Annotated in this window: 56 protein-coding genes and 1 pseudogene (1 of these 57 only partly in view); 25 read left to right on the forward strand and 32 right to left on the reverse strand. The window is 63.0% G+C overall.

Annotated elements, in window-relative coordinates:
- Positions 1-230 precede the first annotated feature (230 nt).
- Positions 231-356 (reverse strand): hypothetical protein, encoded by a 126-nt coding sequence (locus M727_RS43830; RefSeq protein ID WP_280944174.1) that lies wholly within the window; start codon positions 354-356, stop codon positions 231-233.
- A gap of 381 nt (positions 357-737) precedes the next feature.
- On the opposite strand from M727_RS43830, the gene M727_RS0122460 reads away from it, so the two are divergent.
- The gene (locus M727_RS0122460) at positions 738-1,226 is read left to right on the forward strand and encodes a cupin domain-containing protein (protein ID WP_245268816.1); all 489 of its coding nucleotides are present in this window, start codon (positions 738-740) and stop codon (positions 1,224-1,226) included.
- Between the two features lie 761 nt (positions 1,227-1,987).
- Here the strand turns inward: M727_RS0122460 and M727_RS0122465 are convergent.
- Positions 1,988-2,392 (reverse strand): VOC family protein, encoded by a 405-nt coding sequence (locus M727_RS0122465; RefSeq protein WP_027154541.1) that lies wholly within the window; start codon positions 2,390-2,392, stop codon positions 1,988-1,990.
- Positions 2,393-3,085: 693 nt separating this feature from the next.
- Here M727_RS0122465 and M727_RS37085 point away from each other — a divergent pair.
- Positions 3,086-3,445: a 4a-hydroxytetrahydrobiopterin dehydratase gene (locus M727_RS37085; RefSeq protein ID WP_245268823.1), complete on the forward strand. Its 360-nt coding sequence runs from the start codon at positions 3,086-3,088 to the stop codon at positions 3,443-3,445.
- Positions 3,446-3,591: 146 nt separating this feature from the next.
- Here the strand turns inward: M727_RS37085 and M727_RS37090 are convergent, their stop codons facing one another.
- Positions 3,592-3,813, reverse strand: a complete 222-nt coding sequence (locus M727_RS37090) for a VOC family protein (RefSeq protein ID WP_084646839.1) — start codon at positions 3,811-3,813, stop codon at positions 3,592-3,594.
- Here M727_RS37090 and M727_RS0122485 point away from each other — a divergent pair.
- Positions 3,802-3,984, forward strand: coding sequence for a hypothetical protein (locus M727_RS0122485; protein ID WP_027154542.1), 183 nt, complete (start codon positions 3,802-3,804; stop codon positions 3,982-3,984). The genes M727_RS37090 and M727_RS0122485 overlap by 12 nt on opposite strands.
- Positions 3,985-4,490: 506 nt before the next feature.
- On the opposite strand, the pseudogene M727_RS43165 reads toward M727_RS0122485, so the two are convergent.
- Both M727_RS43165 and M727_RS0122500 read right to left on the reverse strand, forming a co-directional pair.
- A pseudogene (locus M727_RS43165) lies at positions 4,491-4,771 on the reverse strand (hypothetical protein); the annotation flags it as partial.
- Positions 4,772-5,245: 474 nt separating this feature from the next.
- Entirely contained in the window at positions 5,246-5,509 is a 264-nt protein-coding gene (locus tag M727_RS0122500; RefSeq protein WP_084646840.1) for a transposase, read from the reverse strand.
- 342 nt (positions 5,510-5,851) lie between these two features.
- On the opposite strand from M727_RS0122500, the gene M727_RS0122505 reads away from it, so the two are divergent.
- From M727_RS0122505 to M727_RS0122515, 3 genes are all read left to right on the forward strand, one after another.
- A complete protein-coding gene (locus M727_RS0122505) occupies positions 5,852-6,964 on the forward strand; it encodes an alpha/beta hydrolase (RefSeq protein ID WP_084646844.1) in 1,113 nt (370 codons plus the stop codon).
- A 123-nt stretch (positions 6,965-7,087) separates the two neighbouring features.
- Positions 7,088-7,441 (forward strand): cyclophilin-like fold protein, encoded by a 354-nt coding sequence (locus M727_RS0122510; RefSeq protein WP_245268832.1) that lies wholly within the window; start codon positions 7,088-7,090, stop codon positions 7,439-7,441.
- Positions 7,442-7,574: 133 nt separating this feature from the next.
- On the forward strand, positions 7,575-8,468 hold the full coding sequence (locus M727_RS0122515) for a LysR family transcriptional regulator (protein WP_027154546.1): 894 nt from the start codon (positions 7,575-7,577) through the stop codon (positions 8,466-8,468).
- A 124-nt stretch (positions 8,469-8,592) separates the two neighbouring features.
- Here M727_RS0122515 and M727_RS0122520 read toward each other — a convergent pair whose 3' ends face one another.
- Positions 8,593-9,573, reverse strand: a complete 981-nt coding sequence (locus M727_RS0122520; protein ID WP_036263074.1) for a Tim44 domain-containing protein — start codon at positions 9,571-9,573, stop codon at positions 8,593-8,595.
- A gap of 189 nt (positions 9,574-9,762) precedes the next feature.
- Between M727_RS0122520 and M727_RS0122525 the strand changes: the two genes are divergently transcribed.
- Together M727_RS0122525 and M727_RS0122530 are read left to right on the forward strand one after the other, a co-directional pair.
- Positions 9,763-10,656, forward strand: coding sequence for an alpha/beta hydrolase (locus M727_RS0122525; protein WP_027154548.1), 894 nt, complete (start codon positions 9,763-9,765; stop codon positions 10,654-10,656).
- A 79-nt stretch (positions 10,657-10,735) separates the two neighbouring features.
- Positions 10,736-11,059 (forward strand): hypothetical protein, encoded by a 324-nt coding sequence (locus M727_RS0122530; protein ID WP_027154549.1) that lies wholly within the window; start codon positions 10,736-10,738, stop codon positions 11,057-11,059.
- Between the two features lie 104 nt (positions 11,060-11,163).
- Here the strand turns inward: M727_RS0122530 and M727_RS0122535 are convergent, their stop codons facing one another.
- Both M727_RS0122535 and M727_RS0122540 read right to left on the reverse strand, forming a co-directional pair.
- Complete coding sequence (locus tag M727_RS0122535) at positions 11,164-11,511, reverse strand: type II toxin-antitoxin system PemK/MazF family toxin (RefSeq protein ID WP_027154550.1); 348 nt, start codon at positions 11,509-11,511, stop codon at positions 11,164-11,166.
- Positions 11,508-11,750 carry an antitoxin MazE family protein gene (locus M727_RS0122540; RefSeq protein WP_027154551.1) on the reverse strand — a complete coding sequence of 81 codons (243 nt, stop codon included), beginning with the start codon at positions 11,748-11,750 and terminating at the stop codon, positions 11,508-11,510. The genes M727_RS0122535 and M727_RS0122540 overlap by 4 nt, the downstream gene beginning before the upstream one ends.
- Between M727_RS0122540 and M727_RS0122545 the strand changes: the two genes are divergently transcribed.
- Positions 11,749-12,093, forward strand: coding sequence for a hypothetical protein (locus M727_RS0122545; protein WP_156941593.1), 345 nt, complete (start codon positions 11,749-11,751; stop codon positions 12,091-12,093). The genes M727_RS0122540 and M727_RS0122545 overlap by 2 nt on opposite strands.
- Positions 12,094-12,121: 28 nt before the next feature.
- Positions 12,122-12,433: an SEC-C metal-binding domain-containing protein gene (locus M727_RS42445; RefSeq protein WP_027154553.1), complete on the forward strand. Its 312-nt coding sequence runs from the start codon at positions 12,122-12,124 to the stop codon at positions 12,431-12,433.
- A gap of 36 nt (positions 12,434-12,469) precedes the next feature.
- On the opposite strand, the gene recQ is transcribed toward M727_RS42445, so the two are convergent.
- From recQ to uxaC, 9 genes are all read right to left on the reverse strand, one after another.
- Complete coding sequence (gene recQ, locus M727_RS0122555) at positions 12,470-14,314, reverse strand: DNA helicase RecQ (protein ID WP_027154554.1); 1,845 nt, start codon at positions 14,312-14,314, stop codon at positions 12,470-12,472.
- A gap of 427 nt (positions 14,315-14,741) precedes the next feature.
- Positions 14,742-15,080 carry a cupin domain-containing protein gene (locus M727_RS0122560; protein WP_027154555.1) on the reverse strand — a complete coding sequence of 113 codons (339 nt, stop codon included), beginning with the start codon at positions 15,078-15,080 and terminating at the stop codon, positions 14,742-14,744.
- Positions 15,081-15,102: 22 nt separating this feature from the next.
- On the reverse strand, positions 15,103-15,870 hold the full coding sequence (kduD, locus tag M727_RS0122570) for a 2-dehydro-3-deoxy-D-gluconate 5-dehydrogenase KduD (protein ID WP_027154556.1): 768 nt from the start codon (positions 15,868-15,870) through the stop codon (positions 15,103-15,105).
- Positions 15,867-16,724 carry a 5-dehydro-4-deoxy-D-glucuronate isomerase gene (gene kduI / locus M727_RS0122575; RefSeq protein ID WP_027154557.1) on the reverse strand — a complete coding sequence of 286 codons (858 nt, stop codon included), beginning with the start codon at positions 16,722-16,724 and terminating at the stop codon, positions 15,867-15,869. The genes kduD and kduI overlap by 4 nt, the downstream gene beginning before the upstream one ends.
- A gap of 27 nt (positions 16,725-16,751) precedes the next feature.
- Positions 16,752-17,528, reverse strand: a complete 777-nt coding sequence (locus M727_RS0122580; protein ID WP_023800077.1) for a FadR/GntR family transcriptional regulator — start codon at positions 17,526-17,528, stop codon at positions 16,752-16,754.
- Positions 17,529-17,537: 9 nt separating this feature from the next.
- Positions 17,538-18,818, reverse strand: a complete 1,281-nt coding sequence (locus M727_RS0122585; protein WP_027154558.1) for a TRAP transporter large permease — start codon at positions 18,816-18,818, stop codon at positions 17,538-17,540.
- 4 nt (positions 18,819-18,822) lie between these two features.
- On the reverse strand, positions 18,823-19,350 hold the full coding sequence (locus M727_RS0122590) for a TRAP transporter small permease (protein WP_156941595.1): 528 nt from the start codon (positions 19,348-19,350) through the stop codon (positions 18,823-18,825).
- Positions 19,351-19,453: 103 nt separating this feature from the next.
- Complete coding sequence (locus tag M727_RS0122595) at positions 19,454-20,431, reverse strand: TRAP transporter substrate-binding protein (protein WP_027154560.1); 978 nt, start codon at positions 20,429-20,431, stop codon at positions 19,454-19,456.
- Between the two features lie 36 nt (positions 20,432-20,467).
- Entirely contained in the window at positions 20,468-21,877 is a 1,410-nt protein-coding gene (uxaC, locus tag M727_RS0122600; RefSeq protein WP_027154561.1) for a glucuronate isomerase, read from the reverse strand.
- A 176-nt stretch (positions 21,878-22,053) separates the two neighbouring features.
- Here uxaC and M727_RS0122605 point away from each other — a divergent pair, with 176 nt between their 5' ends.
- Complete coding sequence (locus M727_RS0122605) at positions 22,054-23,532, forward strand: mannitol dehydrogenase family protein (protein WP_027154562.1); 1,479 nt, start codon at positions 22,054-22,056, stop codon at positions 23,530-23,532.
- 349 nt (positions 23,533-23,881) lie between these two features.
- Here the strand turns inward: M727_RS0122605 and M727_RS0122610 are convergent, their stop codons facing one another.
- From M727_RS0122610 to M727_RS0122635, 6 genes are all read right to left on the reverse strand, one after another.
- On the reverse strand, positions 23,882-24,289 hold the full coding sequence (locus M727_RS0122610) for a F0F1 ATP synthase subunit epsilon (RefSeq protein WP_027154563.1): 408 nt from the start codon (positions 24,287-24,289) through the stop codon (positions 23,882-23,884).
- A gap of 98 nt (positions 24,290-24,387) precedes the next feature.
- Positions 24,388-25,971: a F0F1 ATP synthase subunit beta gene (atpD, locus tag M727_RS0122615; RefSeq protein ID WP_027154564.1), complete on the reverse strand. Its 1,584-nt coding sequence runs from the start codon at positions 25,969-25,971 to the stop codon at positions 24,388-24,390.
- A 71-nt stretch (positions 25,972-26,042) separates the two neighbouring features.
- Positions 26,043-26,927, reverse strand: a complete 885-nt coding sequence (locus M727_RS0122620; protein ID WP_023800085.1) for a F0F1 ATP synthase subunit gamma — start codon at positions 26,925-26,927, stop codon at positions 26,043-26,045.
- A 34-nt stretch (positions 26,928-26,961) separates the two neighbouring features.
- A complete protein-coding gene (atpA, locus tag M727_RS0122625) occupies positions 26,962-28,491 on the reverse strand; it encodes a F0F1 ATP synthase subunit alpha (RefSeq protein ID WP_023800086.1) in 1,530 nt (509 codons plus the stop codon).
- Complete coding sequence (locus M727_RS0122630) at positions 28,491-29,051, reverse strand: F0F1 ATP synthase subunit delta (RefSeq protein ID WP_027154565.1); 561 nt, start codon at positions 29,049-29,051, stop codon at positions 28,491-28,493. Before M727_RS0122630 ends, atpA begins: the two co-directional genes overlap by 1 nt.
- Before the next feature lie 246 nt (positions 29,052-29,297).
- The gene (locus tag M727_RS0122635) at positions 29,298-29,693 is read right to left on the reverse strand and encodes a DUF4345 family protein (RefSeq protein WP_027154566.1); all 396 of its coding nucleotides are present in this window, start codon (positions 29,691-29,693) and stop codon (positions 29,298-29,300) included.
- A 217-nt stretch (positions 29,694-29,910) separates the two neighbouring features.
- Here M727_RS0122635 and M727_RS0122640 point away from each other — a divergent pair, with 217 nt between their 5' ends.
- Positions 29,911-30,153 (forward strand): type II toxin-antitoxin system Phd/YefM family antitoxin, encoded by a 243-nt coding sequence (locus M727_RS0122640; RefSeq protein ID WP_027154567.1) that lies wholly within the window; start codon positions 29,911-29,913, stop codon positions 30,151-30,153.
- Between the two features lie 125 nt (positions 30,154-30,278).
- Here the strand turns inward: M727_RS0122640 and M727_RS0122645 are convergent, their stop codons facing one another.
- On the reverse strand, positions 30,279-32,462 hold the full coding sequence (locus M727_RS0122645) for a primosomal protein N' (RefSeq protein ID WP_027154568.1): 2,184 nt from the start codon (positions 32,460-32,462) through the stop codon (positions 30,279-30,281).
- 92 nt (positions 32,463-32,554) lie between these two features.
- On the opposite strand from M727_RS0122645, the gene fsa reads away from it, so the two are divergent.
- Positions 32,555-33,208 carry a fructose-6-phosphate aldolase gene (gene fsa / locus M727_RS0122650; RefSeq protein WP_027154569.1) on the forward strand — a complete coding sequence of 218 codons (654 nt, stop codon included), beginning with the start codon at positions 32,555-32,557 and terminating at the stop codon, positions 33,206-33,208.
- A 117-nt stretch (positions 33,209-33,325) separates the two neighbouring features.
- On the opposite strand, the gene lptE is transcribed toward fsa, so the two are convergent.
- Together lptE and leuS are read right to left on the reverse strand one after the other, a co-directional pair.
- Positions 33,326-33,913, reverse strand: a complete 588-nt coding sequence (gene lptE, locus M727_RS0122655; RefSeq protein WP_027154570.1) for an LPS assembly lipoprotein LptE — start codon at positions 33,911-33,913, stop codon at positions 33,326-33,328.
- Positions 33,900-36,524: a leucine--tRNA ligase gene (gene leuS, locus M727_RS0122660; RefSeq protein WP_027154571.1), complete on the reverse strand. Its 2,625-nt coding sequence runs from the start codon at positions 36,522-36,524 to the stop codon at positions 33,900-33,902. The genes lptE and leuS overlap by 14 nt, the downstream gene beginning before the upstream one ends.
- Before the next feature lie 146 nt (positions 36,525-36,670).
- Here leuS and M727_RS0122665 point away from each other — a divergent pair, with 146 nt between their 5' ends.
- From M727_RS0122665 to M727_RS0122680, 4 genes are all read left to right on the forward strand, one after another.
- Positions 36,671-37,333: a YggS family pyridoxal phosphate-dependent enzyme gene (locus tag M727_RS0122665; RefSeq protein ID WP_023800093.1), complete on the forward strand. Its 663-nt coding sequence runs from the start codon at positions 36,671-36,673 to the stop codon at positions 37,331-37,333.
- Positions 37,334-37,420: 87 nt separating this feature from the next.
- Positions 37,421-37,675 carry a type II toxin-antitoxin system Phd/YefM family antitoxin gene (locus M727_RS0122670; protein ID WP_027154572.1) on the forward strand — a complete coding sequence of 85 codons (255 nt, stop codon included), beginning with the start codon at positions 37,421-37,423 and terminating at the stop codon, positions 37,673-37,675.
- Positions 37,675-38,076 (forward strand): type II toxin-antitoxin system VapC family toxin, encoded by a 402-nt coding sequence (locus tag M727_RS0122675; protein ID WP_027154573.1) that lies wholly within the window; start codon positions 37,675-37,677, stop codon positions 38,074-38,076. The genes M727_RS0122670 and M727_RS0122675 overlap by 1 nt, the downstream gene beginning before the upstream one ends.
- A gap of 135 nt (positions 38,077-38,211) precedes the next feature.
- Positions 38,212-39,261 (forward strand): aldo/keto reductase, encoded by a 1,050-nt coding sequence (locus M727_RS0122680; protein WP_027154574.1) that lies wholly within the window; start codon positions 38,212-38,214, stop codon positions 39,259-39,261.
- A 53-nt stretch (positions 39,262-39,314) separates the two neighbouring features.
- On the opposite strand, the gene M727_RS0122685 is transcribed toward M727_RS0122680, so the two are convergent.
- Positions 39,315-40,223, reverse strand: a complete 909-nt coding sequence (locus M727_RS0122685; protein ID WP_027154575.1) for a LysR family transcriptional regulator — start codon at positions 40,221-40,223, stop codon at positions 39,315-39,317.
- A gap of 137 nt (positions 40,224-40,360) precedes the next feature.
- On the opposite strand from M727_RS0122685, the gene M727_RS0122690 reads away from it, so the two are divergent.
- The gene (locus tag M727_RS0122690; RefSeq protein ID WP_027154576.1) at positions 40,361-41,539 is read left to right on the forward strand and encodes an MFS transporter; all 1,179 of its coding nucleotides are present in this window, start codon (positions 40,361-40,363) and stop codon (positions 41,537-41,539) included.
- A gap of 40 nt (positions 41,540-41,579) precedes the next feature.
- Complete coding sequence (locus M727_RS0122695) at positions 41,580-42,614, forward strand: aldo/keto reductase (protein ID WP_027154577.1); 1,035 nt, start codon at positions 41,580-41,582, stop codon at positions 42,612-42,614.
- Between the two features lie 333 nt (positions 42,615-42,947).
- Here the strand turns inward: M727_RS0122695 and M727_RS0122700 are convergent, their stop codons facing one another.
- Complete coding sequence (locus tag M727_RS0122700) at positions 42,948-43,220, reverse strand: usg protein (RefSeq protein WP_027154578.1); 273 nt, start codon at positions 43,218-43,220, stop codon at positions 42,948-42,950.
- A 307-nt stretch (positions 43,221-43,527) separates the two neighbouring features.
- On the opposite strand from M727_RS0122700, the gene acs reads away from it, so the two are divergent.
- Positions 43,528-45,483: an acetate--CoA ligase gene (acs, locus tag M727_RS0122705; protein WP_027154579.1), complete on the forward strand. Its 1,956-nt coding sequence runs from the start codon at positions 43,528-43,530 to the stop codon at positions 45,481-45,483.
- Positions 45,484-45,542: 59 nt separating this feature from the next.
- Here the strand turns inward: acs and M727_RS0122710 are convergent, their stop codons facing one another.
- The 3 genes from M727_RS0122710 to M727_RS0122720 form a co-directional block, all read right to left on the reverse strand.
- The gene (locus tag M727_RS0122710) at positions 45,543-46,811 is read right to left on the reverse strand and encodes a cyclopropane-fatty-acyl-phospholipid synthase family protein (RefSeq protein ID WP_023800100.1); all 1,269 of its coding nucleotides are present in this window, start codon (positions 46,809-46,811) and stop codon (positions 45,543-45,545) included.
- 430 nt (positions 46,812-47,241) lie between these two features.
- Positions 47,242-48,603, reverse strand: coding sequence for a pilus assembly protein (locus M727_RS0122715; RefSeq protein ID WP_027154580.1), 1,362 nt, complete (start codon positions 48,601-48,603; stop codon positions 47,242-47,244).
- A gap of 337 nt (positions 48,604-48,940) precedes the next feature.
- A complete protein-coding gene (locus M727_RS0122720) occupies positions 48,941-49,810 on the reverse strand; it encodes a transglutaminase family protein (RefSeq protein ID WP_027154581.1) in 870 nt (289 codons plus the stop codon).
- Between the two features lie 172 nt (positions 49,811-49,982).
- On the opposite strand from M727_RS0122720, the gene M727_RS0122725 reads away from it, so the two are divergent.
- Positions 49,983-50,648: an HAD-IA family hydrolase gene (locus M727_RS0122725; protein ID WP_027154582.1), complete on the forward strand. Its 666-nt coding sequence runs from the start codon at positions 49,983-49,985 to the stop codon at positions 50,646-50,648.
- Positions 50,649-50,654: 6 nt separating this feature from the next.
- Here the strand turns inward: M727_RS0122725 and M727_RS0122730 are convergent, their stop codons facing one another.
- Positions 50,655-50,894, reverse strand: a complete 240-nt coding sequence (locus M727_RS0122730; RefSeq protein ID WP_027154583.1) for a DUF1674 domain-containing protein — start codon at positions 50,892-50,894, stop codon at positions 50,655-50,657.
- Positions 50,895-51,002: 108 nt separating this feature from the next.
- Between M727_RS0122730 and htpX the strand changes: the two genes are divergently transcribed.
- From htpX to purH, 4 genes are all read left to right on the forward strand, one after another.
- The gene (htpX, locus tag M727_RS0122735) at positions 51,003-52,016 is read left to right on the forward strand and encodes a zinc metalloprotease HtpX (protein WP_027154584.1); all 1,014 of its coding nucleotides are present in this window, start codon (positions 51,003-51,005) and stop codon (positions 52,014-52,016) included.
- Positions 52,007-53,407 carry an RsmB/NOP family class I SAM-dependent RNA methyltransferase gene (locus M727_RS0122740; protein ID WP_027154585.1) on the forward strand — a complete coding sequence of 467 codons (1,401 nt, stop codon included), beginning with the start codon at positions 52,007-52,009 and terminating at the stop codon, positions 53,405-53,407. The genes htpX and M727_RS0122740 overlap by 10 nt, the downstream gene beginning before the upstream one ends.
- Before the next feature lie 133 nt (positions 53,408-53,540).
- Positions 53,541-55,265: a heparinase II/III family protein gene (locus tag M727_RS0122745; RefSeq protein WP_027154586.1), complete on the forward strand. Its 1,725-nt coding sequence runs from the start codon at positions 53,541-53,543 to the stop codon at positions 55,263-55,265.
- Positions 55,266-55,356: 91 nt separating this feature from the next.
- Positions 55,357-56,103: the 5' end (the start) of a bifunctional phosphoribosylaminoimidazolecarboxamide formyltransferase/IMP cyclohydrolase gene (purH, locus tag M727_RS0122750; RefSeq protein WP_027154587.1), read on the forward strand. Its footprint extends 870 nt past the window's final position; only the first 747 of its 1,617 coding nucleotides appear in the window; it begins with the start codon at positions 55,357-55,359; its stop codon lies off the right edge, out of view.

A 56,103-nucleotide genomic window follows, 5' to 3' on the forward strand; every position in this document is an offset into this window, starting at 1 on the left:
GCATCGGCGGCAGCGGCACCGGCAGCATCAGCGGCAGCGGCAGCATCGGCGGCAGCGGCAGCATCGGCGGCAGCGGCAGCATTGACGGCAGCGGCAGCGTCAGCGGTAGCGGCAGCGTCGGAGGCAGCGGCAGCGTCGCGCGCTGACAACGGCGGGCAATGGCGGCAATGTTAACGCCGGATTCGGCAACGGTGGCGAAGGTCCTGCCGGCGAGGTCGAGCTTGCCTGAGTCATGACCTGACCGCGATCAGCGCCGCGAACGCATCGCGGGCAGCCTGTCGATGCGGAGCCAGCCGCGCTTCGTGCTCAGCGGGCCAGCTTGCCGGGATGTAGCGGTTGATCGCCGCCTCGACCAACGCACGCGAACCACGCAGATCGCGAACCAGTCTGCCCTAGTGGTGAAAGTCTGACACTTGGTACCGGTGGACGGCAAGAATCGACCCTTCCATGCCCTTCCTTCTGGGCAGCGCTACGACAATCCGTGACCCATGTCGGCCGTTGAGGTCAGCTTTGCCACCGCCTGAAAGCAGACCTTGCCTGGGGCCACGTTGGAGGTCGTGGTCGCGCCATATCCTGACCTACACAGCGGGAACAGGTAAGGTCGCCTCACGCCCCGATTCCCGACGGTGGGGGTTGGCTGGGATGGCGACCACCGATCAGTTGATTTGACAATTGGTCGGGTCGGGCTCTGGATGATTTGTTCGTGCGCACCACGCACATGCTAAATGGAGGAAGCGATGAAATCTATGAATCGCAGATCCACACTTGCCTTCGGTATTACAGTTGCAGCAGTTTTGACCGTATGTGGAGGTTCGGCATTCGCGGACGATATGGATGTGACCCTGCTTACGCCTGACAAGCTGGTATGGAAGGATAATCCTAGCGTGCCAAAAGGGGCTAAAGTCGCTGTCTTGACGGGCGATCCGACAAAGACTGGCGAAGTGGTTGTCACACGCTCCAAGTTTCCGCCCAACTATCAGATTCCGCCCCACACTCACCCGTATGCCGAGACCATCACCCTGGTCAGCGGTAGCATTGGCTTTGGAGTCGGCGAAAAGGGCGAAAAGACTGACGACCTGCTAAAACCCGGAGCCTTCCACGCGCTGCCAGCAAATCAAGCGCATTACGTCTGGACGGGAAGCGAAGAGACTATCATCGAGGTTCATTTCGTCGGACCGTTTCGTATTACTTACATCAACCCGGCTGACGATCCGCGCAAGAAGTGAAATGCGGCTCAGCCGGCTACTTTGCACCTCGCACACCCTTGTTGCCCGGAATAGAAGCGCGAGCTTTACCTCACGCGGATAAATGCAAACCACATCAACGGAAGCGGAGCTCGGCAGCTCAGGCTCCCTCTCTCTCCTTCTGCCAAAAATCGTGGCCCATTGGCGATATTAAGAAAGCTGGTCCCGGAGACGTTGGAATTTGCCACTGGGGCATGACCGCCTCGGATCATTCCGAACGGGAAGGTCGCGCCAGGAGCGGTCTTTCGATGCTCTGCCGCTGTGATTTCGGCTGTCGTGATTGGGTCATGAGTGCTGGTTCGGCTGAACGTTCGTTTCCGAGATGCCTATTGGCGGCAGGAAGGTCCGGTCAGGGTCATCGGCGTGAATTCGCCCTCGACAAAACGTACGTCCGCACAGGGTCGACTCGAGCCTTTGCGCGAAGGTCAGCTTCGGAGAAGCGCCGGGAATGTCAAGAAATGGCGCAACCTCGACCTCCAACTTCGCCGTCGGCGAAGTCTGCTTTCAGGCAGTCGCAAGGGCATCCTGAACGGCCGGAATGCTGCGCGAAGCTGCCATTCGCATCGCGGAGAACGAAGGTCTCCAAGGGGTCAGCTTCAGACCTTGGTCCCACTGGGCTGAACGTCCGCTATCGTTCTTCGGACGTCAAAAGCCGCCATTCCGCTTCCGGCCCCAAGGCTGACTGTCAGCAACGGGCCCACCACGAGTGCCAATACGACTGAGAGCCCGACGTTCAGGTTGGATTACCCGCGGGCTCTACGCCGATAACATTTCTGCTCCGCGTCCGTCGTGAACGTTCCCTTCGATTGATCCAATATTACAAGCACGTTGCCGAAAGGGTTGGCGCATCGTCCGATCGCGATGTCGAACGGCGGTTCCACTGCCGTTCCGCCCGCTGCCAAAAATTCTCGAAATGCCGTGTCCACATCATCAACCAGAATATCAGTCTCTGGACCAATACGAAGATGAACTACTAGTTCTGCATCTGCTTCAGGCAACGCGAAGCCGGCAGCTTCCGCGTCCCGCCAGATGAGGGCATGGCCGAGCCGATCCCGATAAAAGGATATGGCTTCGTCAAGATCGCTCACATGCAGTAGATAGTTGTCGAGTTTTCGGAACAACCGTCTTTTGGCGGCCTCGTAAGCCATTGCGGGACCTCGCGCAGTATCACGGGCTCACATCAGTGCCCAAGATTATGGTTCCGCGACGAGTTCCGCAACGGTTCAGCGTCGGCTCCAGCTGATGCCAGCTTGCAACAGCTCTTTGTATCGCGGGAACGGCAGCTATGGGGTCGATTCCGGGCCTAGCGCGAACGTCCGGTTCGGAGATTCGTCATGAACGACCGGAAGTGGCGCGAGTTCGCCGTTTACTGACCCAATCCGGCGGCTAGGATCGGCGGCGCAAACCGGTTCTGTTCGGGCTTGAGCTTGCCGTTCACAATACCTGCGCCATAAAGGTCATGTGGAAATGGATTTTCGCAACGCCGTCGATGAAGCGACCGATGGGTATCAAGATCCGCTGGCTGGCGTGACCGGGCGATACAGACAAGTCGCCGTCGCTGGTGGCCAGAGAGCGTCCTCGGTTCGGGCTCGCGATCGGCGGCCCCCGGTCGAGATCGTCTCTTGAACGGAAGGCGGCCCCGTTGCCGCAGGTGATTTGAGATGCACAAACACCCAAAACAGAGCCAGCGCACCGATCGACTGAGTCCACAAAAGCACAGCGATCGGCCGAGGGAGACCGACAACAAGCGCCTTGCCGAGCAGATTCGCAAGTTTCTCCGCAAGCACTATGCGAGCAAATATCGGGTGCGGTAAACAGTGGTCGCTGCATCTGGAACCCCGATGTGCAATAAGGGAGATCGTCATGGCAGAGAGCATTGCCCAGAAAACCTGTACGCCCTGCCGCGGCGGCATACCGCCGCTGACCGAGAAGGAAGCCGGCGGATATCTTTCCCAGACGCCCGGCTGGGATCTTCTGGAGGCGGGACACCTGATACGCCGCAATTTAAGTTCGCGGACTTCCGGGAAGCACTCACCTTCGTCGACGAGGTCGGCCGGTTGGCGGAAGAGGAGGGGCACCATCCGGACATCTGCTTCGGCTGGGGCTACGCGGAAATCTCGCTGCAGACCCATAAGATCAGGGGCCTGCACGAGAACGATTTCATCATGGCAGCGAAGATCAATCAGCTAGCCGGTTTGTAAAGGGCGCTCGGCTCCGAACGGCCGGAACGGGTCTATTGCCCGGTTCGCCAACGGCTCAGTCGCGCCAGGAGTGACACACCGATTCCTCAGATTGGGAGGGTTCGACGGCGGTGATTGCCATCGGGCCGGCTCCCTTGGCGCGACGCTCACGGATTCCAGCCGCCGCTGCCGTACGGACGCGTGATGATTTCGAGCAGATGCCCGTTCGGGTCTTCAAAGTAGAGACCGCGCCCACCGTCGTGGTCGTTGGTCTCCCCCGGCTTTCGTTGGCCGGGGTCAGCCCAGTAAGGCAAGTTCCGTTCGCGGATGCGGTTGAATATCTGTTCGAATTCGGCATCGTCGACCAGAAAGGCGTAATGCTGGCGCACGACCTTCTCCTCCCGTGTGCGTTCAACATCACCTGGTGCTCGGCGTTTGAGGAGCTATTGCCGTGGGACGAGCCCTTGCGGCCGGGCGAGCTGGAACAATGGCAGCGCGCTTTTGCCACCGCCGAGCGGCTGATTGGTAACAGGAAGGCCATGGAGGAAGCGCAGCAATGAGGCCAAGGCGCAAACCTATTTCCCCGACGCCAGGATTCGCGCTGCGCGAAGCCGCCCAGCACCTGAACTCGGAAGCCGATGATTTGTTGAAGCTAGCGAAGTCGAAGCATATCCGATGGCGCGGCGAGGACGATCCGGAGGGCGCGGCGTGAAGGCCGGCTGACTGCGGGGGAGTTCCGACAATGCTTGTCGCTGAAGATCGCGATCTTCACCGCGATACGGTACAGACGTTGCAGTCGTCCTCTCGTTTGACGCCCGATTCCGCCGCAAGCCGGGGCGCTGCCGATGTCGGCAAAGGGTCCGACACCTGCCGGAGCGTGAACGTCCGGTCCGGAGATCCGCCGGGAACGGCGGCTCATGGCGCTAGCTTCACATTCCGGTAGTCAGCTCAGACGGCAAGATTCCACCCTGAGCGGCCCTACGGCTCCGGTACCAAGTGTCAGATTTTGACCACTAGCTTCCGGCATAACCAAAGAATCGAGCACAGATGTGGGGTGGCCATGTCGGTAGCCCTCAGATCGCAACATCGCAGTGATCTTGTCCACAGTGGTCATACCAAGAAGCGGGCGCCAAGAAAGTGGGCGGGGCGATGGCGGAGGTCCACGCCTCTTCATGAGCCCGGCTTTGTGGTTTCTTGCGCTGGGTCGATCGATACTTCGCCGAGAACGATCCGAGCAAAGCGTTCCGAGATCGAGAATTTCGCCATTACATGGGGGACGCGACAGCGACGGCGGAGGCTTAATAGTTTCGCGAGGCAGCCTCTCGCATGATCAACTTCTCGAGCGTCAGTCTGACAACGCATTCCGCCGGTGACGTCTCCTTTTGGGCAGCGGCAAAGTCACCCAGAACGGCCGACATCGGCGCTAAGCGGTCGCGGCACGACGAACGAAGGTCACCAACGGGTCATTGAACGCTGGATAGCGAGGAAGGTCCGGTTTGAGAGGAAAATCGGCGCCGGAAAGGCGGCGTTGCGATGATAACCGCTTGTAAGTCTCTGCTCTCATGTTGAGAGGTGGTGACACTCTGTTTTCCCGCCGCGTATTGCCCGGCTTGATAGACGAGCACTGCCAGGCGATTAGTATAGTCACACCCTGGCAAAGCGCGAGGTTGTGAGCCAAATTTGCTCTGGTTTTAGCTCTGGTTTTAGCTCTGTCAAAACAGCTAAGTCATTGAAATCATTAGCATCCTATTCGCCACAGAAGGTCTCCCTCTCCGCCATCCTGCTTTTGTCCAGCCCGGAGACATAGGTAACAGAATGTACCTAAGACATGGGTGACAACCTCGTGCCGAACGGGTTGTCGATGGTCTGCAATGTTCTCTGTTCAAGGTCGATATATCCCAGATCATAGTGCATGAAGCTCAACAGCCAAATGCCATCGTCGACTTCCTTGATTCCGAGCCTCTGACCGGCGAGGACGGTCGAGACGTTGATCTTCTTCCTATGCATACAGATGCGGCCGCAGGCGGTGACGAGGATGTCGCGGTCGTGGAAGGCTGGACGGCAACCAGCGGTGTATTTACGCACGCTGCGTCCCTGAAATTCGAAGTTTCGCCACAGATCGGCCGCTTGAATCCAGGGGGAATTGCGTCCCGAAGATCAGACGCAAAAGTTGGTGATATCCAGGGATCTTCTTTCCGCGCACGCAGATTCGGCTGCAGCGGTGATGGATTTGTTCGTCTTCGAGACCTGCCTTGCCCTCTGCGATTGGTGAATCCATTTCACGACGACATGCGGATTTTGCCGCCTAATCGATCGCCGGCGTCGTCGCTATTCTATTTGGACATTCGCAACACTGCCGCGCATGCCGAGGAAATGAGCATGGCCCGGCAGGCCAGCGACAGTTCAGGACGATCAAAGGAGACAGGCATGACCAAGCAGATCGGAATCGAGAACACGGCGCAGTCCAGTGTCGACTTTGGCCGGCGTGATCTCCTGAAGCTGACCGGCGCCGGCGTTGCCGCGCTCGGTGCGGCGTCGCTGTTCAGCATCTCCTTCGCAAAGGCTCAAGACATGTCAAACGGTGCCAACAACTTCTACACCAGCGATAAGGTGACGCTCGAAAAGATTGCCTTCAAGAGCCAATACCAGATGAACGTCGCGGGCAATCTGTTCATTCCCAACGACCTCGACCGCAATGCGCGCCATCCGGCGCTCGTCGTCGGGCATCCCATGGGTGCGGTGAAGGAGCAGAGCGCAAATCTTTATGCCACCAGGATGGCCGAACAGGGCTTCGTCGCCATGTCCATCGACCTGCCGTTCTGGGGCGAGAGCGAGGGCGAGGCCCGCCAGATCGTTTCGCCGGATGTCTACGCCGAAGCATTCAGCGCTGCGGTCGATTTCCTGGGGACACGGCCATTCGTCGACAGAAACCGCATCGGCGCGATCGGCGTCTGCGGCAGCGGCAGCTTCGTCATCAGCGCGGCCAAGATCGACCCGCGGATGCGCGCCGTCGCGACCGTCAGCATGTACGACATGGGGGCCGCCAACCGCAACGCGCTTAACCATTCGCTGAGCGTCGAGCAGCGCAAGCAGGCCATTGCTGCAGCTGCCGAGCGGCGCTGGGCAGAGTTTGAAGGCGGCGAGGTCGAATATACCAGCGGCACGGTGCATGAGCTGACCGCCGACACCCATCCGATCCAACGGGAATTCTATGACTTCTACCGCACGCCGCGGGGTGAATTCACGCCCGCCAGCGCAAACCCGCAGATCACCACGCATCCGACGCTGGCGAGCAATGTCAAGTTCATGAATTTTTACCCGTTCAACGACATCGAGACGATCTCGCCGCGCCCGATGCTGTTCATCGCCGGCGATCAGGCTCACTCCCGCGAGTTCAGCGAGGATGCCTACCAGCGAGCGGCCGAGCCGAAGGAGCTTGTGTGGGTTTCCGGCGCCGGGCATGTCGACCTCTACGATCGCGTCGACCTGATCCCGTTCGACAAGCTGACCAGCTTCTTCAATCAGCACCTCTCCGCGTGAGCGGCGCGATGGAGCCTGTGCCGGACGGCACAGGCTCCATCAGCATGGATCGGGAGGTACCACGGAATGCTGAAACTAATGCTGAGTTCCGCTGTTATCGCACTCGGAACGGCTGGATCTGCCATGGCTCAAGAACGCATTCGCATTTCTTCGGATTGGGGCGAGGTCACAGCCGATCTCGCCGATAACGAGGCCGCAAGATCTCTGGCGCAGATGCTTCCGCTCACGATCGAGATGTTCGATCATCTGCGCCAGGAAAAGACCGGCAATCTGCCTTCCGCCTTGCCCGACCTGGCGCGGCAGCGCGACTTCTCTGTCGGCACGCTTGGGTTGTGGAGTTCCGATCATTTCGTGATCTACTATCGGAGCGGCCGCCTCCCGGCGCCCGGCATCATCAGGCTCGGGCAGGTCACTGGCGATGTCTCGATCTTTGATCGTCCCGGTCCCGTCACCATCCGCGTTGAACGCACCGACTGAAACCTGCGCAATCCGCTCGTAGTTCGTCGCCGGGGCGAGCGGCGGATTGAATAGCCGCAGCTCAATGAAGTCTCTGTATTCGCCTTCGATTTATCCGGTATGATCGAGGTCTGGCTATCACAAGGATTCATGAGTGCCGCGGCAGAATGTCAACGATCTGCTCGCGTTCCTGGCCGTTGCTCGGGAGCGCAGCTTTACGCGCGCCGCAGCCCGGTTCGGCATATCGCAATCGGCGCTAAGCCACACCATCCGTCAACTCGAAGCGCGGCTTGGCGTTCGCCTGCTCACACGCACGACCCGCGCGGTGGCTCCCACAGAGGCGGGAGAGAGGCTTTTGCAGCGGATTGGGCCGCACTTTGACCAGATCGAAATCGAGGTCGATGCCCTGAACGAACTGAGAGAAAAGCCCGCCGGAACCATCCGGCTGTCAGCGCCCGACTATGCAATCAGCAGCATCCTTTGGCCCAAGCTGAAACGCTTTCTCCCGAAATATCCCGACATCAAGGTCGAACTCCTGCTCGACAACGGCCTCACCGACATCGTGACGGAGCGCTTCGACGCCGGGATTCGCATGGGCGAGCAGCTTGCGAAAGACATGATCTCGGCTCGCATCGGACCGGATTTCCGGTTCGCGGTCGTCGGCGAAGAATCCTACTTTGCCGAGCATCCCGCGCCGGAGAAGCCGCAGGACCTCGTGCAGCACAATTGCATCAACTACCGTTTTCCAACGTCCGGGGCTCTTTATGTGTGGGAGTTCGAGGAGAACGGCCGCGAGATCAAAATTCGCGTCGATGGGCAGCTCGTCTTGAACAACATCTTTCATGTCCTGGACGCCGCGCTGGCCGGCCGCGGCCTCGGCTATGTTCCGGAAGAAATGGCCCTTCCTCACATTGCCAAAGGTCGGCTGGCGCGGGTCCTGGAAGGATGGTCGCCCTATTGGGATGGCTACCATCTCTATTATCCGAGCCGCCGGCAATCCTCGCCTGCTTTCGTTGCCCTGGTCGATGCTCTGCGCCATCGCGCGTAACTATCGATGCCGCGGGCTCGACGTTCTGCCACTGAAAGCCACGCACGCAACGAAGGGCGACGACAACCGTCCATACATCATGGCTCGCCAGAGGACGTGAACGGCCGAGGCTGCTGCGTATCAGTCAGGGCTGCTGTATTGCCGCGAGCTTCCAGTCGCCGCCGTTCTGGCGCGTGAAGGTCCACAGTTCGGTTGTTTCCGTCGGCCGGTCGGCTTCGCCGGCGACGATCTTGCCGCTGGCGCGATCACGCATCACGTCAAGAGACTCGTAGCGCAAGGCAGCCGTCGCGTAGTCGCGATCGTCTTCCCGCCAGCTCTCCGCAATATCGGCCTCCAGCAGGCTGACGTTCGACACCTCGTTCCTGATGCCGTTCTTGGCATTGTCGGCAAGTTCTTCGGACAGGTACGACACCATCTCGGGGGTCGCCAGCCGGCGCAAGCCAGCATGGTCTTCACGCCCGAACGCTTCCTGAATTTCGGTCAGCCGTTGCTGGAATGTATCGAGATCGTCCGGCGTCATTGTAATTTGATCGTTAGCTGGAGCCGTCCGGCCAAATCCAGACCCGATGCCTGGAATGGGGAAAGATGAGACGTTGGCCGCCTCGCGCTGGGTTGCCGCGTTTCGTCCAAAATTGTCCATGCTCCGCGGCACACCGGCCATGGCAGGCGCCTGGTTGCGTGCCGATTGCGACCGGAAAAAGCGGATGATCAGCATGATCGCGCCGCCGATCAGCAGTCCTTGCAGCAGCAGGCCCAACATGCCAGCCAAGCCGCCGAACCCCTGGCCCAAAAGAAGTCCGATCAGACCGCCGAGCAGCAGGCCGCGCATCATCGAACCGCCGAGGCCGCTGAACATCCCCGGTCGTTGGGCTGCCGGTGTCTGGCGCGCCGCATTGTTGGTTGCGGTGTTGGGCGTCATCGAGCGCTCGACCGACGCGGCCGGCTGTGGCGCCGTCCTGGTCGGCGGGACAGACTGGAACGTACGCGTGCCGCGGCTGCCGAAGCTGCCGCCACGCCGCGCCTCGGCGTAATCGGCCGTGACCATGGAAAAAGCCAGGAACAGTCCTGCAAACAAAACGGCAAACCGGCTCGAACGCGAAATCATCATGGCAAATCCTCAAGCGACACTCTGGCGCTATATGGGGTGCGCCGATCGAAATATCAGTGGCCGCAGCTTCCGTACCTGGCAATTGAGGAGAATTCCAGGGCCGCCACAAATTCAGGCAAAGCAGCCGACCGTGATCCTTCTGCCACCTTGTGCGTTGTCGCCTGAGGCACACCGAGGAGAAAAACGGTGTTTGCAGGTTTCAGGGCCACCAGCTTGCAACTGGACGACACGACCATTTTCGCAAGGGTCGGCGGAACCGGTCCGCCGCTGCTACTGCTTCATGGTTTTCCCGAAACGCATCTGATGTGGAGGGATATTGCCGTGGCCTTGGCGCCCCGCTTCACAGTCGTCGTCGCCGATCTTCGAGGCTATGGGCAAAGCGGCTGCCCGGTCTCCTCTGCCGAGCATAGCCCATACGCCAAACGCGCCATGGCCGGAGACATGGTTCAAGTCATGCAGCAGCTCGGGTTTGGGCAGTTCATGGTTGCCGGACACGACCGCGGCGGGCGGGTCGCCTATCGTCTGGCGCTCGATCACCCAGATGAGATATCCAAGGTCGCGGTCCTCGACGTCATCCCGACCGCCGCCGCGTGGGACAGGGCTGACGCCAGACTGGCTCTCGGCTTCTGGCCTTGGAGCCTTCTTGCGCAACCGGAACCGCTGCCGGAGCGACTGATAGGCGCGGCGCCCGATGCCATCGTCGACAATGCGATTGTGCAGTGGGGATCGCCGGCAGAAATGTTCTCTGCAACGATCAGGGAGGCCTATGTCAAGGCGCTTCGCGATCCCGTTCATATTCATGCGATTTGCGAAGAGTATCGGGCCGCTGCCACGATCGATCGTGAACATGACGCGCTGGACCAGACAAACGGTCGTCGCATCAAGTGTCCGCTCCTGGCACAGTGGAGTAGCCAGGGCGGCCTCGAGACCTGGTATGCGGAGGAAGGCGGCCCGCTGGCTATCTGGAGGAAATGGGCCGACAGAGTTGAAGGAGGTCCCGTTCCGGGCGGGCACTTCTTTCCAGAAGAGCACCCTCACCAGACCGCAGCGGCTCTCTCGAAATTCTTCGAGGATGAATAGGGGAATGACGCCCAGAGCAGAGTGTTGTAGAGCTTCACATGCCTCATTCGCCCGTCCGGCGCCAAATCTGCTTGATAAAATGAAAGCCATCTCGCCAGCCACGTCCCTGATATGCAGCCTCGTGTTTGTCGGAGGTTGCGCATCGCCCTTCCATGCATCCTTTGATGCCGCGAAATACGACAGAATGAGTTGCGTCGAACTCAACGTGGCCATGGGCGAAGTCGCCAAGGAGCTGTCGGCGACCGCGATCACCCGGGGCAAAGTCGCGAAAACCAACATTCCGAACTGGCTATGGGGAGCCCGGCGTGTCGCCACTACCGTCACTGTCCGCCAGAACGCGAAAATCGAGCAATTGCAGCAGCAGGAGGCCGGGATCGCAGCTGTGAGACGAAGCAGGTGCTGATTGCGGCATCGGCGTGAGAGCCTGCTGCCGAAGGCTGAAAATGATCGATTTCGCAGTATTACAGCCGAGGCTCGACGGCTCCGTGGATTCTGTCATCCTCACCGTCACGGCTTCAGTCTCGGCGACACTGCCAAGCCGAGGAAAACGATAACGGCCTGATTGAGGCGCAGGATGTCCGCGTCGTCTAACCGCCCGATATTTGCGCCGATCTTGGACTTTGGGACCGTGGTGATCTTGTCCACCATCAGTCGGCAGACGGTGAGCAGCCCGTTGCGCTCGTTCGGTTCGACGGACAGACGGAACAATGGCGCGTCCGTCTCGTCGGTCGTGCAGCCGCAGATGGTGATCAAATCCGTCGCATCGAAACTGTCATCCTGTATGATGACGACAGGGCGCGGTTTGCCGGCGTAATCCGTGCCGCCGGCGACCGTCCAGATATCGCCACGCTTCATTCATCACCCCAATCCGATATCGCGTCCCAATCGGAAATCATATCAATGAACGCCTGATCCTCGCTTGCATGGGCGCTTGCCGCAACCGCCAGTGACTGGCGATGCGCTTCCGAACGGAAGGCCGGCGCACGCACGTCCGGCACCCAAATCTGTATCGGGCGCAGACCTTGCCGGCGCAGACGTTCACGATGTTCCCGCACCTTCAGGCCCGAGGACTTAGGCTTCGATGGCGAGGCCATGACGATTCTCCTGCTAGTGGTTACATGTAACCTATTGCAGAGGGCGAGCTTTGACCAGTTCTCTTCGGAAAGCCCGCCGGGCTACGACACCGGCTGTGTCTTGCTGCTATTGCGTGCCATGCTATCCTATTGGCTTCAGCCGTTCGATGAAGCGCCCCTTGCGGATATGCCGTTCGCGGATCGCCTGCAGCCGGTGGGCGAACTCGCCAACCATCCCCCGCTCCTCGGCGATCGCCTTGAGGTCGAGCAGAAGACCGGCGGCCGTATCGTAGCCGGGAGCATTGCGGCGCTCGATTTCGGTCTCCCGGCTTGGCTTGCGCGACCTGGCGCCGCTGGTTCATAGCGCCGCCTGGGACCAGGGCCGCGTACCAATGGGCATGCTTGAACTCAGTGATTTCGAAGACGATCTCCTGGCAGCCGAGCAAAGCCCGAACGATATCGACCGATTCAAGCGCGCCGGTCTCGGCTATATCGACGATGTGCTTGAAGCGGTGGAATGGAGCCGCCACACAGGGTATCCTGACGAGGAAGATTTGCGATCGCCCTTGCCGGAACAAACTTGGCTCGACGAGTTGTCGGGCCTGACAGCGCCGGTCACAAATCCTTTGCGCCATGTCGGACGAAATGATCCATGTCCCTGTGGCAGCGGCAAGAAAGCGAAGAAATGCTGTCTCGCAAACTGACCTGCTGCAGCACCGCGGATTTGATCTTTGGCCGTCTCAGGCCGATCCACGGGATTGGTGCGCAGCGATTGCGCCGAGGAAAATCTCGCCAAATTCCCTGAGTTTTGCGGCGCCGACGCCGTTGACTGCGGCGAAGGCGTCGAGGTCGCGCGGGCAGCGTTCGGCCATATCGATCAGTGTGCGATCGGAGAAGATGACGAAAGCCGGCACCTGGCGCTCCCGGGCGAGTCGCAGCCGAACCGCCTTGAGCGTGGCCAAGAGCGCGGTATCCAGGTCTTCCGTGCCCGCGGCAACGTCCGGGGTGGGACGTGTCTTGCCACGCGACGCGCGGTTCCGCACCTCTACGCGATACCGGAACGGGACCTCGCCACGGGCCAGCTCACGGCCCTTTTCCGCGATGGCAAGGCCGCCATGGCCGCCTGAGTCCAAAGTCAGAAACCCTCCCGCGACGAGTTGGCGGATCAGCGACTGCCAGACATCTTTCTTGCGCGCCACACCGGTCCCGAAGCTGGCAAGCCTGTGGTGGTTCCTGGCCAGTGCCTTCTCGGTCTCATGGCCGAGCAGAACATCGACGATATGGCCAGCGCCAAAACGCTCGCCGATCTGCGCAATAGCCGCGAAGACGATCCGCGCCTCCGCCTCGCCATCCGCATGCGGCGTCTGGTCAAGGCAGTTGTCGCAATTGCCGCAAGGCATTGCTCTCTCGCCGAAATAGCCAAGCAGGATCTGGCGACGGCACTGGGCCGTTTCGCAATAGCCGATCAGCGTATCGAGCCGGCCATGCGCGCGCCTTTTATGTTCCGCTGGCGCGTCCTCGTCGTCGATGAAAAGCCGCCGCATCCGGATGTCGCCGAGACCGAAGAGCATATGTGCCTCGGCAGCCCGCCCGTCGCGGCCGGCGCGGCCGATCTCCTGATAATAGGCTTCGAGGCTGCCCGGCAGGTCGGTGTGGAAGACATAGGCGACGTCAGGCTTGTCGATCCCCATGCCGAAGGCGATGGTCGCCACCATCACCACGCCCAACAAGGTCATGAAAGCGTTTTGATTTGCTTCACGTGCCTCCTTGCTCATGCCGGCATGATAGGCCAGGGCGCGCACGCCGTTCTTCTCAAGGAACGCCGCCATCTCTTCCGTCTTCTTGCGCGACAGGCAATAGACGATCCCGCTGCGGCCGGCATGACGCTGCACGAAGCCCAGCAATTGGCGCTTGCTGTCCTGCTTGGCCTCGACGCCAAGCTTGATGTTCGGCCGGTCGAAACCCAGCACCAGGGTTTCGACGCGCCCGGCGAACAGCTGTCCGGCGATGTCGGTGCGCGTCGCCTCGTCCGCTGTCGCCGTCAGCGCAATGATCGGCACATCAGGGAAAAGGTCGCGCAGCCGCGACAACTCTTCATATTCGCGCCGGAACGACGGCCCCCACTGGGAGATGCAATGCGCCTCGTCGACAGCGATCAGCCGGATATCGAGCCTGGCCAGCGCCTCGAGCATCCGCGCGGTCATCAGCCGCTCCGGTGCAAGATAGAGCAGGCGCGTCTGGCCCGCCGCAACGCGACGCCATGCGGCGACATTGGCATCGCGGTCGAGCGAGGAATTGATCGTATCGGCGGCCACGCCGGCAAGACGCAATGCGGCGACCTGGTCCTGCATCAGCGCCACCAGCGGCGAAACGACAATGGTGAGGCCGCCCAGGACCAGCGCCGGGACCTGGTAGCAGAGCGATTTGCCGGCGCCGGTCGGCATGACGGCCAGCACGTGGCGCCCGGCCAGCAGCGCCTCCGTCACCGCGTCCTGGCCGGGACGAAAATCGTCGAAGCCGAACACGTCCTTCAGGACGCGCCGCTTGGGATCCTCCGCCCGGACGCTCGCCGCCGCTGCCTGCATCAGGGAATTTCTATGATCGGCGCTGCCCGAAAAGGCAGTGGGGGAACGGCCCGAGGCAGCGGCGACGTGACCTGCCAAAGCTCTCTGGCGAATCGTCGGGTGACCGCCCGGACAGCCGATTCGAACATTCGAACGCTCCTCAAGTCCTGTCTCCGTCGGCGCCGTCTGAAAGGTTATCCCCTCATTGGCGGATATGTGAGCGTGATTCCAGCCTCTATTCACTTTGGCTGTGAATATCGCGCAACGGCTCGGGCCGATTAATCCTATCTTCACCATGATTCGGCAGGGTCAGGTCCTGCGGTGATGTTTTGAGTACCGCGGCGCCACAAGCGCCCAGGCAACACGCCCGCGTCTCTCCGGAGGCGCGGGCTTTTCGTTTGCGGGATATGCATGCCGCTGCAGGTGACCTGCGGGCGTTCTCGTACTGTCAGTGGAGGAAATCGGCGCGGTGCGGTGTAAAACTGTCGACGAGGCGGCCGGCCTCGAGCGCCTTGACGCCGTGGATCAAATTGGAAGGGACAATGAAGCTGCTTCCCGTTTCCAGGATCTCGGTCGTGCCGTCGATGGTGACCTCGAAGCGGCCTTCGGCGACATAGCTCGCCTGGACATGCGGGTGCGAATGCAGCGCGCCGACACCGCCCTTGTCGAAACCGAACTCGACCATCATCAATTCGTCGGTGTGCAGCAGCACACGTCTGCGATTGCCATCAGGGGTCGGCGTCCACGCGCCCTCGCCGGCATGCGCAAAGATCTTCGTTCCGGTCATCGCCACATCCTCGTCATGCTCCTCATCGCGCCAGCCAGCCGCCGTCCACCGGCACCACCGCGCCATGCATGTAGTTTGACGCCGGCGCCAGCAGGAAGACGGCCGCGTCGCCGATGTCTTCCGGCCCGCCCCAGCGCCCGGCCGGAATGCGGGCCAGAATGGCGGTGCTGCGGTCAGGATCGGCACGCAGCGCCTCGGTGTTGTTGGTTTCGATGTAACCGGGCGCAATGCTGTTGACGTTGATGCCCTTCGACGCCCATTCGCAGGCCAGCAACCGGGTGATGCCGACCACGCCATGTTTCGAGGCGGTGTAGGAGGCGACGCGGATGCCGCCCTGGAAGCTCAGCACCGAGGCGATGTTGACGATCTTGCCGCGCCGTTCGGGATCGGCAAGCACGCGCCGGGCAAAGCTCTGGCTGAGAAAAAACACCGTCTTCAGATTGACGTCTATGACATCGTCCCAATCGCCCTGCGTCAAATCGACGGCGTCGGCGCGCCGGATGATCCCGGCATTGTTGACCAGCCCGTCGAGCGGCCCGGTTTCGTCACAGACGCGATCGAGCATCGCCTGGGCGGCGGCGTGGTCGGCAAGGTCGCAGCGCACCGCCTCGAAGCGTCCGCCCGCCGCGCCGATCTTTTCCGCGGTCTCATCCATTGCAGAGCGGCCGACGCCGACCACCGCACCACCGGCGCGCGCGATCGACAGGGCGATGCCTTGGCCGATTCCGGTGTTGGCGCCGGTGACGAGAATGCGCTTGCCGGCCAGGCTGAAAGCCGAGAGGTCGCTCATCGCAGCTCTTCCATCGCTACCGGGTCGACATCCGTATAGTCGACATTGTCGCCTGCCATCGCCCAGATGAAGGCGTAGTTGGAGGTGCCGGCGCCCGAATGGATCGACCAGCCCGGCGACAGCACCGCTTCCTCGTTGCGCATGACGAGATGGCGTGTCTCGTCAGGCTCGCCCATGAAATGAAACACACGCGCCGTCTCCGGCAGGTCGAAATAGAGATAAGCCTCCATGCGCCGGTCATGCACATGGCACGGCATGGTGTTCCAGACCGAACCTGGGGCGAGTTGGGTCATGCCGACGACGAGTTGGCAGGTCTTCACACCCTCGGCATGGATGAACTGGAAGATCGAACGCTCGTTGCAGGTCGCCTGGCTGCCGAGGTCGAGGCGCTTGGCATCGCCGATGCGGATCAGCTGGCTGGGATGGCTCTGATGCGCCGGCGCGCTGAGCAGATAGAACTTGGCCGGCCCGGCTGGATTGACTGAGGCGAATGACACCTCATTGGCGCCCATGCCGAGATACAGCATGTCGCGGGGCTGCAGCTCGTAGGACTGGCCGCCGGCTTTGACGATGCCGGCGCCGCCGATGTTGACGGCGATCATTTCGCGGCGATCGAGAAAGTTCTTTGTCCCGGTCGGCTTGATCGCCTGCAGCGGAAGCGGTGTCCCGGCAGGCATGGCGCCGCCAACGATCATGCGGTCGTAATGCGTATAGGTCAGGCCGATGCGGCCGAGCTGGAACAGGCCTTCGATCAGAAAATTGTGGCGGAGCTCGTCCGTCCCCATCGCCGCGGCGGTAACAGGGTCGATGGCGAAGCGCGAGGTGAAGTCGGTGTGATTGTCAGTGTGATTCATTGCTGTCCCATTGGGCTGCCTCATTGGTCATTCGGTTGCCGCGGCCTTGACCGAATCGGCATAAAAAATCTGACGTGCATGCAGGCGCTCGCGATAGCGCTGCTGGCTGGCGCTGAGATGCGCGCGCATCGCTTCGCGCGCGGACTCGGCATCGCCTGATGTAATGGCGTTCAGGATCACCAGATGCTCGTCTTGCAGGCCGCGCTGATAGGCGTCGGACTGGGCGAGTTCGGTCGACCACGGCGATGTCACGTCGCAAGGAATGGCGCGCCGGCCGAGCACGTCGAGCATCTCGACATAGAACGGATTGTTGGTGGCGCTGGCGATCGCCCGGTGGAAGGCGAGGTCGGCCGGACCTGTCGGCTCGCTGTTCAACAGCAGCCGCTCGAACTCGAAGAACGCCTCCTGGATCGCCGCTTCCTGCGCGGCATTGCGACGGATAGCGGCCAGCCCGGCGGATTCGATCTCGATCGCCAGGCGCACCTCCAGCACGTTGAGCGCGATCGAATCCTTGCTGCCGATGTCCGCAGCCAGCGTGCCGAACATCGTCGAAATGTGCTCGGTGACGAAGACCCCGGCGCCCTGGCGCGGCTCGACCAGACCGTCGGCGGCAAGCTTGGCCAGCGCTTCGCGGATGACGGTGCGGCTGACCCCGAAGGTTTCGGTCAGCCGACCCTCGGTCGGCAGCTTTTGGCCTGGCTGGATCTCGCCCGCCTGCAACTGTTTGCGGATCGCCGCGACCACGGTCTCCGACAGCTTGGGCTTGCGTTCGACCTTCAGGTTGATTGCCATATCCGATGCCATTGCCAGCCCCTATTTGAAGACGCTCGGCAACCATAGCGAGATGGCCGGAATGTAAGTGACGAGCCCCAGCACCACGAGGCCGGCCCCATAGAACGGCCAGATCGAGCGCATCGCTTCCCAGACGGATATCTTGCCCACCGCGCACGCCACGAACTGCACTGCGCCCACCGGCGGGGTGTTCAGCCCGATGCCGAAGTTGAGGATCATGACGACGCCGAAATGCACCGGATCGACGCCGTAGGCCTGTGCCACGGGCAGAAAGATCGGTGTGCAGATGATGATCGTCGGTCCCATGTCCATGAAGGTGCCAAGGAACAGCATCAAGAGGTTGAGTAGGAGCAGCACGACCAGCGGATCTTCCGAGATCGCGTTCATTGAGGCTATCAGCGCTGCCGGCACTTTCAGGAAGGCCATCAACCACGAGAACGCCGCCGCCATGCCGATGATGAGCAGCACCATGGCCGTGGTGCGCACCGCGCCATGGGTGGCATGAACGAAACCTTCCCAGGTCATCTGCCGGTAGACCAGGACAGTCACGAGCAATGCATAGATGACGGCGATGCAGGAACTCTCGGTGGCCGTGAAAACGCCCGATCGCACGCCGCCGAAGATGATCGCTATCAGCAGCAGGCCTGGCACCGCGACCGCGAAGAGATGCGCGACGGCGGCGAAGCCAGGAAACGGCTCGGTCGGATAGCCGCGCGAGCGCGCCACGAAATAGGCGGTGATCATCAGCGCCAGGGCCAACAGCAGGCCCGGGATGATGCCGGCGGTGAACAGGTCGGCGATGGAGATCTTTCCGCCTGCCGAGATCGAGTAGATGATCATGTTGTGCGACGGCGGCAGCAGCAGCGCGATCAGCGCCGCCATCGATGTGACGTTGACGGCGTAATCCGCTCCATAGCCACGCGCCTTCATCTGCGGGATCATCAAGCCGCCGACCGCCGCTGCCTCCGCCACCGCGGAGCCGGAAATGCCGCCAAACAGTGTAGCGGTGGCGATGTTGACCTGCCCGAGGCCGCCGCGCATGTGGCCGACGAGCGAGCCGGCGAAGGCAACGATCTTGCTGGCGATGCCGCCGCGCACCATCAGGTCGCCGGCGTAGATGAAAAACGGAATGGCCAGCAGCGAAAAGACGCTCATGCCGGAATTCAGGCGCTGGAACACGATGAGCGGCGGCAGGCCCATATAGAGGACGGTGGCAAAGCTTGCGACGCCGAGGCAGAAAGCGATCGGCGTGCCGATGAGCATCAGGACGGTGAAGACGCCAAAAAGTATCCAGAGTTCCATGGCGTCAGACCTTCACGTTGGCTGTGTCGAGTTCGGCTGCGACTTCCGCCGGCGGCAGCTCATCGAGCGCATCGTCGATCGGCGCACCGGAGAGGCGAAGCACGATGCGCTCCAGCGTGAACAGCACGATGAGCGCGCCTCCCGCGACAAGCGGGACGTAGTCCCAGCCCCCCGATATGCCGAGCGACGGCAAGGTGGCGCTCCAGGTCAATGCGACCAGCTGGCTGCCATACCAGATCATGCCGATGCCGAAGGCGAGCGCGACGAGATCCGAGATCATCCTCAGCCAACGCTTGCCGCCTTTCGGCAGCACGTAGAGCAGGACATCGAAGCCGAGGTGATAGTTCTCGCGCACCCCGACGGCAGCGCCGAGGAAAATGAACCAGCTCATCAGCATCACCGAGCCCTGCTCGGTCCAGCTCGGCGAGCGGTTCAGAACATAGCGGCCGAACACCTGCCAGGCGACGAAAGCGGTCATCAGCACCAGCCCGATGCCGGCGATCCACAGCGCGGCCGTGCTGACGCGCGACATCACGCGCGCGATGCCGGACAGGGACGGTCTCTTTTCTGAGCTGGAGGTCACTGGTTCTCTCCGCAAGAGGGTGGCGGCGCGGAATGCCCGCGCCGCCGCTTGATCACTGAACGGCCCTAATGGCTTCGACCATCGCCTTCAGCTTGTCGTCCTTGACGTGCTTTTCGTAGACCGGTCCCATCGCGTCGATGAAGGCCTGCTTGTCCGGCGTCGTGATCTGCGAACCGGCCGCCTCGACCTTGGCACGCGACTCCTTGACCTTGGCGGCCCACAGCTCACGCTGTTTGGCGACGCTTTCCTTGGCGGCCGCCTTGAAGATCGCCTGGTCTTCCGGCGTCAGCTTGTCCCAGCTCGACTTCGCCATGACAAAGGCTTCCGGCACCATCGTGTGCTCGTCGAGCGAATAGTGCTTGGCGACTTCCGCATGCTTGGCGGTGTCGTAGCTCGGAAAATTGTTCTCCGCGCCGTCGATGACCCCGGTTTCGATCGCCGAATACACCTCGCCATACGGCATCGGTGTCGCGTTGGCACCGAGTGCGGCCACCATGTCGACGAAGATGTCGGACTGGATGACGCGGAATTTCAAGCCGGCCATATCGGCTACAGAGTTGATCGGCTTCTTCGAATTGTAGAAGGAGCGCGCGCCGCCGTCATAAAAGGCGAGCAGCACCAGCCCGACCTGTTCGAACGCCGCCGCGATCTGGTCGCCGACCGGTCCGTCCATGACCTTGTGCATATGGTCTTCCGAGCGGAAGATGTAGGGCAGCGAGGGAACGGTGGTTTCGGGGATGAGTCCGTTGAACGGCGCCATCGAGACGCGGTTGAGGTCGATCACGCCCGAGCGCACCTGCTCGATCGTGTCCTTTTCCTCGCCAAGCTGCGCGGAATGATAGACATCGACCGAATAGCGGCCGGCCGTGCGCTCCTTCACAAGCTCGCCGAAGTATTTGACCGCCTCGACCGTCGGATAGCCGTCCGGGTGCGTGTCGGACGAGCGCAGGACCGTCTGGGCGCTTGCCGTTCCGGCCATCAGTGCGGCGGCCAGTAGCGTAGCTCCCGCCAGTCTAGAAAAATGCAGCATTGGTTCCTCCCGTTTGAACGATGGCGGCAAGCGCCGTTAGAGCCGGTACGCCTTTTTCGCGAGCGTATAGGCAAGTTCCTGCGCCAGCTCGTGCGCCTCGTCCTCGCGGAGCCGGTGCTCGGCGACGAGACGCGCAAGAAAGGCGCAATCGACCCGACGCGCCACGTCGTGGCGAGCCGGGATGGATGGAAAGGCGCGGGTGTCGTCGTTGAAGCCGACGGTGTTGTAGAAGCCGGCTGTCTCGGTGGTCATCTCGCGGAACCGGCGCATGCCCTCCGGGCTGTCGTGGAACCACCAGGCCGGCCCGAGCCTCAGCGCCGGATAGACGCCGGCGAGCGGCGCCAGTTCGCGCGCATAGCTGGTCTCGTCGAGCGTGAACAGGATGATTGTGACGTCGCGCTCCAGCCCGACGCAGTCGAGCAGCGGCTTCAGAGCCGTCACATAGTCGGTTCTGGTCGGGATATCGAAACCCTTGTCCCTGCCGAATTTGTGGAAGACGGCAGGCGAATGATTGCGCCAGGAGCCGGGATGTATCTGCAGGACTAGCCCGTCGTCGCGGCTCATCTTGGCCATCTCGGTCAGCATCTGGGCGCGAAACAGTTTTCGCTCACGCTCGTCGTCCGAGCCCCGGCGGACGCGGTTGAACAGTTCCTGCGCGGCGGCATCCGACAGATTGGCGGTCTCCGCCGTCGGATGGCCGTGATCCGACGCGGTCGCGCCAAAACTTTTGAAGAAGGCTCTTCTCTGGCGATGCGCATCGAGATAGCCGGCCCAGTTGCCGGTATCGCAGCCGGTGATGTCGCCGAGCCGATCGAGATTGGCAGAAAAGCCTTCGAAATCGGGATCGACGACGGCATCCGGCCGGTAGGCGGTGATGACGCGGCCCTCCCAGCCGCTGTCGCGGATCATCAGGTGCCATCTGAGATCGTCGAGCGCGCCTTCGGTCGTCGCGATGACCTCAATGTTGAAGCGCTCGAACAGCGCTCGCGGGCGAAAATTCTCCCACTGCAGCAAGGTCGAGATCGTGTCGTAATGGGCGTCGGCGGTTGCGGCCGTCAGCGGCTCTTCGATGCCGAACAGGTGGGCAAGCACATGGTCGAGCCATAACCGCGTCGGCGTGCCGCGGAACAGATAATAGTGCTCGGCGAAGCGCCGCCAGATCGTCCTGCCGTCGGTCTCCACCGGTGAGCCGTCGAGCGTTGGCACGCCGAGATCCTCGAGCCGGACGCCCTGGCTGAACAGCATGCGGAAGATGTAATGGTCCGGCACAACAAGCAATTGCGCTGGATCGGAAAACGCCTCGTTGAGGGCATACCAGCGCGGATCGGTGTGACCGTGCGGGCTGACGATCGGCAGATCCTTGACAGCTGCGTAAAGATCGCGGGCGAGCGACAGCGGACGCGCCTCCGACGGAAACAGCAGGTCCGGATCGGTCAATGCGGCCACGTCGTTCCTCCCAACCCGGCCATCGGTAGGATCGGAAAGAAATAATGTCAACATACAAAAAATAGATTGTTGTATGATGACTTTAACGCAACGTCAGCCCATTGTGCGGGAACGAAACGGATGTTACGCCGCATGCCTGCCACGCCCGGCACGAGCTCGATCAGACCCATCGCACGATGACAGACAGACGCCTTTCCAACAGCACGCGGCAGGCATTGCCGGCCTCGGTCGCGGTCCCCGGATACGACCGCAACCGTTTCGTACCCGGCATCGTCCATCTCGGCGTCGGCGCATTCCACCGCGCCCATCAGGCAGCCTATGTCGACGATTGCCTGGCGGCAGGAGAGATGGATTGGGGCATTGTCGGCGTCTCGCTGCGCAGCGCCGACACGCGCGATGCGCTGGCGCCGCAGGACGGGCTCTACACGCTGGCGGTCAGGAGCAGCGACAGCGAAAGCCTGCGCGTCGTCGGCTCGATCCTGTCGATGCTGGTGGCCCCGGAAGATCCGGGCGCGGTGCTGGCCGCGCTGACCGATCCGCGCACCGCCATCGTCACGCTGACGATCACCGAAAAAGCCTATCTCAGGGCGGCGGGTGGCGGACTGGACACAGCCCAAGCCGACATCGTCCACGATTTGGCCAACCCGCAAATGCCGCGAACGGCGCATGGTTTTCTGGCCGAATCGCTTGCGCGCCGCCGCGCCGCCGGTATCCAGCCATTCACCGTCCTGTGCTGCGACAATCTCCCTGCCAATGGCGCCACGCTGCGCCGGCTGCTGGTCGAGTTCGCCGCCTTGCGCGGCACCGATCTCGCCCGCCACATCGCCGACGAGGTGGCGTTTCCGTCGAGCATGGTCGATCGCATCGTGCCGGCGACCACCGATGCCGACCGGGCACGGATATCAGGCCAGCTCGGCGTCGACGACGCCTGGCCTGTCATGACCGAGCCGTTCTGCCAATGGGTGGTCGAAGACGATTTCCCGGCGGGCAGGCCGGCCTGGGAACGATTCGGCGTCACCATGGTCGGTGACGTCGGGCCGTTCGAGGACATGAAGCTGCGCCTGCTCAACGGCTCGCATTCGGCGATCGCCTATCTTGGCCTGCTCAGCGGCTTTGAGACGGTCGACCGCGCCTTCGCCGATCCGGCGATCCAGCAATTTGTCGACGGATTGTGGGCCGAGGCGATCACGACGCTGCCGAAGGACGCCGGGCTCGACACGACCGACTACACGGCCCAGCTTGCCAAGCGTTATTCGAACACCGCGCTCGCCCATCGGACGGCGCAGATCGCCAATGATGGCAGCCAGAAACTGCCCCAGCGCATCATTGCCTCGGCCATGGAGCGGATGAGTGACGGTGCCCCGCCCGCCTATCTGATGCTGGTGGTCGCCGCCTGGATCGCCGCTTGCGAGGCGCGCGGCAAAGCCTTGCCGGAAAACCACTTCACCGACCCGCTCGACTTGGCTTTTGCCGCACTCGACACTCGGCATCTGTCGGCTGGCGAAGCGGTGGTGGCGGTGTTCGACCTGGCCGGCTTCGCCAAGGGCGGTGCTGAGCGCCTGACGCTGATCGACCTCGCGGCCGCCCATCTCGAACGCCTGCGCCAGGGCGGCGTGGCTGCTGCTTTCACAGCGCTGGGCATTGAGGGCGAATGACTGTTGGGCGGACCTGACACTAATCTGGACCAGGGCATGCGATGCAGAACTTTGACGTCGGCGGGACAGCGCCCCCCTCTGTCCTGCCGGACATCTCCCCCACAAGGGGGGAGATTGGCAACTTCGCCGCTGGCGCTCGTTCAGCGACGTTGGGGATTGGCGAAAGCTGTAGCGACAGCCTAATCTCCCCACCTGTGGGGGAGAAGTCCGGTAGGACAGAGGGGGGCGCGAAGGATCGCGACGGAACCGCTTTTATGCTGCGCCGTCGTACTATTTGGCTGACGTCATGGCATGAATCCCACGCGGACTACTCTCCGCCTTGGCATGGCTAGGGTGATAGCCCTGCCCTCTATGCCGGCAAAATCGCGCCTTCGAGCGTGGTGAGCTGGCTAAGGAACTGCTCGGCCTTGCTGCGCGTCTCGTCGTCCTTAGCGTCGGCGACGTCTTCCCTGGCTTCCTGGATACGGCGGGCGAGGTCGGCGCGGTCGATGTCGCCGACGGCTACAGCCGATTCGGCCAGCAGCGTGCAGCCGGCCGGAACAATGTCGGCAAAGCCGCCGAACACCACGTAGCGCTCTGCCTTGCCTTCCGCGGTCTTCACCGTAACGACGCCGGGCTTGATCGTGGTCATGACCGGCGCGTGATGGGCCATGACGGTCATTTCGCCTTCGGCGCCCGGAATGACGACGGATTCGACCTGCTCGGAAACCAGCAGGCGCTCCGGCGAAACCAGTTCGAATTTGAAAGCTTCAGGCATGATCAATTTAGCGAATAGCGAGTAGTGAGTAGCGAATAGACAAAAACGCTCGGCTCACATCGCCCCTATTCGCTACTCCCTATTCGCTATTCGCTTGATTACGCCGCTTCGGCCGCCAGGCGTTGTGCCTTCTCGACCGCTTCTTCGATGCCGCCGACCATGTAGAAGGCGGCTTCCGGCAGGTGGTCGTAGTCGCCGTTGCAGAGGCCCTTGAAGCCCTTGATGGTGTCGGCGAGATCGACCAGCTTGCCCGGCGCGCCGGTGAACACTTCGGCGACGAAGAAGGGCTGCGACAGGAAGCGCTCGATCTTGCGGGCGCGGGCCACCGTCTGCTTGTCCTCTTCCGACAGCTCATCCATGCCCAGGATGGCGATGATGTCCTGCAGCGACTTGTAGCGCTGCAGGATCGACTGCACCTGGCGGGCGACCTGGTAGTGCTCTTCGCCGACGACCATCGGGTCGAGCATGCGCGAGGTCGAATCGAGCGGATCGACGGCCGGATAGATGCCCTTTTCCGAGATCGCGCGGTTGAGCACGGTCGTCGCGTCGAGGTGGGCGAACGAGGTCGCCGGCGCCGGGTCGGTCAGATCGTCGGCCGGCACGTAGATCGCCTGCACCGAGGTGATCGAGCCCTTGGTCGTCGTCGTGATGCGCTCCTGCAGCGCGCCCATGTCGGTGGCCAGTGTCGGCTGATAGCCCACGGCCGAAGGAATACGGCCGAGCAGCGCCGACACTTCGGAGCCAGCCTGCGTGAAGCGGAAGATGTTGTCGACGAAGAACAGCACGTCCTGGCCCTGGTCGCGGAAATATTCGGCAACAGTCAGCCCGGTCAGGCCGACGCGGGCGCGCGCGCCCGGCGGCTCGTTCATCTGGCCATAGACGAGCGCCGCCTTGGATCCTTCGCCGCCGCCCTTCTTGTTGACGCCGGACTCGATGAACTCATGATAGAGATCGTTGCCTTCGCGGGTGCGCTCACCGACGCCGGCGAACACCGAGAAGCCGCCATGCGCCTTGGCGACGTTGTTGATCAATTCCTGGATCAGCACCGTCTTGCCGACGCCGGCGCCGCCGAACAGGCCGATCTTGCCGCCGCGGGCATAGGGCGCCAGCAGGTCGAGAACCTTGATGCCGGTGACCAGGATCTGCGCTTCCGTCGACTGCTCGACATAGGTCGGCGCCGGCTGGTGGATGGAGCGCATCTCGATGCCGTCGACCGGGCCTGCCTCGTCGACCGGCTCGCCGATGACGTTGATGATGCGGCCGAGCATGCCCGGACCGACCGGCACGGTGATCGGCGCGCCGGTGTCATAGACGTCCTGGCCGCGAACCAGACCTTCGGTCGAGTCCATGGCGATGCAGCGCACCGTATTCTCGCCGAGATGCTGAGCCACCTCGAGCACGAGACGATTGCCGACATTGGACGTTTCCAGGGCGTTCAAGATCGCCGGCAGATGTTCGCCGAACTGCACGTCGACAACGGCGCCGATGACCTGGCGAACCTTGCCGGCCAGGCCGGTCTTGTTGATGGCAACGGTCGGCGCCTTCGCCGCGGCAGCCTTGGCAGGCGCTGCCGCCTTCTTGGCCGGAGCCGCCTTCGCTGCAGCTGCCGGAGCCTTTGCCGGTGCTGCCGCCGTCGCGGCGGTCTTCGGGGCCGCCTTCTGGGGGGTCGCTGCTTTCGCCATCGTCTTTACCCTTTTCGTCTCTTTGTTTCTCACGCACCGCCTGAAGGTCGCTGACCTTCATGGGAGCGCGCCTAGAGCGCCTCGGCGCCCGAAATGATTTCGATCAATTCCTTGGTGATCTGCGCCTGCCGCTGGCGATTGTAGGTGATCGACAATTTGTTGATCATGTCGCCGGCGTTGCGCGTCGCATTGTCCATGGCGCTCATCTTGGCGCCCATCTCGCCGGCGGCGTTTTCGAGCAGAGCGCGAAAAACTTGGACGGAAATGTTGCGCGGAATGAGATCGGAGAGGATTTCGCCCGGCTCGGGCTCGTATTCATAGACGGCACTACCGCCGTCGGTCGCTTCGGCGGTAGCGGTAGGCACGCCTGCCGGGATGATCTGCTGGGTTGTCGGGATCTGGCTGATCACCGATTTGAACTGCGAATAAAACAGCGTGCAGATGTCGAAGCCGCCCTCGTTGAACAGCTGGATGACTTTCTTGGCAATGCCATCGGCATTGACGAAGCCCAGCGTCTTCACCTCGCGCAAATCGACACGCTCGAGGATCAGCGCCGCATAGTCGCGACGCAGGATGTCGAACCCCTTCTTGCCGACGCAGATGATCTTGACCTGCTTGCCGTCTGCCAAAAGCTTGCGGATGTGGTCGCGGGCAAGGCGTGCGATCTGCGAATTGAAGCCGCCGCACAGACCACGCTCGGCGGTGCAGACGACGAGCAGATGCACGTCGTCCTTGCCGGTGCCGGTCATCAGCGCCGGGGCCTCGCCGCCGCCGCCGATCGCCTGGGTGATGTTGGCCAGCACCGCACCCATGCGCTCCGAATAGGGGCGCGCTGCTTCCGCCGCCTCCTGCGCGCGGCGCAGCTTCGCCGCGGCGACCATCTGCATCGCCTTGGTGATCTTCTGCGTCGCCTTGACCGAGGCGATACGGTTACGAAGGTCTTTTAGTGAAGGCATGCTTCAAACCTGATCCCGTCCGTCCGGCCGTCGTTCAAGCAAAGGTCTTGGCGAAGGTGTCGATCTCCGCCTTCAGCTTGGCGCGCAGATCGTCCGACAGCGCCTTCTCCTTGCGGATGCCGTCGAGCACCTCCTTGCCGGCCGAGCGCATGTGGCTGAGCAAGCCATGCTCGAATTTGCTGACCTGGTCGATCGCCAACTTGTCGAGATAGCCGTTGACGCCGGCGAAGATCACCGCGACCTGTTCTTCGACCCTGAGCGGCGAGAACTGCGGCTGCTTCAGGAGTTCGGTCAGGCGCGCACCGCGGTTGAGCAGGCGCTGCGTCGCGGCGTCGAGGTCGGAGCCGAACTGGGCGAAGGCCGCCATTTCGCGGTACTGCGCGAGCTCGCCCTTGATCGAGCCGGCGACCTGCTTCATCGCCTTGATCTGCGCCGAGGAGCCGACGCGCGACACCGACAGGCCGACATTGACCGCCGGGCGGACGCCCTGGAAGAACAGATTGGTTTCCAGGAAGATCTGGCCGTCGGTGATCGAGATGACGTTGGTCGGGATATAGGCCGACACGTCGTTGGCCTGGGTCTCGATGATCGGCAGAGCCGTCAACGAGCCGCCGCCATTATCGTCATTGAGCTTGGCGGCCCGCTCCAGCAGGCGCGAATGAAGGTAGAAGACGTCGCCCGGATAGGCTTCGCGGCCAGGCGGGCGGCGCAGCAGCAGCGACATCTGGCGATAGGCGACGGCCTGCTTCGACAGATCGTCGTAGCTGATCAGCGCGTGCATGCCGTTGTCGCGGAAATATTCGCCCATCGTGCAGGCGGTGAACGGCGCCAGGAACTGCATCGGCGCCGGATCGGAAGCGGTGGCGGCGATGATGATCGAATAATCGAGCGCGCCGCGCTCTTCGAGGACTTTCACGAACTGCGCAACGGTCGAGCGCTTCTGGCCGACGGCGACGTAGACGCAGTAGAGCTTTTCCTTCTCCGGGCCGTGCTCGTGCACCGATTTCTGGTTGAGCATCGTGTCGAGGATGATCGCGGTCTTGCCGGTCTGGCGATCGCCGATGACCAGCTCGCGCTGGCCGCGGCCGACCGGGATCAGCGCGTCGATGGCCTTGAGGCCGGTCGACATCGGCTCGTTCACCGATTTGCGCGGAATGATGCCGGGCGCCTTGACGTCGACGCGCTTGCGCTCGGTCGCCTGGATCGGGCCCTTGCCGTCGATCGGGTTGCCGAGCGCATCGACGACGCGGCCGAGCAGGCCCATGCCGACCGGCGTGTCGACGATGGCGCCGGTGCGCTTGACGATGTCGCCTTCCTTGATGTCTCGGTCGGCGCCGAAGATGACGACGCCGACATTGTCGGCTTCGAGATTGAGCGCCATGCCGCGGATGCCGCCGGGGAACTCGACCATCTCGCCGGCCTGGACATTGTCGAGGCCGTAGACGCGGGCGATGCCGTCACCGACGGACAGAACCTGGCCGACTTCGGAGACCTCGGCCTCCTTGCCGAAATTCTTGATCTGGTCTTTCAGAATTGCGGAAATTTCCGCGGCGCGGATGTCCATCAGCCGACCTCTTTCAGTGCAAGCTTGAGCGAATTGAGTTTGGTTTTGAGCGACGTATCGATCTGGCGCGAGCCTATCTTGACCACCAGCCCGCCGAGCAGCGACGGATCGACGATCACGGTGATCGCGACATCCTTGCCGGCAACGCTTTTCAGCGCCGCCTTCAGCTCGGTTTGCTGGGCGTCGGTCAGCGCATGCGCCGAGGTCACTTCAGCGGCGGTCTCGCCACGATGCTCGGCGGCGATCTGGCGGAATGCCTTGATCATGCCGGGGATGGCGAACAGCCGACGGTTCTGGGCGACGACGCGCAGGAAATTGCCGGTGAGGCCGGTGATCCCTGCCTTGTCGGCGATCGAGGCAATGGCCTTGGCCTGGTCCTCGCTGGAGAACACCGGGCTATTGATCAGACGGGTCAGATCAGAACTGCCTTCGAGCATCGCCGCGAAACTGTTGAGGTCGGCCTCGACCTGGCCGACCGAATTCGCCTGGAGCGCGAGCTCGAACAGCGAACCCGCATAGCGCTCTGCGACACCTGAGATTGGCGATGACGATTGGGCCACGGACCGTCTTTTCTCTTGTCTGACAGGCCGCAGATTATTGGCGCGAGTGAAAACTCTGGCTAAATCTTTGACCTTACTGCATTTTTCCAAGCACGAAGACGCGGCTTCCGCTATCCCCGGCCGAAAGTCGATTGCCGTCTAGCACAGGCATTTTAAGACCGCAATGCGTCGCCCGGCATGGTTTTCAGGCACTATTGTCGCATCCGGCGGCGCAGTTCGACCGCCGGTCCTGAATTAGCCTTTGATTCAAGGCACAAAGCCGAAGGCGAAGGCAAGCGGCAGCGCCGCCAGCACCAGTTCCACCACGATGGAAACCCAATTGAAGGGCGTGTTGGCGCCATCCGACATCATCGACAGCAGGCGGCCGAAGGCGGTGAACAGCCAGGAAAAGCCAAGCGCCATGTAGAGCAGCGGTTGCGCAAGCAGAATGCAGCACAGGCCGACGCCGAGATAGAAGCCCGACATCCTGCCGCGCCCTTCGGCGATCGCCGCCGCCTTTTCGGGTTTGACCTGCAGTCTGAGAATCCGGAAGCAAAGCCCCGGCGCCAGGAACAGCAGCAGGCCCAGCAGCAAGGTCACGACGGCGCTCGACCACGCCAGCCACTCGCCCTGGCTCATCGGCCACGGAAACGCAAATTCCATACTGTCCCCTCGCAAATGGCTGTTTCGAAATTTCGGGCATTCTAGCGAAGCAAGAGACCTGCGCCAGATGCGCGTCGGCGATTTGCGCAAAGCGCATCAGCCCAGCGCGAATTCGACCGCCGCCCCGGTATGGATGCGCGTTGTACCAAGAGCTTCATGACGGGCTGTTCCTCCGCTATGGAACGCTATGCATTGAGACCACACAAGGAGATCCAATGTGAGAACCATGCAGGTTAGAGAGGCTAAGGCAGGCTTTTCGGCGCTCATCGAAGCTGCGGAGAGCGGCGAGCCTACAATTATCACGAAGCACGGTAAGCCGGCGGCGGCGATTGTTTCGGTCGAGGACTTGCAAAAGCTGTACCCGGTCAAACGCCGGAACTTCGGAGAATTTCTTTTGACCTATCCCGGTGGAATTGAGCTCGAGAGGAACGAGTCGCCGTCGCGGGAAATCGATCTTTGAGCCGCTATCTCATCGATACGTCTATTCTGTCCGCTTTCGCGCCCGGAAAGCCAGCCCTTGCAAAAAACATCTCCGCATGGATTGCCAAGACCCGCCTGCGGCTGACTAGGCTAACTCCAAACGCCTCACAAAAAGCTCTGCGGGTCGATGTCGATCTGCACGCGCACCGAGCCCCGCAGCTTCGGTCCCTCGGCCAGCATGGCGCGAATGAACCCCTGCATGTCGGCGCGCCGTTCGCCCTGGATCAGCAGGCGAAAGCGATGGCGGCCGCCGATCAGCGACAGCGGCGCCTCGGCCGGGCCGAGCACGAACAGGTCAGCGGCCTGAGGTGCGGCGCGCCGCAAACCCCGCGCATGGCCCTCCGCTTCCGCCCGCGTCGCCGCGCTGACGATGACGCCGGCGAGCCGGCCGAAAGGCGGCAGCACCGCCCGCTCGCGCTCGGCGATCTCGCGCTCGTAAAAAGCCTCGGCGTCGCCGGAGACGATCGCCCGCATGACCGGGTGGTCGGGCTGGAAGGTCTGCAGCAGGCCAAGACTCTTCTTCCCGGTGCGGCCGGCGCGGCCGGTCACCTGGCTGAGCAGCTGGAAGGTGCGCTCGGCGGCGCGCGGATCGCCATTGGCCAGGCCGAGGTCGGCGTCGACCACGCCAACCAGCGTCATGTTGGGGAAATTGTGGCCCTTGGCGACGAGCTGCGTGCCGATGACGATGTCGGCCTCGCCATTTGCGATGGCTTCAAGCTCCAGCCTCAGCCGCCGCACGCCGCCCATCAGGTCGGACGACAGGACGATGGTGCGGGCGTCGGGGAAATGCGCGACGACCTCTTCGGCGATGCGCTCGACGCCCGGCCCGCAGGCGACCAGATGGTCGAGCGTGCCGCATTCCGGGCAGGCCTCGGGCCGCCGCTCATTGTGCCCGCAATGGTGGCAGACGAGCTGGCCGCGAAAGCGGTGCTCGACCAGCCAGGCCGAGCAGACCGGGCAACCGAAGCGATGGCCGCAGACCCGGCACAGCGTCAGCGGCGCATAGCCGCGCCGGTTGAGGAACAGCAGTGACTGTTCCTTCTTCTCCAGTGTCTGGCGCATATGGCCAAGCAGCACCGGCGACAGGAAGCCGCCGCGTGCCGGCGGGGCGCGGCGCATGTCGATCGTCTTCAGGTCGGGAAGGGCCGCCTCGGCAAAGCGCGCCGAAAGCACCGCCCTGCTATAGCGGCCTCGGCTCGCATTGACCCGGCTTTCAACCGACGGTGTCGCCGAGGCGAGCACGACCGGAAAGCCGCCGATGTGGCCGCGCACCACCGCCATGTCGCGGGCATTGTAGAAGACGCGGTCTTCCTGCTTGTAGGCGGGGTCGTGCTCCTCGTCGACGACGATCAGCCCAAGCTCCCTGAATGGCAAAAACAGCGCCGAACGCGCGCCGGCAACGACGCGCACGCCACCTTCCGCCACCTGCCGCCAGACACGCTCGCGCATCCTTGGCGGCAGGTCCGAATGCCATTCGGCCGGCTTGGCGCCGAACCGTTCCTGGAAGCGCTCCAGAAAGGCGTGGGTCAGCGCAATCTCCGGCAGCAGGATCAGCACCTGCTTGCCGCGGTCGAGCGCCGCCGACACCGCCTCGAAATAGACCTCGGTCTTGCCCGATCCGGTCACCCCGTCGAGCAGTGTTACGCCGAATGCACCGGCCGCGACATTGCTGCGCAGCATCTCGGCTGCATCGCGCTGGTCCGGCATCAGCGATGGCTGGGCGTAATTCGGATCGGGAGCTGCGACCACCGGTCGCGGCGGGATCATGACCGTCTCGAACACGCCTTGCGCCTTCAGCCCGTCGATGACCGTCGACGACACGCCGGCCGCATGCGCCAGCCCGGACCGCGTCCAGGCGAGCCCGCCTTCGGCTGTCTCCAGCACGCGCATCCTCGCACCCGTCACACGGTCGGGTTTGGCCAAGGTGCGTTGCAGGCCTTCGATCCACGGTTCCGGGTCGAAGGCCTCCGGCGCCCGCAGCAGCATGCGCGCCACCATGCCGGGCGGCGACAGCGTGTATTGCGCGATCCAGTCGACGAAGCGGCGCATGGCGCGGTCGATCGGCGGGCAGTCGAAGACCTGCTCGATCGGGCGCAGTTTTTTGGCATCGACCTTTTCGAAGGCGCCGTCCCAGACGATGCCGGCAACCTGGCGCGGTCCGAGCGGCACGCGCACGATCGAGCCCGGCACCACGCGCATGCCGGCGGGCACGGCATAGGTGTAGGGCCGCTCGGCGGGCATCGGCACCAGCACCGGTGCGGCCGCGACAAAGGGCGAATCTTCGATCATGAGGCGTGACCTTGCCCCGACTTTCGTCTAGATCAAAGTCCGACCCCCAGAGGTGCATGACATGCACATGAAAAAATCTTCAGGAGACCGTCATGAAATTTTTTGTCGACACCGCCGATGTCAAGGAAATCCGTGAACTGAACGATTTGGGGCTGCTCGACGGCGTCACCACCAATCCTTCGCTGATCCTCAAATCCGGCGGCAAGATCGCCGAAGTCACCAGAGAGATCTGCGAGATCGTCAAGGGCCCGGTCTCGGCCGAAGTCGTCGCCACCGAATACAAGGACATGATGGCGGAGGCCAAGATCCTGGCCAGGATCGCCGACAACGTCTGCATCAAGGTGCCGCTGACGCTCGACGGCCTGAGGGCCTGCAAGGACATCCGCTCGGACGGCCGCATGGTCAATGTCACGCTGTGCTTCTCGGCTACCCAGGCGCTGCTCGCCGCCAAGGCCGGCGCCTCCTTCATCTCGCCCTTCGTCGGCCGCATCGACGACAGCGGCTGGGACGGCATGGAGCTGATCGCCGATATCCGCACCATCTACGACAATTATGATTTCCAGACCGAGATCCTGACCGCCTCGGTGCGCACGGTGAACCACGTCAAGCAGGCCGCACTGATCGGCGCCGACGTCATCACCGCGCCGCCGGCGACGCTGAAGGCGCTGGTCAAGCACCCGCTGACCGACAAGGGCCTGGAGCAGTTCCTCGCCGACTGGGCCAAGACCGGCCAGAAAATCGGCTGAAATCAAGAAGATCGGCTGAAATCAAGACGCGTAAAAAAGGCCGAGCAATCGGCCTTTTTTGCGCCAGCAATCAGGCCTCGGCGGTAGCCGGAACGTCTTGATCCAGGCCGAACGGCGCTAACCCGCCACCGTCTTGCCGTGCTTGACCAGAGCCTGGGCGATCGACAGGCGCAGCAGGTCCGCCAGTTCGCGCGCCGCGCGGTTCTCGGCGTCGATTTGCGCCCGGTAGGAGGCGAACTCCTGACGGGGCCGGTCGAAGGACGACGCTATCGAGCGCTTGCCGGTCGCGATCGTCGTGCCGGTCCTGGCGTCGGTCAGCACATAATTCGCGGTCAGTGTCACCGTGCCCGCGGTTGGTTCGTCGTCATCGGTCGTGACCTGCACCTTTGCAGCGGATTCAACAAGTTCGGTAACGCCGAGATCGAGCGAATAGGCGGGCGACGCCGGCTCGCCCGCACCCTGGCCGAGCGCGAAAATCAGATTGTTGCGGACCTGCTGGGCGTAGCGCGTGTTGACCGGCTTGACCGAGATGGACCCGAGTTCGGCGGCAGCGCCAACTTGCGAACCGGCCGACAGCGGCGCGCTCGAATAGAGCGGGCGCACCGTGCAGGCCGAAACCAGCGCAACCGAAGCGACCAGCCCATACAGCGCGGCACGGCGCAGCAAATGCGTCACTTCTGTCATCCTCGGATCAGGCAACGACATTGACGATCCTCTGCGGGACGATGATCACCTTGCGCGGTGCCTTACCTTCGAGCGCTTTCTGCACGAAGTCGAGAGCCAGAACCGCTTTTTCGACGGCACCTTGGTCCGCGTCGCGGGCAATTGTCAAATCGCCGCGCTTCTTGCCGTTGACCTGGACCGGCAGCACGATCTCGCTGTCGACGACAAGCGACGGATCATAGACAGGCCAGGGCCGTTCGGCGACCAGATCGGTGCCGCCGAGCGCCTGCCAGCATTCCTCGGCCAGATGCGGCATGACCGGCGCAATCAAATGCACGAGGATGTCGACGGCTTGCCGGCAAGACGCCTTGAGCGCCGGATCGGCCTTGCCTTCGGCCGCCTCGTTGAGCGGCGTGTTGAGCGCATTGGCGAGTTCGTAGATGCGGGCGATGGCGCGGTTGAAGGCGAGCTTTTCAATGTCCTCGCCCACCGATTTCAGGATCTTGTGCGCGGCCTTGGAAACAGTCCCTGCCTCGCCCTGCTTCGCCGCTGCCGGCTGGATTCCGGCGAGCGATTCGGCGGCTGTCGACACCAGGCGCCAGATACGCTGGATGAAGCGGTGCGCGCCGGCGGCGCCCTCGTCGGTCCATTCGACGTCACGTTCGGGCGGCGAGTCCGACAGCATGAACCAGCGCGCGGTGTCGGCGCCGTAGCCGTCGGTGATCTCTTCGGGGCTCACCGTGTTCTTCTTCGACTTCGACATTTTTTCGAGCGGGCCGATCACCGCCTCTTCGCCGGTCGCGATTTCTATGGCGCGGCGCTTGCCATCGACGTCCTCCAGCCGCACCTCGCTGGGCGCAAGCCAGCGGCTGTTCGCGCCACTGCCGACCCGATAGGTCTCGTGCACCACCATGCCTTGCGTGAACAGGCCCCTGAACGGCTCGGCGAGGTCGACATGGCCGGTCTCACGCATGGCGCGGGTGAAGAAGCGCGAATAGAGCAGGTGTAAAATGGCGTGCTCGATGCCGCCAATATACTGGTCGACCGGCAGCCATTCGGTAGCTGCCTTGGGATCGGTTGGGTCGTTCGCCCGGGGCGCGGTGAAGCGCGCGAAATACCACGACGAATCGACGAACGTGTCCATCGTGTCGGTTTCGCGGCGTGCATCCTTGCCGCATTGCGGGCATTTGACGTGCCGCCAGGTCGGATGGCGGTCGAGCGGATTGCCCGGCCGGTCGAACTCGATGTCGTCGGGAAGCTTGACCGGCAGGTCCGCCTTCGGCACCGGCACGACGCCGCAATCCTCGCAATGGATCATCGGGATCGGGCAGCCCCAGTAGCGCTGGCGCGAAATGCCCCAGTCGCGCAGGCGGAAGTTGACCTTGCGCTCGGCCATCGGCCGGTTGCCGATGGTCTTTTGTTCCAACAGCTTGGCCACTTCGTCGAACGCCTGATCAGGCTTCATGCCGTCGAGGAAGCGCGAATTGATCATCACGCCGTCGCCGACATAGGCCTCGTCGATGATCTGGAAGTTTCCCTGGATCTCGCCTTCCGGCATCACCACCGGAATGACCGGCAGGCCATATCTGTTAGCGAAGTCGAGGTCGCGCTGGTCACCGGACGGGCAACCGAATATGGCGCCGGTGCCGTACTCCATCAGCACGAAATTGGCGACATAGATAGGCAGCGTCCAGTTCGCGTCGAACGGATGGACGACTCGTATACCGGTATCCATGCCCTTTTTTTCGGCCGTTTCCAGCGCCGCCACCGAAGTGCCCATGTGGCGAACCTCGTCGATGAACTTGGCCAGCGCCGGATTGTTTTCGGCCGCCTTCTTGGCCAGCGGATGGTCAACTGCGACCGCCATGAAGGAGGCGCCGAAGATGGTGTCGGGCCGCGTCGTGTAGACCTCCAGCTCATCTTCGCCGTCAACTGGAGTGGCCAGCGGCCAGCGGATCAGCAGGCCTTCCGAACGGCCGATCCAGTTCGCCTGCATCAGCTTCACTTTTTCCGGCCATTCGTCGAGGCCTTCCAGCGAGTCCAGCAGGTCCTGCGCATAGTCGGTGATCTTGAAGAACCACTGCGTCAGCTCGCGCTGTTCGACCAGCGCACCGGAGCGCCAGCCGCGTCCGTCGATGACCTGCTCGTTGGCAAGCACCGTCATGTCCTCCGGATCCCAGTTGACCTTGGAGGATTTGCGCGTCACCAGCCCCTTCTCGACGAAATCGAGGAACAGCATCTGCTGGCGGTGGTAGTAGTCGACATCGCAGGTGGCGAATTCGCGCGCCCAGTCGAGCGACAGGCCCATGACCTTGAGCTGCTCGCGCATGGCGGCGATGTTCTGATAGGTCCAGTCCTTGGGATGGACCTTGTTCTGCATGGCCGCGTTCTCGGCCGGCATGCCGAAGGCGTCCCAGCCCATCGGGTGCAGCACGTTGAAACCCTTGGCCCGCTTGTAGCGCGCCACCACGTCGCCCATCGTGTAGTTGCGGGTATGGCCGATATGGATGCGCCCCGACGGATACGGAAACATCTCGAGCACGTAGTATTTCGGACGCGGGTCGTCGTTGTCAGCCTCGAACAGCTTCTTGGCGTCCCAGGCCTTCTGCCATTTGGGCTCTGATGCGCGCGGATTGTATCGTTCGGTTGCCATTGGGTGTTTTTCACTTAAAAAGCATGCGCGAACAGCCGGACATGCCCGGCGGCTCAGGAAATGTCGTCGCGGTGTTCACCATGGATTGCCGGACCCGTCAACTGCGACGCCCCGGCCAGGACAAAAACCAGAGGCAGGATATAGGCATGGCGAGCGCCGTCGAACAGTTTTTCACGGTCAAGGCGAGGATCGCCGCCGCCGAGCGCGAGGCAGGACGGCAAGCCGGCGCGGTGACGCTGGTCGCGGTCTCGAAGACCTTCAGCGCCGACGATATCCGCCCGGTCATCGACGCCGGCCAGCGCGTCTTCGGCGAGAACCGCGTCCAGGAAGCACAAGCCAAATGGCCAGCGCTGAAGCAAGCCTTCCCCGACATCGAGCTGCACCTGATCGGTCCGCTGCAATCGAACAAGGCGAAGGAAGCAGTCGCCCTGTTCGACGTCATCGAGACGGTCGATCGCGAGAAGATCGCCGCCGAACTCGCCAAGGAAATCGCCAGGCAAGGCCGGTCACCAAAACTCTACGTTCAGGTCAACACCGGCTCGGAACCGCAAAAGGCAGGGATCGAGCCGCGCGAAGCCGTACCCTTCGTTACGCGCTGCCGCGAGGTCCATGGCCTCGCCATCGAAGGCCTGATGTGCATTCCGCCGGCCGATGAGAATCCCGGCCCGCATTTCGCGCTGCTGGAAAAGCTCAGCACGGAGGCAGGGGTGGAGGCGCTTTCGATGGGCATGTCCGGCGACTACGAAACCGCGATCGCCTTCGGCGCGACCAGCATCAGGGTCGGCTCGGCGATCTTCGGCAGCCGCTAGCGGGCATTTTAGCGGCAGTTTAGCGATCAGCCTTGATAGTCGGGCGCGTCAGGCATATATCTAGCCAAGCTAGCCAGGAGAGAACCCATGAACTGGCACCTTCAGGATGCGAAAAACAACTTTTCCAAAGTGGTTCAGCGCGCGCGCAGCGAGGGACCACAGACGGTGACCCTGCGTGGCGAGCGCGCGGCCGTGGTGCTTTCTGCCGAAGACTATGACTGCTTGTCGGGAAAAAAGAAGTCACTGGCAGAATATCTTCTGACCGGCCCGGTCTGGGATGATGATTTCGCCGAGGAGGTCAACCGTCGCTCGGATACGATGATCCGCGACATCGACCTCTGATGTACCTGCTCGATACCACCATCGTTTCGGATGTGGAACGACGCTTGCCCAAGCCGACCGCCTGGCTGGCTTCAGTGGATCCGGCTTCGGTCAATCTCAGCGTCATCACGCTCGGCAAGATCGAACGCGGGATCGTCAAGCTGCGCAAGGTCGATCCCGAACGGGCAACGCGCCTCGATCTGTGGCTGCGAGAGCTTCGGCGGGACAATGCCGACCGCATCCTTGCGGTTACTGAAGATGTCGCCTTGTCGTGGGGTCGCATCTCGGCTGGCCGCACACGGGGTAGCGCCGACACGCTCATCGCCGCCACAGCTTTTGTCCACGACCTCATCCTGGTTACGCGCAACGTCGCCGATTTCGACGATACCGGGGTGACGGTCCTCGATCCTTGGACAATCTGACCTGTTCCCCGTTGCACCGGATCGTCGGTCGCGGAGCTTGGTCCAGAACCACTAGGCCGTTACGCCAACAAGTAGAAACGAAACGTATCGTTCCTATATCGACCGGGTCATTCCAAAACTTTCCGGAGCCGCACAATGCGCTACAGTCAACTTGGAAACACGGGGATGTTTGTCTCCGAACTGTGTCTCGGCACCATGACCTTCGGCGCCGCCGACCAAAACAACCAATGGGGCCTGATCGCCAGCCTCGACCAGGATGGCGTCGACAGGATCGTCCAGCGCTCGCTCGCCGCCGGCATCAATTTCTTCGACACGGCCGATGTCTATTCCTTCGGCGCATCGGAACGGTTTCTCGGCCAGTCGCTGCGCAATCTCGGCATCGAGCGGCAGGACGTGATCATCGCCACCAAAGTCCATGGCGCCATGGGCGACGGCCCCAACCAGCGCGGCTCCTCGCGCGGCCACATCATGGGTTCGGTCGACGGCAGTCTCGAACGGCTGCAACTGGACCATATCGATCTCTATCAGCTTCACGGCACCGACGCGGTGACACCGATCGACGAGACGCTGCGGGCGCTCGACGATCTGGTTACCAGCGGCAAGGTCCGCTATGTCGGCGTCTCGAACTGGGCGGCCTGGCGCATCGCCAAGGCATTGGGCATCGCCGAACGCAAGGGCTTTGCCCGTTTTGAGACGGTCCAGTCCTACTATTCGATCGCCGGCCGCGATCTGGAGCGCGAGATCGTGCCGCTGCTCAACGAGGAGAAGCTTGGACTGATGGTCTGGTCGCCGATGGCGGGCGGGCTGCTTTCCGGCAAATACGGGCCCGGCGCGCCTGGCAATGGCGAGGGCCGCCGCGCCAGCTTCAATTTCCCGCCGGTCAATGAAGACCGCGCCTGGGCGGCGGTCGCCGTCATGCGCGAGATCGCCGGCAAGCACGGCGTCAGCGTCGCCACGGTGGCACTTGGCTATGTCTTGGCCAAGCCGTTCGTGATGAGCGTGATCATCGGCGCCAGCCGCATGGAGCAACTCGAACAGAACCTTGCCGCCACCGCGTTGAAGCTCGACAGCGACGATCTTGCTCGTCTCGACGAAGTCAGCGCGCTGCCATCCGAATATCCGGGCTGGATGCTCGAGCGCCAGGCGGCTGGCCGGCGTCCGGCACCCTTTGCGGCGAAAAAGTAATTCAATCTCATCTTCGATTTCGGGAGCCGGCGGGCTCCCGATCTTTCTTGGGCTCAGCTCAGCCGGACCGTCTCGACCAGAAAGTCGAGAAAGGCCCGCACTCGGGCCGGCAAATGTTTGCCCTGGCCGACGTAAACAGCGTGGGTAAGCTCTTGGTCGCCGGGGTTGAAGTCCTCCAGAAGCGGGACCAGCCGGCCGGCGGCGATGTCGGGCTCGACATGCCAGCGCGCCAGCCGGGCGATGCCAGTGCCCGAAAGCGCCATCAGCCGCATCGCCTCGCCGTCGCTGACCAGCGCCTTTCCGGTGATCGGGACGATGAGGGCGTCGCCGGCCGCAGCGACGAAGGGCCAGCCGTCGACATGGCGCACGAAGCAGAAACCCATCCGGTTGTGATGATCGAGATCGGCCGGCGTTTGGAGCGCGCCATGCGTCCTGATGTACGATGGCGCGGCGACGACGACCAGCCGGCTCTGCCCGAGCTTGCGCGCCACCAAACGTGATTCGCCGAGCGGCCCGGCGCGGATGGCGACATCGGCGCGCTCCTCCATCAGGTCGATGACGTTGTCGGTCAAAACCAGATCGATGGCGATTTCCGGATAGCGTTCGAGAAAGCGCGGCAACAGCGGGATCAGCCGGTGCTGCCCGAACGGCACGTAGCTGTTGACCCTTAGCCGGCCGCGCGGCGCAGCACCAGCCGCCGCCTCGCGCTCAGCTGCCGCCATGTCGGCCAGGATGCGCACGCCGCTGTCGAAGAAGGCCGCGCCTTCCGGTGTCAGTTGCAGCTTGCGCGTCGAACGGCTGATCAGCCGCGCGCCAAGCCGGGCCTCAAGCCGCGCAATCAGCTTGCTCACCGCCGACGGCGTCATCCGCAGCATCCGCGCCGCAGCCGAAAAACTGCCCGCTTCGACGACACGGACAAACACTTCGATCTCGCCGGAGCGGTTGATTTCGGGCCTCGCCATTCGTGAATCTATTTCACAGACAATGTGCCCGACGCAAGGCTGGTTCACAGCACATGGCAACACGATCTTCCGGGTCGGGGCGCAGGAGGACACGGCGTCCTGTCGTCAAAACTGCTGTCATCGAAGTGGGAACCGCGATGCCTCTTGCTCTTTATGCTCTCGCCGCCGGTGCGTTCGGCATCGGTGTCACCGAATTCGTCATCATGGGCCTGCTGCTCGACGTCAGCACCGATCTCGGCGTCTCGATCTCGGCAGCCGGCCAGCTGATCTCCGGCTATGCGCTGGGCGTCGTCATCGGCGCGCCGCTGCTGACGATCGCCACCGGCCGCTGGCCCCGCAAGACCGTGCTTCTGGCGCTGATGGCGGTCTTCACGCTGGGCAACCTCGCCTGCGCGCTGGCCCCCGACTACTGGACGCTGATGGCTGCCCGCGTGCTCACCGCCTTCGCCCACGGCACCTTCTTCGGCGTTGGTTCGGTGGTTGCGACCGGGCTGGTGGCGCCCAACAGGAAGGCCTCGGCGATCGCCCTGATGTTCACCGGCCTGACCATCGCCAACATCCTCGGCGTGCCCTTCGGCACCTGGCTCGGCCAGGCCTTCGGCTGGCGTGCGACCTTCTGGGCTGTAACCCTGGTCGGCATCGTCGCCTTCGCCATCATTCTCCTGCTGGTGCCGCGCAGCCCGGCAGCGCTGGAAAAGAGCGACCTGCGCGGCGATCTCGCCCTGCTCGGCCGCGCCCCGGTTCTGCTTGGCTTCGCCGTCACCGTGCTGGGCTATGCCGGCGTCTTCGCCGTCTTCACCTATATCGCCCCCCTGCTGACCGAGATCACCGGTTTTGCGGAAGCGGCGGTGTCGCCGATCCTGCTTGTCTTCGGCGGCGGCCTCATCGCCGGCAATCTCGCCGGCGGCAAGTTCGCCGACCGCTGGCTGGCGCCTTCCGTCCTCGGCAGTCTCGTTGTGCTGGCGCTGGTGCTCGGCACGATGACCTTCGCCCTGCACAGCCGGGCGATGGCTGTCATCCATGTCGGCCTGCTCGGCGCCGCCGCCTTCGCCACCGTAGCGCCGCTGCAGATGTGGGTGCTGGAAAAGGCTGAAGGCGCCGGCCAGAGCCTCGCCTCATCTTTCAACATCGCCGCCTTCAACCTCGGCAACGCCGCCGGCGCCTGGCTCGGCGGCATGGTCATCGCCCATGGCCCCGGCCTTGGCACCGTCACCTGGGTCGCCGCCCTGCTGCCGCTCTCGGCGCTCGCCGTGGCGTGGCTGGCGCTGCGCCTCGATCGCCCGACGCTTGGAGAACCGGCATCTGCCCGCTCGTAGCAACCCGACGAACCCCCTTTAGACATTACAGGAGAAAAAGATGGATTATCGACGTCTTGGCGCCTCGGGCCTGAGGGTTCCGGCGCTCTCGTTCGGCGCTGGAACCTTCGGCGGTTCGGGGCCGCTGTTCGGCGCCTGGGGCAACAGCGATGCGACGGAAGCGCGGCGGCTGGTCGACATCTGCCTGGAGGCCGGCGTCAACCTGTTCGACACCGCCGACGTCTATTCGAACGGCGCCTCGGAGGAAGTGCTCGGCGCGGCCGTCAAGGGCCGCCGCGATGCCGTGCTGATTTCGACCAAGACCTCGCTGCCGATGGGCGACGGACCCAATGATGCCGGCTCCTCCCGTTCGCGCCTCATCAATGCGGTCGAGGACGCGCTCAAGCGTCTCGGCACCGATTACATCGACCTGCTGCAGATGCACGCTTTCGACGCCGCAACGCCGATCGAGGAGGTGCTGTCGACGCTGGACAGTCTCGTGCGCGCCGGCAAGCTGCGCTATGTCGGCGTCTCCAACTTTTCCGGCTGGCAAGTGATGAAATCGCTCGGCCTGGCGGACAAGCACGGCTACCCACGCTACGTCGCCCATCAGGTCTACTATTCGCTGGTCGGGCGCGACTATGAATGGGAGTTGATGCCGCTCGGCCTCGACCAGGGCGTTGGCGCGCTGGTGTGGAGCCCGCTCGGCTGGGGCCGCCTGACCGGCAAGATCCGCCGCGGCGAGCCACTGCCGGAAAAAAGCCGGCTGCACGACACCGCAAGCTTCGGGCCGCCGGTCGAAGACGAGCTGCTCTACAGGGTTGTCGATGCGCTCGAAGCCGTGGCCAGGGAAACCGGCAAGACCGTGCCGCAGATCGCCATCAACTGGTTGCTGCAGCGGCCGACCGTCGCCTCTGTCATTATCGGCGCGCGCAACGAGGAACAGCTGCGCCAGAATCTTGGTGCCGTCGGTTGGTCATTGACATCCGACCAGATCAAGACGCTCGACGCGGCAAGTGCGGTGACCGCAGCCTATCCGTATTTTCCGTATCGCCGGCAGGAGGGTTTTGCCCGGCTGAGCCCGCCTGCGGTCTGAGAGTCGCGATCGCTCGTTCGGGTGACCATCATAAACATTCGGGACTAGCCGAAGCCTCCCCAACTTCGTCATCCCTGGGCGAAGCAGGAGCGAAGCTCCGTCGCGGAGACTCTGGGATCCATGCCATAACCTCGGCCGTAGGGTGCAGCGGAGCAGAATTCGGCACCGCAGCGGGCGCTTTGAAGTCACGGCATGGATCCTGGGGTCTGCGCCGCGTCGCTTCGCTCCTTGCTCCGCCCCAGGATGACGAAGCTCCGAGATGTTTCCGCCAATCACCAAGGCATGCGGAATCCATCATGCAAGCAGCCCGCCAGAACATCCTGCGCCGTTACCCTAATGCAGCACGAACTCGCCATCGAGCTTCCGCCACTCATTGGGCGCGATCAGCTTCTGGTGCGTATAGCTCACCGAATGCAGCGGACCATCGAGCTTGGTCTGCCAGAACTCGATGAACCGGATCAGCACCGGAAATTTCGGAGCGATGTCGTAGTCCTGCCAGATGAAGCTCTGCAACAGATGCGGATGATCGGGAAAATGATAAAGGATCTTGGCCGTGGTCAAGCCGTAGCCCTTGAGCATCAGGTCCATTTCGGAATGGTCGCGCATCGCGGTCCCCTGGTTGATTCTCCTTTCCTCCCAATTTGAAATTGTGCGCGCTATTTGCTTAATCGTCTATTGATATTTCGTAGTTAAAGGCCGGATTTACGACACAAAAACATGCAGTTAGCAGCGATCGTGGTCGAGTGCTGATAGCGGCGAAAACGACCTCTGCGGCATCCCGCCGCGCGAATCCAACGTCTAATGTTGCCGTCACCGCGGAACTGTTAATAATGCGCGCGAATTCGCGGCCGCTTCGCCGCGATGCCGCCGGCGGTCAAGCCGGGCGGCCTGGTTTCGGGAGGAAAGCAAAGATATGTCCGAGGTTCATGTCCATCGCGTCCAGCCGGCGTGGAAGAAGAATGCGCTGATCGACAATGACACTTATTTGAAATGGTACGCCGACAGCGTGAAGAACCCGGACAAGTTCTGGGGCAAGCACGGCAAGCGCATCGACTGGTTCAAGCCCTACAGCAAGGTCAAGAACACCTCCTTCGGCGGCAAGGTCTCGATCAAATGGTTCGAGGACGGCGAGACCAATGTTTCCTGGAACTGCATCGACCGGCATCTGAAGAAGCGCGGAGACCAGACCGCCATCATCTGGGAAGGCGACAATCCCTACGACGACAGGAAGATCACCTATAACGAGCTCCACGCGCATGTCTGCCGGCTCGCCAATGTGATGAAGAAGCACGGCGTCAGGAAAGGCGACCGCGTCACCATCTACATGCCGATGATCCCGGAAGCCGCCTATGCGATGCTTGCCTGCACGCGCATCGGCGCCATCCATTCGGTGGTCTTCGGCGGCTTCTCACCGGACGCGCTGGCGGGCCGCATCGACGACTGCAAATCAAGCTTCGTCATCACCGCCGACGAGGGCCTGCGCGGCGGCAAGCCGATCCCGTTGAAGGACAACACCGACAAGGCGATCGAGATCGCCGCCAAGGCCGGAACGAAAGTCGAAAAGGTCGTCGTCGTGCGCCGCACCGGCGGCAAGACCGGCTGGGTGGCCGGACGCGACGTCTGGTACCATGACGAGATCGCGACGGTTAAGGCGGAATGCAAGCCGGAGAAGATGAAGGCCGAGGACCCACTGTTCATCCTCTATACATCGGGCTCGACCGGCAAGCCGAAGGGCGTTCTGCACACCACGGCCGGCTATCTCGTCTACGTCTCGATGACCCACCAATATGTCTTCGACTACCACGACGGCGACATCTACTGGTGCACCGCCGATGTCGGCTGGGTCACCGGCCACAGCTATATCGTCTACGGGCCGCTCGCCAACGGCGCCACCACGCTGATGTTCGAAGGCGTGCCGAACTATCCGTCGCAATCCCGCTTCTGGGAGGTCATCGACAAGCACAAGGTCAACATCTTCTACACCGCGCCGACGGCTTTGCGCGCGCTGATGGGTGCCGGCGACGCCCATGTCACCAAAACCTCGCGCAAATCGCTGCGCGTGCTCGGCACGGTCGGCGAGCCGATCAACCCGGAAGCCTGGGAGTGGTATTTCGATGTCGTCGGCAACGGCAAGGTGCCGATTGTCGACACCTGGTGGCAGACCGAGACCGGCGGCATCCTGATCACGCCGCTGCCCGGCGCCACCCCGCTCAAGGCAGGTTCCGCGACGCAGCCGTTCTTCGGCGTCAAGCCGCAACTGGTCGACGGCGACGGCAAGGTGCTGGAAGGCGTTGCCAGCGGCAATCTCTGCATCGCCGATTCGTGGCCGGGCCAGATGCGTACCGTCTATGGCGATCACGAGCGCTTCGTGCAGACCTATTTTTCGACTTACAAGGGCAAGTATTTTACCGGCGACGGCTGCCGCCGCGACGCCGACGGCTACTACTGGATCACCGGCCGCGTCGACGATGTCATCAACGTCTCCGGCCACCGCATGGGCACGGCCGAGGTCGAATCCGCGCTGGTTTCGCACGAGAAAGTCTCCGAAGCCGCCGTCGTCGGCTATCCGCACGACATCAAGGGCCAGGGCATCTACTGCTACGTCACATTGATGGCTGGCGAGAAGCCGAACGAGGAGTTGCGCAAGGAACTTGTCGCCCACGTCCGCAAGGACATCGGCGCCATCGCCACGCCCGACAAGATTCAGTTCGCTCCGGGCCTGCCGAAAACCCGCTCGGGCAAGATTATGCGTCGCATCCTGCGCAAGATCGCCGAGGACGATTTTGCCGCGCTCGGCGATACCTCGACGCTGGCCGACCCGGCGGTCGTCGACGACCTCATCGCCAACCGGCAGAACAAGCGGGCATAAGAAACATCCGGTCGACGTTCGGCGGAAACCCGATCGGATGAGATCGGCTCGCTCCCGCTCTACCGATAAAGGTCCGCCCGCGTCGGCGGCAGTCCGCTCGGGCCCCGCGCGCGCTTGGTGACGACGGTCTGGAAAATCTGCGCCGAGGCGCGTTCGAAAGTGATCGAACAGCCGGTGAGATAAAGCAGCCAGAGGCGCGCCTTGGCTTCGCCGACCTCGGCGATCGCTTCATCGAAGCGTGCGTGGAGGCGCTCGGCCCACAGACGGCAGGTGCGGGCGTAGTGCTCGCGCAAATTCTCGACATCGTAGACAAGAAAGCCGTGCGCTTCGAGATTGCCGAGCGTCATGCCGATCGTGTCGAGTTCGCCGCCGGGAAAGATGTATTTGATCAGCGCTTTGAATTCCGGGCCCTTGCGCAAGGTCTTCTTGATGCTGCCCTTGTCGCGCCGGGTGATGGCGTGATGCAGATAGATGCCGCCCGGCTTGAGCAGGCGACGAATGGTCGAGAAATAGGCGGCGTGGTTGGCCAGCCCCAGATGCTCGAACATGCCGATCGACGAGATCTTGTCGAAGGAGCCGGACAGCTCGGCATAGGACTTTATCTCGATGGTGATGCGATCCTCCAGTCCCTCAGCACGGATGCGCTCGCGGGCGAGCTGGGTCTGGGCTTCCGACAGCGAGACGCCATGGCCGACGACGCCGTAATTTTTCGCTGCATGGATGAGCATGGCTCCCCAGCCGCAGCCGATGTCGAGCAGCCTTTCGCCGGGCTTCAGCCGCAGCTTGCGGCAGATATGATCGAGCTTGTCCTTCTGCGCCTGGTCGATGCCATTGGCGAAATCGGTGAAATAGCCGCAGCTATAGACCATGCGTTCGTCGAGGAAGAGCCGGTAGAAGGCGTTCGAAATGTCGTAGTGGTGCTGGATTGCCTGCCTGTTCGACCCGCTGACGAAGGGGTTGCGCCCGGAAAGGTCGGTCCGCGCCGTCATCTGTTTTCGCGAAAACAGCACGGCCGGCAGGTCGCGCAGGACCGCGAGCTTGGGCAACGACTTGAGCTTCGCCCTGAGCTTGCCCTGCGCAGGCAGAGCGTAGAAATCGAACAGCGACCCGTCTTCCACGTCGATGGTCTTGGAAATCCACATTTCGATCAGCGTCGAGAGGTTGGGCCGCCGCATCACCTGCCAGACGATGTCCTGGTCGTTGATGGTGACCACGGGGCCGGTGGCGGGGCCGATCCGCTCGCCGTTCCACAGCTTGACCGCGAAACCCGGCTTCAACGTCTCGATAACCGTTCGAACGATCCGTGCGGCTCTCTCGGCTGCCTCCATCCCCGTTCCTCCTGCTCAGCCCTTGGTGGTCCGGCAGCGACATTGCCTGTCCGATCGGATAGCCGCAAGCAGTTAGCGGCAAGCCCCCACCGCATTTTCACGATGGCGCCTTGCCATTTGCAGATCGACACCCCATCATGGGGGCGTGTTCAACAAATCGAAAGGAGGTGATCCGATGTCGAGTGATTTCGTTTTCCAGAACGTGGCCTCAGCGGATTGCACTTTCGGGAAGCAGTCTTCCCGTTAAGGCGCGAGATGCGCGGCTGGCGACGCCTGGAGCGCCGCGTCCTTTGGATGCGCAAAGGACGCTCCAGCACTTTAAGTCACGTCGCTGCCATGAGCCGCGCCATGGACGGAAACACGGAAGGCCGCCGGCTTCGAAAGAAGCGGCGGCCTTTTCCTTGTCCGGATCCTGCCTGGTCAATGCCCTCTATTTGGTCAATGCCAGGCTTTCGATGTTGCGCGCTATGTCCTGGAAAGCCTGGTTGAGTTCCGTCCCGTTCGCGGCCTGATAGAAGTGCTTGATCTTGCCGGTATCCGGGCTCGCGCAATTCTGCAGTGTCGCCTGGGCATTCTCCTCGTTGAGATCGAAACCGATGGTGAAGATTTCGATGCCCTTGTCGCGCATGGCGGTACAGAGCGTCTTGGCTGCCGTGCGGGTCGGTTCCTTGCCGGCATCATTGTAGACCTCACCGACAGTGCTGGCATCGAAATAGGACAGGTTGAACTCGCCGTCGGTCATCAGGATCGCGATTTTGGCGACCTTTTTCGGATCCGCCTTGGCCGGCCGCTGCGACGCGTTCATCACACTGCCCCAGTTTTCCGAAAGCATGTACCAGGTCCACTGCACGCCGATGTGGCCCGCGGTGCCGCCCGATGCGACAAAGTTCTTGATGACGTTCTTGAGCGCCACGGCGTCCGCCGTCAGCGGCTTCAACGCGGCGACCGGGCAGGCAGCCGTGCCGGTCGGCCAGGCGAAGAACGACAACAGGTAATCGCGATTGATCATGCTGATGTCGGGACCTACATCCGAATATTGATAGGTGCCCTTGCGCTCGGTGGCGCAATTGTCCGGACGCGTTAAGCCGGAGACATACTGTATAGCGCCATTGCCGGGCGCCTGCTTGCGCTGGCTGGTCGAGGCTTCGACGTAGACGCTGCTGCCGGCAAGCGCGCCGGCATTCACCGAATTGGCGTAGGGCACGATGGAGACTCGCACTCGGGGGTTGGCGGGGTCCTGACCGCCCAGGAAGCTGTCGACCGCGTTCGCTGCGGCCGTCCTCAGGTCGATTATTTTCTGGCCGGCCATTGAACCTGTGACGTCGAGCATCATCGCCACTTCGATCGTCTTGTCCGAATAGACTGCCGTCGTCGATGCGGCAATGCGCTGCATGTCGCCCATGCCGAAGATTGGAAAATAGAGGCCAAGATCGACATGGATCTCCGCCTGAACCGTCTTGGCGATTTTGTCGATGGTCAATTTGTCGAGGACGATCCGATCAGCCTGCAGCATGCCCGCTCGCCTGTTGGCATCGAGAAACGCCTGCACCGACTTGTTGGCGTCGGCCTCGTTGATGACGCCGGTGGTCAGGTCGCGTGCCGTCGAGGTCACCGCCGCATCGACCACGCCCTGCAAGCTCGATTTGGTGTTGTAGAGCTGCGAAACATTGACGGCAAAGCCGACGCCAAGCGCCAGCACCGACGCGACCATGCCGAACAGAACCGCTAAATTTCCGCTTCGATCTCCGGCAAAGCCGCCGATCGCGTGAACAAGACCCCCAAAACGCCGCATGCTCGCCTCCATTCGCCACGACTCGAGCCGTGTGAAGGCCGCATTGCAGGATTCCGGCCGGACGGCGTCGTCATCGCAGCAAAAGCCGGCGGCTCATCGTCAAGCCATTGTTTTTGCTTGGTGTCGAAATGGGGCAAGGTAAATAGACGGTAAACGACAAGCCGCTGCGGCAGTTTCGTTTACGAAGCGCTTACCATGTTCCCGACCGCTGCCGTGGAGCACAAAAGCCCGATCCCGATCCGGCACAGAGGGTCTGTGCCGAAGCGGATCAGGCGCACCAGATCCGTAGGACAGCCGATGATCGTAACCGCCGGACGCGCCGTTCGCGCTTGCGCTCCTATGCCAGCATCTGCGCGCTGGCCGTCCTGTCGACGCCGCGATGGGGCGGGTTGAACAGATTGCTTTCCTGCTCGTAGGTCCAGACCTTGAACAGGCTGAGCCGGTGCGGGCCGAAACTGTGCAGCAGCGGCACGTCGGTCGCGTCGCGGCCGCGCGCGATGACGACGCGGCCGATCCTCGGCATGTTGTGGCGGGGGTCGAACGTGTACCACTTGCCTTCGAGGAACACTTCCAGCCACGCCGAAAAATCCATCGGTGCCGGGTCGACCGGCACGCCGATGTCGCCGAGATAACCGTTCACGTAGCGGGCTGGGATGTTCATGCAGCGGCAGAGCGTGATCGCCAGATGAGCGAAGTCGCGGCAGACGCCGACGCGCTCCTCATGCGCCTGCGCCGCCGTGCGGGTCGGGCGCGCATAGCCGTAACCGAACGACAGACGGTTGTGGACATAGTCGACGATCGCCTGCACCCGGGCCCAGCCGGATGGAACAGGCCCGAAAAGCTGCCAGGCCAGATCGCTGAGATGATCGGTTTCGCAATAGCGACTGCCGAGCAGATAGCAGAGCACCTCGTCGGGCAACTCCGCCACCGGCACTTCCCTGGCCAGCGTGTTGACCTCGTCGGTCTCGCCGCTGTCCTCGACGACGGCGTCGTAAAGAATGCGAAAGCCTCCGCCAGGCGCGGTGAAGCGGCGGCAGGTGTTGCCATAAAGATCGTGATAGAGCCTGGTTGGGACGGAAGGCGAGGTCAGCACGCGCGTCTGCCGCTTGATGTCGGCCTGGCGCTGCTTGTGGATCTCGAGCAGCGAAATCACCGGGGTGGATTCAGCACAGTCGATGGCGATTTCGTAGCCGAGCCGAATCAGCATTGCGGTTCCCCTCTTGTGAGTGTCGCGGAAGACGATTGCATTAACGCGAGATGGCCGGCCGTGGTTCCCTGGTCTGTCGAAAAAGGCGATCTCGCGCCTTCCCATGCCGCCGGTGCGACGTTACGGTCGATCGACAGGCTTTGGTTCCTTCCGAAACAACTTGGGATAGCAGATGTTCGCAGGCAGAAAATTCGCAGCCTTGCTGTTCGACATGGACGGCACGGTGGTCAATTCGGTTGCCGCGGCAGAAAGGGTCTGGGCAGATTGGGCACGCCGGCAAGATCTCGACGTTGCCGCATTCCTGCCAACGATCCACGGCGTGCGGGCGATCGAGACCATAGCTCGGCTGGCGCTTCCAGGCGTCGACCCGATGCGTGAAGCCGATGCGCTTCTGCAGGCCGAGGTGGCCGATATCGACGGCATCCTTCCGATCGCCGGCGCCGCGGCGTTTCTGGCGTCGCTGCCACCCGAGCGCTGGGCAATCGTCACTTCGGCGCCGCGCGAGCTGGCTCTGCTGCGCATCGCCGCCGCCGGCATCCCGCTTCCCACCACCATTGTCGCGGCCGAGGACGTTTCCCGCGGCAAGCCGGCGCCGGATTGCTTCCGGCTGGCGGCCGAGCGGCTGGGCGTCGACGCGCGCGACTGCCTCGTTTTCGAAGATGCGCCCGCCGGAATAGCAGCGGCCGAGGCCGCAGGAGCCGCCGTCGTTGTGATCAGCGCCACGCACCAGCATCCGTTGCAAACGCCGCATGCTGCGATCGCCGGTTATGACGGGATCGGCGTCACCGTCGACGACCGCGGCTGGATTGTCGTCGCAGCGGAGCGGGCTGCGGCCTAGGGTGCCCTAGAAATCGCTGGTTAGGCCCTTGACCTCCCAATCGCCATAGCGGCCGGGTTCCCTGCCGCCACGGCCGCCGATCTCCCGGGGCATCGCGGCTTCCTGCTGGCGATAGTGTTCGCGCCGTGCTTCCGCTTCCGCCAAAGCGCGGCGGGCTGCCGGTGTCAGCGTCCTTTGCGGCGCGTCGTGACCGGGGCCGGCGTCTGCTTTGCTGGTTTCGCCTGTTTTATTGGTTTCGTCGATCATGCGATATTCCCGGCGGATTGAAACAGGGCCACACGTTTCCCATCATATAGCGATGAGCCGACAAGGATCGACCCTTTTTCCGGAAGGCCGGCAGAAACGGAGCAGACAATGAACACACTTCGCACCGCCATGCTTTTGGCAGCGATGACCGCGCTGTTCATGGGCGTCGGCTATCTGATCGGCGGATCGGGCGGCATGGTGATCGCCTTGCTGATTGCCGCCGCTATGAACCTGTTCAGCTATTGGAACGCCGATAAGATGGTGCTGTCGATGAACCGCGCCGTCGAGGTCGACGAAAGGAACGCCCCGGAATATTACGCCATCGTGCAGAGCCTCGCCAAACAGGCCGGCCTGCCGATGCCGAAAACCTATCTGATCGACAACCCGCAGCCCAACGCTTTCGCCACCGGCCGCAATCCGGAGAATGCCGCGGTCGCCGCCACCACCGGGCTGTTGCAGCAACTGTCGCATGAGGAAGTCGCGGCGGTGATGGCGCACGAGCTCGCCCATGTGCAGCACCGCGACACGCTGACCATGACGATCGTCGCCACGCTTGCCGGCGCGATCTCGATGCTCGGCAATTTCGCCTTCTTTTTCGGCGGCAATCGCGACAACAACAATTCCCTTGGCATTATCGGTGTGGTGGTGGCGATGATCGTGGCGCCCTTTGCCGCGATGATCGTGCAGATGGCGGTCAGCCGCACCCGCGAATACGAGGCCGACCGGCGCGGCGCCGAGATCTGTGGACAGCCGCTCTGGCTTGCCTCGGCCCTTGACAAGATCGCTCGCGGCGCCGAACGCATCCGCAACCCGGATGCCGAGCGCAATCCGGCAACTGCCCACCTCTTCATCATCAATCCTCTTTCCGGCGAGCGCATGGACAGCCTGTTTTCGACCCACCCGAGCACCGACAACCGCATCGCCGCCCTGCAGGCGATGGCGCAGGACATGGCCGGTGGCGCATCCGCCTCCGCGCGGCCGCAAACGCCGATGCCGCGGCAGGCAGACGAACAGCGGCCATCGGGCCCGTGGGAGAAAGCCGAGCAGCCGGCTGAACCGGCCAGGCCGAAGTCCAATCCCTGGGGCCGCAATCCGACCGGACCCAAGGGTCCGTGGTCGTGAGCGAAGCGAAACGCCGGCACCGAATTTCAGGCGATCATGAAAACAATGCAGCGAGCCCCGGCGAACCTGTTGCCGGCCTGGCCGCGCGCAAGGCCGCGGCACGATTGCTGGCCGCCGTCATCGATGCGAGGACGCCGCTGGACGGGCTGACCGACCACGAGAACGGCCATCCGCAATACAAGGCGCTCGACCTGCGTGACCGGGCGCTGGTGCGCGCCATACTGGTCACTGCGCTGCGCTTCCGCATGACCATATCAGGGTTGCTGGCCCGCCGCCTGGAAAAGCCGCTGCCACCCAACGCCACCGCGCTTTCGCATATTCTGCATGTAGCGGCGGCGCAGATTCTGTTCCTCGATATTCCCGACAGCGCCGCAGTCGACCTTGCCGTGACCCACGCCAAGTCCGATCCGCGCACGGTGCGCTTCTCCGGTCTCGTCAATGGCGTGCTGCGCACGCTGGCGCGATCCAAGCAGGCCGAACTGGCTGCAGCGCTTGCCGCCACCGACGAAGCGCCGAAATGGTTTTCCGACCGGCTGAAAGCCGCCTATGGCACTGAGAAAGCCCGGCAAATCCTCGCCGCCCACAGATACGAGGCGCCGGTCGACTTCACGGTCAAGACCGATCCTGCGCTGTGGGCCGAGCGGCTCGGCGGCATCGTGCTGCCGACCGGCACTGTGCGCGTGGAGAAACTCAGCGCCTCGGTCACTGAACTGCCCGGCTTTGAAGACGGCGCCTGGTGGGTCCAGGATGCCGCCGCCAGCCTTCCTGCCCGGCTTTTCGGCGACGTGAGGGGTTTGCGCGTCGCCGATCTGTGCGCCGCCCCCGGCGGCAAGACCGCTCAGCTCATTCTCGGCGGCGCCACGGTCACCGCGATCGATTCCTCGAAGAACCGGTTGGCGCGGCTCTCGCAGAACCTCGAACGGCTCGGTCTGTCCGCAGAGGTTGTCCAGGCCGATCTGCTCAAATACGAGCCGGAACAACTGTTCGACGCCGTCCTCCTCGACGCACCCTGCTCCTCGACCGGCACGGTGCGGCGGCATCCCGACGTGCCCTGGACGAAGACGGCGGCCGACATCGAAAAACTCGCCGATCTGCAGCGCAGCCTGCTCCCCCGCGCCGTCAGCCTGGTCAAGCCTGGCGGGCGCATCGTCTTTTCCAACTGCTCGCTCGACCCGCTCGAAGGCGAGGCGCTTCACCGCGCCTTCCTCGCCGGGACGGCTGACATTGTCGACGATCCGCTCCGCCCGGGCGAGATCGCCGGCATCGATCCGTTCCTGACGCCGCAGGGCACGCTGCGCACCACGCCCGCAGATCTGGAGCTCGGCTCACCGGAACGGTCCGGCCTGGATGGCTTCTTCGCCGCCCGCATGCGCAGACCCGGCCAACGCTGAAAGTTTGAAGACTGTTTTAGGAAGAATCCTGCGGAAAACAGGCTGAATTCCAAGGCCTCCGTGGAATTCGCCTTCGCATAAGTTCTTGAATCACATAAGCTTGTCTTCGGATTGGGCGCTATGAGGAGGGCTTTTGGCGATCGCTGCCGGCAGCACGACGCGTCTATGGACGCTTGTCGCGAAGGAGTTCTGGCGCAAGACGCGCCGGCGCCTGCGTGGCGGGCCGATCCATCGCTGGCGCTACTCCGGCCGCACACCGGAACGCGTGTTGATCGCGCCGCCGGACCTGCGCCTGGCCGACCGGCAGATCGCGCTCGAGATTTATTATGGCCGCTATCCGCTGTCGGGACATCTGGTAGAGACCGGCGGCAAGTCGCCCTTCCAGATTGCCGTGGCCAATCCCGGCTGGCAAAAGGCCCTGCACGGCTTTCGCTGGCTGCGCCATATGCGCGCCGCCGGCACCGAGCTTGCCGCCGCCAATGCCCGCGCGCTGGTCTCCGACTGGATCACCATCCATGGCAGCAATATTTCCGGTGTCGCCTGGGAGCCCGGCACGACGGCCAAGCGCGTCATTGCCTGGCTGCAGCATTCCTCGGTGGTGCTGCAGGGTGCTGAATTTCCCTTCTACCGGGCCTTCCTGAAATCGCTGGCCATGCAGATCCGCTATCTCAGGGCGATGGCACGCGAGATGCCGGACGGCAAGGACAGGCTGCGGGCCCGCATCGCGCTTGCCTTTGCCGCTCTGTCGCTACCGGCGCCGGCGTCGGCGCTGCGCGGCGCGACCCGCAACCTCGCCGAGGAACTCGACCGTCAGATTCTGCCGGATGGCGGCCATATTTCCCGCAATCCGATGGCCGTGCTTGAAATCCTCGCCGACCTTCTGCCGCTGCGCCAGACTTATGCCAATCAGGCCGAAACGCCGCCGGGGGCGCTGATGGGCGCCATCGATCGCATGCTGCCGGCGCTGCGTTTCTTTCGCCACCAGGACGGCAGCCTCGCCCGCTTCAACGGCATGGGCGCGACCATCCACAACCGCATCGCCACCATTCTGCGCCACGACGACACCGCCGGCGCGCCGTTGCTGCACGCACCGCATTCGGGCTACGAGCGCCTCTCCATGGGCGGCGTCACCGTGATCGCCGATACCGGCCCGCCACCGTTCATCGATGTTTCCAACGCGGCGCACGCCGGATGCCTTTCCTTTGAGCTGTCTTCCGGCCGCCGCCACTATGTCGTCAACGCCGGCGTGGACACCTATGGCGCCGCCGAATTCCGGCCGCTTGCCCGCGCCACGGCCGCTCATTCGACAGCCACCATCAACGACACCTCGTCGGCTCGTTTCAGCCACTCGCTGCGCGTCAACGATCTGCTCGGCACGCCGCTGATCGGCGGCCCGCAGCATGTGCCTTGCAAGCGCAGTGATCAGCAAGGCATCCAGGGTTTTCTGGCTCGCCATGACGGCTATGTCGCGCGCTTCGGCTTGCTGCATGAGCGCGAACTGAAATTGTCGACGAACGGCAATGTGCTCGCCGGCAGGGATCGCCTTCTGCGGCCGGGCAATGCTGCGATCCGCAACAACGGCCGCGATTTCGTCACCGTGCGCTTCCACATCCATCCCGACATAGGCCTGCTCAAGGACGAGCACGACCGTCTGGTGCTGACCGCCGATGAAGCCGACACATGGGTGTTCACCTGCACCGAGGTGGCGCCCGAGGTCGAAGAATCCATTTATTTCGCCGGTCTTGGCGGCCCGCGCCGCAGCCGGCAGATCGTGCTGGCCTTCAAGGCGTCAGAGATTTCCGAAGTCCATTGGCAACTGACACGGACGGCCATCGCCGGTCATCCGGCAAAAAGCTGAGACTGCGGTTAGTCCCGCAGTTTGATTTCCAGGCCTCATGTGCTACGGCGCGCGGACACTGTCCCAACCAGCCGTGAAAGGCCGCCAGCCCATGGCCGTCGCCGCCAAGAACATTCCCGCGCCCGACCTCGTTCCCGTTCGCCGCGCGCTGCTTTCCGTTTTCGACAAGACCGGGCTCATCGATTTCGCCAGGGCGCTGGCCGCGGCCGGCGTCGAGCTGGTCTCCACCGGCGGCACGGCAAAGGCGATCGCCGAGGCAGGCTTGGCTGTACGCGACGTCTCCGAACTCACCGGCTTTCCCGAGATCATGGACGGCCGCGTCAAGACCCTGCACCCGTCCGTGCACGGCGCGCTGCTTGGCGTGCGCGACGATCCCGAACACGCCGCGGCGATGCGCGATCACGGCATTGAGCCGATCGATCTCGTCGTCTCCAATCTCTACCCTTTCGAGGATGTCCGCCGCTCCGGCGCGGCTTATGCCTCGATCGTCGAGAACATCGACATAGGCGGCCCGGCGATGATCCGCGCCGCCGCCAAGAACCACGCCTATGTCGCCATCGTCACAGACCCCGAGGACTATGCCTCGGTGCTCAACGCGCTGGAGATGAATTTCGGCTCGCTCTCGCTGGATTTCCGCAAGAAGCTAGCGGCTAAGGCCTTCGCCCGCACTGCCACCTATGATGCGGCGATTTCCGGCTGGTTCGCCGAAGCGCTGGAGATCGAGCATCCCACCTGGCGCGCCTTCGGCGGCAGGCTCGACCAGGTGATGCGCTACGGCGAGAACCCGCACCAAAGTGCCGGCTTCTACGTCGATGGCGACAAGCGGCCGGGCGTCGCG

The organism is Mesorhizobium sp. WSM2561, assembly GCF_000513915.1.
GTDB lineage: Bacteria > Pseudomonadota > Alphaproteobacteria > Rhizobiales > Rhizobiaceae > Mesorhizobium > Mesorhizobium muleiense.

Coding starts and splice junctions, on each gene's coding strand:
- acs (WP_027154579.1), top strand. CDS start 43,528: ATGTCCGAGGTTCATGTCCATCGCGTCCAGCCGGCGTGGAAGAAGAAT.
- M727_RS0122725 (WP_027154582.1), top strand. CDS start 49,983: ATGTTCGCAGGCAGAAAATTCGCAGCCTTGCTGTTCGACATGGACGGC.
- htpX (WP_027154584.1), top strand. CDS start 51,003: ATGAACACACTTCGCACCGCCATGCTTTTGGCAGCGATGACCGCGCTG.
- M727_RS0122485 (WP_027154542.1), top strand. CDS start 3,802: ATGCTGGCGCACGACCTTCTCCTCCCGTGTGCGTTCAACATCACCTGG.
- M727_RS0122715 (WP_027154580.1), bottom strand. CDS start 48,603: ATGCGGCGTTTTGGGGGTCTTGTTCACGCGATCGGCGGCTTTGCCGGA.
- leuS (WP_027154571.1), bottom strand. CDS start 36,524: ATGGCAACCGAACGATACAATCCGCGCGCATCAGAGCCCAAATGGCAG.
- M727_RS0122670 (WP_027154572.1), top strand. CDS start 37,421: ATGAACTGGCACCTTCAGGATGCGAAAAACAACTTTTCCAAAGTGGTT.
- M727_RS0122645 (WP_027154568.1), bottom strand. CDS start 32,462: ATGATCGAAGATTCGCCCTTTGTCGCGGCCGCACCGGTGCTGGTGCCG.
- atpA (WP_023800086.1), bottom strand. CDS start 28,491: ATGGACATCCGCGCCGCGGAAATTTCCGCAATTCTGAAAGACCAGATC.
- M727_RS0122540 (WP_027154551.1), bottom strand. CDS start 11,750: ATGGCCTCGCCATCGAAGCCTAAGTCCTCGGGCCTGAAGGTGCGGGAA.
- M727_RS0122700 (WP_027154578.1), bottom strand. CDS start 43,220: ATGCGCGACCATTCCGAAATGGACCTGATGCTCAAGGGCTACGGCTTG.
- M727_RS0122505 (WP_084646844.1), top strand. CDS start 5,852: ATGACCAAGCAGATCGGAATCGAGAACACGGCGCAGTCCAGTGTCGAC.
- M727_RS0122720 (WP_027154581.1), bottom strand. CDS start 49,810: ATGCTGATTCGGCTCGGCTACGAAATCGCCATCGACTGTGCTGAATCC.
- M727_RS0122590 (WP_156941595.1), bottom strand. CDS start 19,350: ATGTCGCGCGTCAGCACGGCCGCGCTGTGGATCGCCGGCATCGGGCTG.
- M727_RS0122595 (WP_027154560.1), bottom strand. CDS start 20,431: ATGCTGCATTTTTCTAGACTGGCGGGAGCTACGCTACTGGCCGCCGCA.
- M727_RS0122580 (WP_023800077.1), bottom strand. CDS start 17,528: ATGGCATCGGATATGGCAATCAACCTGAAGGTCGAACGCAAGCCCAAG.
- M727_RS0122530 (WP_027154549.1), top strand. CDS start 10,736: ATGAAAGCCATCTCGCCAGCCACGTCCCTGATATGCAGCCTCGTGTTT.
- M727_RS0122680 (WP_027154574.1), top strand. CDS start 38,212: ATGCGCTACAGTCAACTTGGAAACACGGGGATGTTTGTCTCCGAACTG.
- M727_RS37085 (WP_245268823.1), top strand. CDS start 3,086: ATGTGCAATAAGGGAGATCGTCATGGCAGAGAGCATTGCCCAGAAAAC.
- M727_RS0122675 (WP_027154573.1), top strand. CDS start 37,675: ATGTACCTGCTCGATACCACCATCGTTTCGGATGTGGAACGACGCTTG.
- kduD (WP_027154556.1), bottom strand. CDS start 15,870: ATGAGCGACCTCTCGGCTTTCAGCCTGGCCGGCAAGCGCATTCTCGTC.
- M727_RS0122710 (WP_023800100.1), bottom strand. CDS start 46,811: ATGGAGGCAGCCGAGAGAGCCGCACGGATCGTTCGAACGGTTATCGAG.
- M727_RS0122635 (WP_027154566.1), bottom strand. CDS start 29,693: ATGGAATTTGCGTTTCCGTGGCCGATGAGCCAGGGCGAGTGGCTGGCG.
- fsa (WP_027154569.1), top strand. CDS start 32,555: ATGAAATTTTTTGTCGACACCGCCGATGTCAAGGAAATCCGTGAACTG.
- M727_RS42445 (WP_027154553.1), top strand. CDS start 12,122: ATGGGCATGCTTGAACTCAGTGATTTCGAAGACGATCTCCTGGCAGCC.
- M727_RS0122610 (WP_027154563.1), bottom strand. CDS start 24,289: ATGCCTGAAGCTTTCAAATTCGAACTGGTTTCGCCGGAGCGCCTGCTG.
- M727_RS0122460 (WP_245268816.1), top strand. CDS start 738: ATGAAATCTATGAATCGCAGATCCACACTTGCCTTCGGTATTACAGTT.
- M727_RS0122465 (WP_027154541.1), bottom strand. CDS start 2,392: ATGGCTTACGAGGCCGCCAAAAGACGGTTGTTCCGAAAACTCGACAAC.
- M727_RS0122605 (WP_027154562.1), top strand. CDS start 22,054: ATGACAGACAGACGCCTTTCCAACAGCACGCGGCAGGCATTGCCGGCC.
- M727_RS0122510 (WP_245268832.1), top strand. CDS start 7,088: ATGGCTCAAGAACGCATTCGCATTTCTTCGGATTGGGGCGAGGTCACA.
- M727_RS0122545 (WP_156941593.1), top strand. CDS start 11,749: ATGACGATTCTCCTGCTAGTGGTTACATGTAACCTATTGCAGAGGGCG.
- recQ (WP_027154554.1), bottom strand. CDS start 14,314: ATGCAGGCAGCGGCGGCGAGCGTCCGGGCGGAGGATCCCAAGCGGCGC.
- M727_RS0122665 (WP_023800093.1), top strand. CDS start 36,671: ATGGCGAGCGCCGTCGAACAGTTTTTCACGGTCAAGGCGAGGATCGCC.
- M727_RS0122620 (WP_023800085.1), bottom strand. CDS start 26,927: ATGCCTTCACTAAAAGACCTTCGTAACCGTATCGCCTCGGTCAAGGCG.
- M727_RS0122685 (WP_027154575.1), bottom strand. CDS start 40,223: ATGGCGAGGCCCGAAATCAACCGCTCCGGCGAGATCGAAGTGTTTGTC.
- M727_RS0122730 (WP_027154583.1), bottom strand. CDS start 50,894: ATGATCGACGAAACCAATAAAACAGGCGAAACCAGCAAAGCAGACGCC.
- atpD (WP_027154564.1), bottom strand. CDS start 25,971: ATGGCGAAAGCAGCGACCCCCCAGAAGGCGGCCCCGAAGACCGCCGCG.
- M727_RS0122520 (WP_036263074.1), bottom strand. CDS start 9,573: ATGATTTCGCGTTCGAGCCGGTTTGCCGTTTTGTTTGCAGGACTGTTC.
- M727_RS0122585 (WP_027154558.1), bottom strand. CDS start 18,818: ATGGAACTCTGGATACTTTTTGGCGTCTTCACCGTCCTGATGCTCATC.
- M727_RS0122690 (WP_027154576.1), top strand. CDS start 40,361: ATGCCTCTTGCTCTTTATGCTCTCGCCGCCGGTGCGTTCGGCATCGGT.
- M727_RS0122560 (WP_027154555.1), bottom strand. CDS start 15,080: ATGACCGGAACGAAGATCTTTGCGCATGCCGGCGAGGGCGCGTGGACG.
- M727_RS0122535 (WP_027154550.1), bottom strand. CDS start 11,511: ATGAAGCGTGGCGATATCTGGACGGTCGCCGGCGGCACGGATTACGCC.
- lptE (WP_027154570.1), bottom strand. CDS start 33,913: ATGTCGTTGCCTGATCCGAGGATGACAGAAGTGACGCATTTGCTGCGC.
- kduI (WP_027154557.1), bottom strand. CDS start 16,724: ATGAATCACACTGACAATCACACCGACTTCACCTCGCGCTTCGCCATC.
- M727_RS0122695 (WP_027154577.1), top strand. CDS start 41,580: ATGGATTATCGACGTCTTGGCGCCTCGGGCCTGAGGGTTCCGGCGCTC.